The sequence below is a fragment of the Pseudomonas sp. TE12508 genome (assembly GCF_056279485.1).
The window spans coordinates 1-57,671 of the sequence record NZ_JBWCCN010000001.1 but is presented as its reverse complement, the minus strand read 5'-3'; the positions used below and the strand labels follow the sequence as shown (position 1 = coordinate 57,671).

The window sequence follows — 57,671 nt, the reverse complement described above, 5'->3', positions numbered from 1 at the left end:
TGGCCTTCATTCGTGACGGACGTGATGAGTCGGTGGAAGAAGTGGACCTGAGCGATCTGGTTCGCGAAGTTGCCGCGCCATATAACCAGAACGAAGAGAGAGTGCGCTTGCGCCTCGAACCGATCCAGCCGTTCCCGCTACGGCGGGTGTCGATGAAACGGTTGCTGAACAACCTCATCGGCAATGCCTTGCATCACGCCGGCAGCGGCGTTGAAGTGGCGGCTTATGTGTCCGGAGATTCCAGTGCGCCGTATGTGGTATTGAGCGTCATGGACCGTGGCGCGGGAATCGACCCGTCGGAGCTGGAGGCGATCTTCAACCCGTTCACCCGTGGCGATCGGGCCCGGGGCGGTAAGGGGACCGGGTTGGGGTTGGCGATCGTGAAGCGGATCGCTTCGATGCATGGCGGGAATGTCGAGCTGCGCAACCGCTCCGGTGGTGGGCTGGAAGCGCGGGTGCGGTTGCCGCTTGGGTTGATGTTGCCGAGGGATGCCGTCTAACCCGATCGTTCCCACGCTCTGCGTGGGAATGCCTCTTCGGACGCTCCGCGTTCGGCTCTGGAGGGGACGCGGAGCGTCCCGGGCTGCATTCCCACGCAGAGCGTGGGAACGATCACCGAGTCAGCTTCAGCCTTTACCTTTGGTCCGCGTCATATTCGGCCCGCCATTCTTCTCCAGATGCTCAATAATGATCCCCGCCACATTTTTCCCGGTGGTGGTTTCAATCCCTTCAAGCCCCGGCGACGAGTTCACTTCCATCACCAGCGGGCCATGATTGGAGCGCAGGATATCCACCCCCGCCACCGCCAACCCCATGACCTTCGCCGCTCGCAACGCGGTCATGCGTTCTTCCGGTGTGATCTTGATCAGGCTCGCACTGCCACCGCGATGCAGGTTGGAGCGAAACTCCCCCGGCTTGGCCTGGCGCTTCATCGCCGCGATCACCTTGTCGCCAACCACGAAACAACGAATGTCCGCGCCGCCGGCTTCCTTGATGTATTCCTGAACCATGATGTTTTGCTTCAGGCCCATGAAAGCCTCGATCACCGATTCCGCCGCCGTGGCCGTTTCACACAGCACCACACCGATGCCCTGAGTGCCTTCCAGCACCTTGATCACCAGCGGTGCGCCGTTGACCATCTCGATCAGGTCGGGAATGTCATCCGGGGAGTGGGCAAAGCCGGTGACTGGCAAACCGATCCCCCGGCGCGACAGCAATTGCAGCGACCGCAGTTTGTCTCGCGAACGGGCAATGGCTACCGATTCGTTGAGCGGAAACACCCCCATCATTTCGAACTGGCGCAGCACCGCGCAGCCGTAAAACGTCACCGATGCACCGATCCGCGGAATCACTGCATCGAAACCCTCCAGCGGTTTGCCACGGTAGTGGATCTGCGGCTTGTGGCTGGCAATGTTCATGTAGGCGCGCAGGGTATCGATCACCACCATTTCATGGCCACGCTCTATACCGGCTTCGACCAGACGACGGGTGGAATACAGACGCGGGTTCCGCGACAGCACAGCGATCTTCATGCAACACCTGTGGAGAAGGTAGATACCGGGAACACCGGCTTGTCTTGTACATATTTGATGCCCGGATTGACCACCAACTGGCCGTCGATCAGGGCTTTGGAACCGAGTAACAGGCGATAACGCATGGACTTGCGGCAGGCAAGGGTGAACTCGACCCGCCAGACCCGATCACCGAGGGCCAGGGTGGTGCTGACCACATAGCGCATCTGCGCATGGCCATTGGAGCTTTTAATGGTTTTCCTCGTTACCAGCGGGGCTTCACAGCGCCGGTGCCGCAGTTGCACCACCGTGCCCAGGTGCGCAGTGAAGCGCACCCACTGTTCCCCGTCGCGCTCGAACGGCTCGATGTCGGTGGCATGCAGGCTGGAGGTGCTGGCGCCGGTGTCGATTTTTGCCCGAAGGCCAGCGACTCCCAAATCCGGGAGCGCCACCCACTCGCGCAGACCGATAACGGTCAAATGGTCAAATGTCTTCAAAAGTGCTCAACCGGCAAAAACCGCTCAGACCGCGTGCGGCCGAATTCGCGGTATTCACGCAGAATAATGGGTAAAAGGCGACAGATATCTACGGCCCGAATTTCCATCCCTCAATGTGCGGGGGAATGCCTGCATTCTAATCCACAGCGTGGTGATTCATGGCACGACAGAAACGGTAGTACAGTTCATCGATATTTCAGAATGAGGTCATCCAATGGCACAAAAAAGCGAAGAGGACGACAAGGTCCGTCTCGATAAATGGTTGTGGGCCGCGCGTTTTTATAAAACACGTGCCTTGGCCAAGGCCGCGATTGAGAGTGGCAAGGTGCATTGCCGGGGCGAGCGCTGCAAGCCAGGCAAGGAGCCGAGGGTCGGCGATGAGTTTCAGATTCGCACCGGCTTCGAGGAACGCACGGTGGTGGTCCAGGCGCTGTCGATCGTGCGTCGTGGCGCGCCGGAGGCTCAGGCCCTGTATGCCGAAACCGAAGCCAGCATCGCCAAACGTGAAGCGGCTGCGGCCATGCGCAAGGCCGGGGCGTTGGGCGTGAGCACCGATGGCAAACCGAGCAAGAAGCAGCGCCGGGATCTGTTCAAGTTTCGCGGTAACAGCAACGACGAGTAGTGATCGCCGTCGGGCACAGACTTGCAATCGCGCACCTGTGCAGCCATATGGGTGTACTCGACAGCGGCAAAATGAAAATACCGTTCGTCGAAAACCGAGGTTTGACCTTGCTTGGAACAACCCCGGATTGTTCATAAAATGCCCTTACGGCTGAACTTTACCCACCCAAAAATGCGGAAACGACGCGATTTTTCTTTTTTGTCACCCTTTCAGATACCCAGACCTATGACCAATCTATCGGATAACGACTACACCCAACGCTTCATCTTCGATGACAGCGACACCCGCGGCGAGCTGGTTGGGTTGGAGCGTAGCTATGCCGAAGTCCTCGCCAAACACGCCTATCCGGAGCCGGTCGCACAACTGCTGGGCGAGTTGATGGCAGCGGCAGCGTTGCTGGTTGGCACCTTGAAGTTCGATGGCTTGCTGATTCTGCAGGCCCGCTCCGAAGGCCCGGTGCCGTTGCTGATGATCGAGTGCTCCAGCGAGCGCGAAATCCGTGGCCTGGCTCGTTACGAAGCCGACCAGATCGCCCCCGACGCGACCCTCGCCGACTTGATGCCCAATGGCGTGCTGGCGCTGACCGTCGACCCGACTCAGGGCCAACGCTACCAAGGCATCGTCGACCTCGACGGCGCGACCCTGTCGGAGTGCTTCACCAATTACTTCGTCATGTCCCAACAAACCAATACCCGCTTTTGGCTCTACGCCGATGGCCGTCGTGCCCGTGGTCTGTTGCTGCAGCAATTGCCTGCCGACCGTCTGAAAGACGAAGAAGAACGCGCCGCCAGCTGGCAGCACATCACCACGCTGGGCGGTACTCTGACCGCCGATGAATTGCTGAGCCTGGACAACGAAACCGTGCTCCATCGCCTCTACCATGAAGAGCAGGTGCGCCTGTTCGATGTGCAGAAACTACGCTTCCATTGCAGTTGCTCCCGGGAACGCTCGGGCAATGCGCTGGTCAGTTTGGGTCTGGAAGATGCTCAGAAGCTGGTCGTCGAACATGGCGGCCGCATCGAGATCGATTGTCAGTTTTGTAACGAACGTTACCTGTTCGACGCAGCCGATATCACCCAATTGTTTGCTGGTGCAGGGGTCGATACGCCGTCAGATACCCGTCACTAAAACGTTTCAGTGCAGGTAAATTCACTGCTTAACGCCGGAATAACGCCGTTCTGACGGGAGGGCCCTACACTTTTTGGGCTTTTCTGGCATAATCCGGCCCACTTTTTTCGCGGTAGTAGTGCACGACTTTCTACTACAAAACGTTTGGAGCACTCGGCCACTGGCCGACGGGGAACCTCATGACGCAAGCCAATAACGCCGTGTACACCGATCTGAGTGTTGATGATCTGGTTAAAGAAGCCCTGAATCGCGGTGAAGGCGAGCTTGCCGATACCGGCGCGCTGGTTGTTCGCACCGGTCACCGTACCGGCCGTTCGCCAGTCGATCGTTTCATCGTTGAAGAGCCGACCACCCAGGACGCCATCGCCTGGGGCCCGATCAACCGCAAGTTCCCGGCCGACAAGTTCGATGCCCTGTGGGCTCGCGTCGAGGCCTTCAACAACGCGCAAGAGCATTTCGTTTCCCACGTGCACGTAGGTGCTGCCGAAGAGCACTACCTGGCCGTGAAGATGACCACCCAGACTGCCTGGCAGAACCTGTTCGGTCGTTGCCTGTTCATCAACCCGGCCCAGTACAACCCGGCTGGTCGTGACGAGTGGCAAGTCCTCAACGTTGCCAACTTCGAATGCGTGCCAGAGCGTGACGGCACCAACTCCGACGGTTGCGTGATCCTCAACTTCGCCCAGAAGAAAGTGCTGATCGCCGGCATGCGCTACGCCGGTGAAATGAAGAAAGCCATGTTCTCGGTGCAGAACTTCCTGCTGCCGGCCGCTGACGTGCTGCCAATGCACTGCGCTGCCAACATCGGTGAAGCGGGCGACGTAACCCTGTTCTTCGGTTTGTCCGGTACCGGCAAGACCACCCTGTCCGCCGACGAAAGCCGTTACCTGATCGGTGACGACGAACACGGTTGGGGCGAAGGCGTGGTGTTCAACATCGAAGGCGGTTGCTATGCCAAGTGCATCGACCTGTCCGAGAAGAACGAACCCGTCATCTGGAAAGCCATCAAGCACGGCGCAGTCCTGGAAAACGTGGTGCTGGACGACGCCAAGAAGGCTGACTACGCCGACGGCAGCCTGACCCAGAACAGCCGCGCCGCCTACCCGCTGGAGCACGTCGAGAAGCGTTCCGAGAAAAACCTCGGTGGCGAGCCAAACGCTGTGATCTTCCTGACCTGCGACCTGACCGGCGTTCTGCCGCCAGTCTCGATCCTCAGCGAAGAACAAGCGGCCTACCACTTCCTGTCCGGCTACACCGCTCTGGTGGGCTCGACCGAAATGGGTTCCGGCAGCGGCATCAAATCGACCTTCTCCACCTGCTTCGGCGCACCATTCTTCCCGCGCCCGGCTGGCGAATACGCAGAACTGCTGATCAAACGCATCCGCGGCTTCGGCTCCAAGGTCTACCTGGTCAACACCGGCTGGACCGGCGGCGGCTACGGCGTCGGCAAACGCTTCAACATCCCGACCACTCGTGGCGTGATCGCAGCGATCCAGAGCGGCGCGTTGATCGGTGCTGAGACTGAGCACCTGGACACCATCAACCTGGACGTGCCACTGGCCGTACCGGGCGTTGAGACTGGCCTGTTGAACCCACGTAACACCTGGGCTGACAAGGCTGCTTACGATGAAGCTGCTAAAGCACTGGCTGGGTTGTTTGTTGAGAACTTCAAGAAGTTCGACGTGAGCGACGCGATCAAGGCTGCTGGGCCGAAGTTGTAAGGTCTGGATTTAGCGAATGAAAAAGCCGCCCTTTGAGGGCGGCTTTTTTGTGGGCGCCCAGCATGGGTGCAATCTTGTGGGTGAAGGTCCCCGTAGGCGACCGAGTGTGGGGAGGAAGCGTGAATCGAAGTCATGAGCCGTAGTTGGTGCGTTGAGGCTAATTACCTGCCAGCCGAAACGCTGGGGCCATGTTGTCTCTCTCTCGCTTCGAAAGCCCTAAAGCACTAGCCACGGTTGACCATTGGCTGACAGCTTCCCGGAAATTCTCGATAATTTCGTCTGCGTCTTTACGGCTGATACGGAAGTACTCTGCAACTTCGCGAGCGAGCTCAAGATCCAAGGCGTTGTCTGAATCGGTGATGTTGAGTTTCAATCCATCGGCATGGGGTACCGGGTTCATATCGTAGGCTTCAGACAGGCGCCATCCTCGACCAGGATCAAGGATAAAACCATGATTGCGCAGGTGGTCGTCGGTATTGGAAACCAAGATGTTGAACACGATACGAGACCACAACTCGCGAAGATCCGCGTTAGTTTCTGAGCCGTGCTTCATGAGTACTTCAGCCAACTCCAGATAGCTGGCACCTGCCGATGCATCGTCGCCGTCTACCCTATCTGTCATGGTCATGGCTGAGGCGAAGTGCAGTCGACCACCATTTTTTGTTCGGTCGAAGCGCTTAACCATGAAGCAGTGATGATCGCTCGCGAAGCGTTGCGCCACACCAGTCGCTACCCGCAGCCCGCAGCTATCCGCCAAGGCATTTGCCACCAGCTCCCAACCACCGACGTCATAGTCATCGCGAGTGCTTGGAAATTTAGCGATCCACAAATGACCAGCTTCGTCAGCGACGCTGGCCTTAGGTCTGGCTCCGCCCAATGAGCCGCCTGGTGCAATCAACATTCTCAGCCATTCGCGTCCATCGGGAGCGGTGTTGTCCTCATCGCTCTCCAGTGCGCGACTTGCCTGCTCCAAGGCGCGTAACTCGACGAAGGGTGGAGCAGCCAATCCATCGCGATCATCCAGAAAATTGCCTTGGTCATTGAGTTTGTAGCGGATCGCCCCGACCCGGTAGCGGTCATGAACCCCCAAAAGAAAGTCGGATTCGTACAGCTTGGTTCCGTCAGGTACCAAGCCCTCGCGGATATCTCGCTCCAGTCGACGTTTCATAAGCAACTGACCCCACCGATCAGGGCTTGAGTCAGCAAATAGGCCAAACCGGCTCTGATGTTGACCTGGGTACTGACGGCCTTCAAAAAGCCCGATACGAGGATCAAGAGAAATGAAATTTAACGCTGGATCGGCCAGTGCGGCAGAGTCGTACTCAAACTCAAATACGTTTGCGGAGCGAGTCTTTCTTACGTGCAAGAACCCAAGTCGTCTTGGACCGTTCAAGGTTTCCCAATCGGCATACACAGCGATTAATGTCATTTTTCACTTTCCGTAGGTTTGTTTTTTTTCTTGATCACCAAGCGAGATAACGAGTGGGTGCTGAAAGGGAAATCAGGAACGCGATTTGATTCGGGACCGGATTTTTCAATGAATTGGCCGCTCTTTTCATTAGCGGGGGGCGGCGTTCTGGTCGCAGCAATGCTTCGTGCGCTTCGGCGTTTATTGACTGTGAGTTTCGCTCCGGGGGTTAACTGAGCATCTTGCAGTTGGCGCCCTAACTCATCCACTGCGGCGAGCTTGCTCAAGTCCTTTTCCAGCCCCAGCACCTGCATGACCGACAAATACGCGCCCATGGTCACGCCTGCTCCGCCTGACTCCAGAGAGCGCAGTGTTGTCAGTGACATGCCAGCCCTTTCGGCGACTTGCTTGGCTGTCAGTTTTCGGCGCAGTCGAGCGAGTTTCAGTCGCTCGCCAAACTCAGAGAGCAGCTTGGATGCGGCGGGCAAAAGTGGCGCTGTTTTCTTAGCCATATGCCATTATTCCTTCACTTTTAAGCATAAACTGCCAGAATAATAGCACTTAATGGAAATGCTGCTTCACTGTCTCACGAGGTTACGGGATCAGCTTGTTATGTGCCGCCATTCCTTGTTTATGCAGCAGGACAGGATTTGATCGATCATCATTAACTGCCATTATTCCAGTCGAAATAAGCTTAAACAGCCAGAATAATGCCACTTGTGTTGCGATATGCGCGTTACAGGCCTTCCAATCCTTGTGTATCCCACCGTTGCAACTTGACCGCTTGGTAAAGCATGCCAATGGTCAGTGGGATTTTGTCGCCACGTCCTTTCGCCCTGCGTTTGAGGAACACATCAAACCCTTCCGGCTGAAAGTAGCGATAGGCGTCGTAGTCCACGAAGTCGATCCCAAACTGTTCTTCCAGCGCTTCCATCAAATGCCGCGCATCAGCGCTGTCGCAGCTCAGGTCGAAATTGATCGAGGTGCTGAGGCTGAGCGTTTTGCGTTCAGGCAGGCCAAGTTCTTCGTGTAGCAGCTGCATGAGCAAGTGCATGGCGTGGTCGTCGGGGAAGTTGGGAGAGAGGTTCATGGCGCATCTTCCGTTGGGTGTGTACCGATTAAGCCTGACTTTGCGGCGCGTCGGTCGTCGATCAACGCTGCGAATTTGGCCTGAGTCAGACCGGTAGCTTTGCGGATTTCTTTGACTCGCAACGCGTCAACATGGAATTCGCGGGAAGGCTCACGCTCACCGCGCAGGATTTCGTTCATCTGTTGCACGCTTTCCATTAGCTCATCAAAAAACTTGCTCATGGTTGCCTCCAGTACTCGATGACGGCTTTCGATGTTCCACGCTCCAAGAGCCGAACGCGGAGCGTCCGTGGAGGCATTCCCACGCGGAGCGTGGGAACGATCTTCCCTCGGTGTCAGCTTGGTGCTTTCCAGCCCATCATGCGTTGCTGGGCGACTTTCAGTAGGTCGCAGCCATCCTGGGTCAGCAGGTAGAGCGCGTGGGTGATGTGGGGGATGTCTTCTACGTCGCCGTGTTTGAAGCAAACGCAGTGCAAGGTTTTGAGGAGATCGCTGGACGCTCGGATGCGCTGGAGGGCGGCTTCGAGGATGTCCTGGGGGTTGGCCTCTGTGTCGATGATCAGGGGCGGGGAATCGGTGAGGTTGGATTGGAGCGGGCGGTAACGATCGGTGAGCGGTTTCCATGAATTCATTGTGTTTATCCTCAAATGCATCAAATGAAGCCACCACCATCGTGACCAAGCGATGGGAGGTGGACTGTGTTCAGGTTGGTCAACCGGTGAGGATCACACGCATACCCGGCACGCCCGAAGGCGTCCCAAACACAGCCACCATAAAGCGTGCAGACACTTGAGGTGCCGGCAGCATACAGCGAACGCGTAAGTATGATCCATTCGGGTGACCAAGCCCGAGCCGCTGATTTGGCAGCGACAGTCACGACTATAGGTGTGAGTTGCGGGCAGCGATAGGCGACAAGGTGTCTTCGGTTGTAGGAACGGGATGAAGCTTTGATAGGCCGTTGCTGACGGACTTATCCCTTCCGCATTTTCTCTCGTTTAATTGCCATTACGCGTTTGACTTCTTCATTGGGAATGCAGGGACGAGGGTCGTCGAGGCTGGCTTGTACTTGTGCTCTGAACCATGTGCCGCAGGCCGCTTTATCGAGTTGTCGTTGAGCATCGGATGTTTCGTTTTTCATCAGGCATACCGCGTTATCGTTCATCGCGGGCAAGCCCGGCTCCCACAGGGATCTTCATGTGGGTCTGGATTTGTTTTCTGGCATCAATTGGTAGTGATTCTCGGCAGTCGCTGCCGGGCAACTTCAAGCAATTCGTGACCATCCTGGGTCAGCAGGTACAGCGCACTGACGATGTTTGGAATGTCTTTCACGTCAGCCTGTTTGAAGCACAGGCAATAGAGTGTTTCGAGCAGGTCGCTGGCGGCGCGGATGCGTTGCTGGGCGGCATCGAGAATCTCGTGAGGATTGGCTTGGGTGTCGATGACCAGCACGGGGGTTTCGCTGTAGCTGGTTTTGAGCGGGCGATAGCGGTTGGTTAACGGTTGGAACGTGTTCATCGAGGTCAGTCCTGTGGGAAATCGGGCAGGCTCGCCGGCGGGCCGACACAGTGTTTTCAGCCGAGTCGGAAACTATAGAGGGCGGCAGCGAGGCGTCGCAATAAGACGTAAATGGACGGGTTTTGTAGGGGGTTTACCGGCGCTATCGACCTTTGCCTACGCACGTACCGACTATTTTTTAAGCTTTTCCCCCGAGAGGTCGATATTCCTACGGGATTGTCAGGCGTGGCGCACTGAACCTCCGTAGGGTGCGCGCCAGATTTTGTAGGACGTTTCGAAACGTCTGAGTCAACTCTTAAAGGGAATTAGGTATGCAATGGCTACGTATGGCCTCGATTTTATTGTTGTGGGCTGGTGCTTGTCGGATGGCGGGCGCTGCTGACGTCGTTCATTCGCTGGTCCTCGCCAACATGGACCGCAACGGTTGGCCACAGGCGCTGACCACTCAGGCAGATGTCGACACCGCATCCCGCGCCGAGGTGTTGATGGTGGGCAAGGCGCTGCTGGCCAGCGAAGCGCTGGACGAACAGGGTCTGAAACAGCGGCTGGGTGTGCCGGCTGTGAAGCTCAAATCGGTCAGGCAAGTGCGTGAGGGGTTGTGGGATCGGTTGCTGGTCACCTACCACAACGCCAGCCAGAACTGTGACGGCGAACCTTTCTGCCCCCGTGTGCGAAGTGTCGCTGATTTACGTCAGTTGGCGGCGGCGTTCACGGGCGAAATCAGCCCGGCTTATGCAGTTTGGGCGAGCAAGAGCCGGGTGTTTCATGAGCAGGCGCTGGATGAGCAGTTGCGGGTGGCGGTGTTGGTCCCGTAGCCACCCGACGTCAGTCAATCGATGACTAAGTCTGTGAGGCGCCGCCCAGAGTTGTGGGTGTAGCGAGGAGCGGAGGTTCGTCAGGGAGCTTCATGCACCCGCTCAGCAGCAGAGATGCAAAGACAAGGACAATGGGTAAAAACTGAGTGTATGGCATGGTTGTTCCTTCATAAGAATCCGCGTGCGGGCGTCCTGCCTTGATGAAAACTTCGCGGATGATGGTTTTTCTCGGGGTGAACATTACCGGCTGACAGGGGCTGATGTCAGGGGGCAAAGTGCCTCGTTTGTTTCAATCCGTGGCGAAGGAATCAATGGGGTGACGCTGTATCATCCAGTATCGTTTTTACCCCCGACCTTTTCTCGACCCGCTGCGTTCGCCAGCTAGGCTTTGGGCTTCGCAGCGGTCAACGGAGTGACAGCTTATGCACAACACCCTGGAACAGGTTTTCGGTTACCCACAGTTTCGACCCGGCCAGGAGGCGGCGGTCAGTGCTGTGTTGGCCGGCCGCTCGGCGGCGGCGATTTTCCCGACCGGTTCGGGCAAGTCCCTTTGCTATCAACTGCCGGCCTTGTTGCTGCCGCACCTGACGTTGGTGGTCTCGCCTTTGCTGGCGTTGATGCAGGATCAGTTAGCGTTCTTGCAGCGCCACGGCATTGCGGCGGGCAGTATCGATTCGGCCCAGAGCCGCGATGACGCCAGCGATGTGATGGCCCGGGCAAAGTCCGGCGAGCTGAAGATTCTGATGATTTCCGTGGAGCGACTGAAGAACGAGCGCTTCCGCCATTTTTTGCAGCAGGTGCCGATCTCGCTGCTGGTGGTGGACGAGGCCCACTGCATCTCTGAATGGGGCCATAACTTTCGCCCCGATTACCTCAAGCTGCCGGACTACCAACGCCAGTTCAACATTCCTCAGGCCCTGCTGCTGACCGCCACCGCGACACCCAAGGTGATCGCCGACATGCAGGCTAAATTCGCCATCGCCCCTGAGGATGTGGTGACGACCGGTTTCTACCGGCCCAACCTCAATCTGTTGGTGGAACCGGTACGCGGCCAGGACAAGCGACGACGCCTTGTCGAGTGGATGAGCCAGCGTCCTGGCCAGCCGAGTATCGTCTACGTCACCCTGCAGAAAACCGCTGAGCACATTGCCGAGCATCTGACCCGCAGCGGCATTCAGGCGGAGGCCTATCACGCCGGTTTGCCGCACGAACAGCGCGAAGCAATCCAGCGGCGGTTCATGGGTGGGCAATCCAATTGCATCGTCGCCACCATTGCCTTCGGCATGGGCATCGATAAAAGCGATATCCGCAACGTGGTGCATTTCGACCTGCCTAAATCCATCGAAAACTACAGCCAGGAAATCGGTCGCGCCGGGCGTGACGGTCAGCCGTCCGATTGCCTGGTGCTGGCCAACCGCGACAGCCTCAACGTGCTGGAAAACTTCGTCTACGGCGACACGCCGGAACGGGACGGCATTCGTTGCGTGCTCGACGAGTTGCAAGCCACTGCGCCCGAGGGGCAATGGGAATTTCTGCTGGGGCCTTTGGCCGATCAGAGCAACATTCGCCAGTTACCGCTCAAGACTTTGCTGGTGCAGCTGGAACTGCGCGCAATGATCGCCCCGCGTTATGCCTATTACGCCGAGTACCGCTTCAAGTATTTGCAGGAACCCGAAGCATTGCTTGCCCGATTTGAAGGTGAGCGAAAGGACTTCGTCTCGGCGATCATCCAGACCTCCAGCCGCGCACGGACCTGGGCCACGGTGAATTTCGATGCGCTGTATGAGCAGTATTCCGCCGAGCGCAGTCGGGTGGTCAAGGCGCTGGATTACTTCCAGGAGAAGGGCTGGGTCGAGGTTGAAAGCAAGCAGATGACCGAGGTCTACAGCCTGCTGCAAGCGGACTTTGATTCCCAAACCCTGAGCGCTGAATTGCACGCCTACTTCACCCAACACGAGCGCACCGAGATCGCTCGGATTCACGCCATGCTCGATCTGTTCGCTACTGACCACTGCCTGGGCTATCGCCTGGCGGAGTACTTCGGCGACGAAAACGCACCGAAGCAGTGCGGGCATTGTTCCGTGTGTCACGGTCACGTGGCGCGATTGCCGGCACCGCCAGAATTGCCAGCGCTTGTGGATAAAAATTTCGAGGCGCTGTGTGGTGATTTTATCCACAGGCACGAGCAGCACACGGGGAGTGCTCCATCGGCGGAGCGCGTCACGCGGTTTCTGTGTGGGATCAGCGTGCCGCTGTTTACCAAGCTCAAGGCGCGCTCGATTCCGGGGTTTGCGGCGTTGGAGGATTATCCGTATGGCGACGTGCGCGACTGGTCCCAGTCGCACCTGCCAAGCTGAAGCACCGTCAATGTGGGAGCGGGCTTGCTCGCGAAGGGGCCATCACATTCAACATTGATGTTGCCTGACACACCGCTTTCGCGAGCAAGCCCGCTCCCACAGGGATATCGGTGCTTTTGAAAGCTTATCCATCCCCTGAATGTCGCTCATCACAGGAATAAACTTCAAAAAAGCCCGGCGCCTGACTATGGTGAGGACTGTCTTTGGATCGCTAACAAGAGAACAACCATGAGCCAGACACCGTTCGATATTCAGCGCGCCGCCGTGATCGGTGCGGGCACCATGGGCCGTGGCATTGTCATGTGCCTGGCCAACGCCGGGGTGCCGGTGCAATGGGTCGATAACAATCCGCAGATGCTTGAGCAAGCGCTGACCAGCGTAGCTGAGACTTACGCCCACAACGTGCGTCAGGGACGGATCGATCAGGCAGAGGCGGATGCGCGCATTGCACGGGTGACGGCGGCGGCTGATTACGCAGCGATCCGCGATGTCGATCTGGTCATCGAAGCGGTCTACGAAAACCTCGAGTTGAAACAGAAAATCTTCCGCGAACTCGACGGCCTGCTCAAACCTGAAGCGATTCTGGCCAGCAATACCTCAGCGCTGGACATTGACGCCATCGCCGCTGCCACTCGCCGTCCGCAACAGGTCCTGGGCCTGCATTTCTTCAGCCCGGCGCACATCATGAAATTGTTGGAGATCGTGCGCGGCGCCCAGACGGAGCCGGCGGTGCTTGATGCGGCGCTGGAACTGGGCAAGCGCATGGGCAAGGTCAGCGTGGTGTCGGGCAACTGCCATGGCTTCATTGGCAACCGCATGCTGCATCCGTACGTGCTCGAAGCGCGCAAGATGCTGCTGGAGGGCGCTTTGCCTCATCAGGTGGATGCGGCGCTGCAAGGTTTTGGTTTCGCCATGGGGCCGTTTCGCATGTACGACGTGGTCGGCATCGACCTGGAGTGGCGCGCTCGGGAACTGGCTGGCAAAGGCCAGGATGCGCCGGAGGTTCAAGTGGACAACCGCTTGTGCGAGCTGGGGCGTTTTGGTCAGAAGAGTGGCGATGGGTATTACCACTACGAACCGGGCAGTCGCCAGGCTGAACACGATCTGGAAGTCGATGCGCTGGTACTGGAAGTCAGCGAAGGGTTGGGGTTCCAGCGTCGTGAGATCGGCCCTGAAGAGGTTCTGGAGCGTTGTTTGCTGGCGCTGGTCAATGAAGGAGCGAAGATTCTTCAGGAAGGCATCGCGGCATCGGCGCATGACATCGACCTGGTCTATCTCAACGGTTATGGCTTCCCGGCGGACAAGGGCGGGCCGATGGCCTGGGCGGATCAGCAAGGGTTGGAAGATATTCATCTGCGGTTGTTGCAGCTTGAGACCAAGCAGGGCGATCACTGGGCGCCGGCGCGGTTGATTGGTGAGCTGGCGGCAGAGGGGCGAGGGTTCGCTGACATGTGATTTTATGTGGCGTTTGTGAAGGCCCCTTCGCGAGCAAGCCCGCTCCCACACTGGATCTCAGCCGTACACAAAACCTGTGTCCAATAAAGATCGAATGTGGGAGCGGGCTTGCTCGCGAAGAACGATAACGCGGTTTTCGCTTTAGACTCGCTATTCAATTCCAGGAATCGACGCTGATGTCCAACCCGATGCCCCAACGCACCGATTACTCGCACTTGCAGCCCATCACCACTCGCTGGCACGACAATGATGTCTACGGTCACGTCAACAATGTCACCTACTACAGTTTTTTCGATACGGCGGTAAACACCTACCTGATCGAAGTCGGTGGCCTGGATATCCATGACGGCGAGGTGGTGGGGTTTGTGGTGAGTTCGGCCTGCGACTACTTTGCCTCTATCGCTTTCCCGGACCGGATCGAAATCGGCCTGCGGGTCGGCAAGTTGGGCAACAGCTCGGTGCAGTACGAATTGGCGGTGTTCAAGGCAGGTGAAGATGATGCCTGTGCGGCGGGGCGCTTCGTGCATGTGTTTGTGGATCGGACCACGAATCAGCCGGTGGCAATTCCTGTCGAATTGCGCGGGGCGTTGGAGCGACTGGCGATCTGAGAGGCAAAAAAAATCGCAGCCCGGGGGCTGCGATTTTTTGATCTACCGGTAAACGAGGCGATTCAAGCCTCAGTCGCGATAGCGATGTTTATGCTTGCGATGGCCATAGGCATGACCACGACCTGGATGGCCGCGACGGTAGTAACCACGATCGTCATCATCATAACCACGACGATAGGAACGACGATCATCGTCGTCGCTCTTGTTGCCCATGTAGTTACCCAGCGCGCCACCGGCGCCGCCACCTGCTGCGGAACCGATCAGGCTGCCGGTGGTGCCGCCCATGCTGCGGCCGACCACGTTACCGCCTGCTGCGCCCAGCGCACCGCCAATGGCGGCTTCGCCACGGCTGCGTTTGTCTGCGCCGACTGCGCTACCACCCGCGCCGCCCAAGGCCGCGCCAATGGTTGAACCTGTACTGCCGCCTAGCGATTGACCGACGACCGAGCCAAGAACCCCGCCCAATGCGCCGCCCACACCTGCTTCGGTGGTGCCGCCAGCAGAAGCGAAGCCACTGACCAGGCCAAGGGACAACAAGAGAATCGAGGAGAACTTCATAGAGGAACCTCAAGGGGATGACGGCGCGATCCTGAGGCTGTGTCATGGTTGTGACAATAGAAATCCGACGAGTAACACGACTTGAGCACAATTCTATAAGTTACTGTTTTTTGGGTGGAACTTAACTGTTTTTCGCCGGTCTTTAACTACTTCGCAAAGGCCGTTTTGATACAGAAACGGCCTTTTTTGTGGGCGATTGGAAAGTGCGGCTCGAAAAAATTCGTTGAATGTTCTACCGCCATCGCGAGCAGGCTCGCTCCTACAGTGGAGTTTCGGTCGAACACAAATGCTGTGTCCACCGAAGACCGCGATGGAGCCAGATCAGACACCGTAGAACCTACCGCTGCATCCCCCACCGCTTCACCGTCACCCGCTCCAACGTATCAAACACCAGGTTTTCCACCAGCAACCCAATCAGGATCACCACCGCTAACCCGGCAAACACCTTGTCGGTATACAGCTCATTACGATTCTGGAAGATGTACCACCCCAAACCACCCTTGCCGCTGGTAGCGCCAAACACCAGTTCGGCGGCGATCAGCGTACGCCAGGCGAAGGCCCAGCCGATTTTCAGCCCGGCAAGAATCGACGGCAACGCGGCCGGGATCAGGATGAACAACACGAAACGGATACCCTTGAGGCCGTAATTGCGCCCGGCCATGCGCAAGGTTTCCGAGACACCGAGAAACCCGGCATAGGTGTTCAAGGCCAACGCCCAGAGCACCGAATGCACCAGTACAAAAATCAGGCTGTTCTGCCCCAGGCCAAACCACAGCAGCGCCAGCGGCAACAGGGCAATGGCCGGCAACGGGTTGAACATCGAGGTCAGCGTGCTGAGCAAATCGCGACCGAATCGGGTCGACACCGCCAGCGTCGTCAGGACAAACGCCAGAACGATGCCAATCAGGTAACCCTTGAGCAAAACAACCAGCGAAATCCACACCTTGCCCAGCAGTTCGCCGCTGAGCAGGCCGTCCTGCAGCGCGCTGGCGGTTTGCAAAAAGCTCGGCAGCAGCAGGTCGTTGTTCTGATAACGGGCAACGGCTTCCCAAAGCACCGCGAGCAAAATCAGGATCAGGCTTTTGCGTAGCCAGCCTTGCTGCCAGAGACGCTGGCCGAGCGGTAATTCACGCTCCAGCGGTACGCTGGTCAGCGGCTGCAAAACAGTTTCGTACTCTTTACGCGCAGATGATGAATGGCTCATCGGGCAATCCTCCAATGGCTCAATAAGCGATGCGAATGTCGGCGAAATCCAGCTCACGCTCGGTTTCCGGCGACTGACCTTCGTCGAACAACAGCCGATGAATCCGCCGCGCCGATTCCTGGAACGCCACGCCCCCCAAGCTGTGCAAGTCGTATTGATGGCTGTGGACTTCCGCCCGCACCCGCCCCGGATGAGGCGACAGCAGCAAAATCCGGTTGCCCACCACCAACGCCTCTTCGATGGAGTGAGTGACGAACAGCAACGTGAAACGCACCTCCTCCCAGAGCAGCAACAACTCTTCCTGCATCTTGCGTCGGGTCAGCGCGTCGAGGGCGGCGAAGGGCTCGTCCATCAACAGGATCTTCGGCTGCATCGCCAAGGCGCGAGCAATGGCCACGCGAGCTTTCATGCCGCCAGACAAGGTATGCGGATAGGCATCGGCAAACGCCGCCAGACCGACTTTGTCCAGATAATGCAGCGCCCGCTCCTCAGCCTCTTTGCGCTTGAGGGTTTTGGACGCGAGCAGCGCAAACATCACGTTCTGTTTGACGGTCTTCCACGGTGGCAGTTGATCGAACTCCTGGAACACCACGATCCGGTCCGGCCCTGGCGCATCGACCCGCTGGCCTTGCAGGCGAATCTCACCCTCACAGGGCGGGATGAACCCGGCAACGGCTTTGAGCAACGTCGACTTGCCGCAGCCCGAAGGACCGAGCAGCACAAAGCGGTCCGCCGGATCAATCTCGAAACTGACCTGATGGGTCGCTCGAACCACCCGCGCAGGCGTGCGGTATTCCAGGCTGACCTGGTCGACCGACAGCAGCGCTTGAGCTGCCGCGATCGGCTTGCTGGCCGTGTGGCCTTGCAAAGGGGCGTTCATGTCGGTCAGCTCCCTTGCAGCGGCTTGGTGTCCTGGAAGAAGTAATCCTTCCACGAATCCGGTTTGTTTTTGATCGCACCGACGCGGAAGAGAAACTCGGCCAGCGGGTAGGTGTTTTTCGGCGTGATGCTGAATTCGAACTGCGGGTTGTCGATGATTTTCAGCAACACCGCGCGGTCGATTTTGGCCTTGGTGACGCGGATGTAAGTGTCGGCCGCCGCACCTTTATCGTTCTGCGCAAACTCGGCCGCTTCGGTCAGTGCGGCGATGAAGGCTTTGTAGGTTTTCGGGTTTTCGTTGCGGAATTTCTCGGTGGCGAACAGCACAGTCGGCGAGTTCGGACCAAGCAAGTCATAGGTGTTCAGCACCACATGCACGTTGGGGTTTTGCAGCGCTTGATCCTGGAACGGCGGGTTGGAAAAGTGCCCACTCAATTCGGTGCCACCGGCAATCAGTGCCGCGGTGGCATCCGGGTGCGGAACGGCGATGGTGTACTTGTCGAGGCGATTGAATTCCTTGTCGCCCCATTGCTTGGCCGCCGCGTATTGCAGGAAGCGCGACTGCACCGAGACCCCGACCGCCGGCACCGCAATGCGGTCCTTTTCGGTGAAGTCGGCGATGGTTTTGACCTTGGGATTATTGCTCACCAGGTAGTAAGGGAAGTTGCCCAGGGAGGCCACGGCTTTGACGTTTTGCTTGCCGTGGGTGCGGTCCCAAATGGTCAGCAGCGGGCCGACGCCGGCTCCGGCAATGTCGATGGAACCGGAAAGCAACGCATCATTGACCGCTGAGCCGCCGGAGAGCTGGGTCCAGTCGACCTTGATGTCGATGCCTTCCTGCTTGCCGTACTTCTCGATCAGGTTCTGATCGCGCACCACGTTGAGCAGCAGATAAACGATGCCGAACTGTTCGGCGATACGGATTTCACCTTCGGCGTGAGCGACGGTCGGCGCCACCAGGCTGCCGGCGAGCAGGCTGAAACCCAGGCCAATGGCCGCAGCCAAGGGTGCAAATGGAAGACGTTTGGACATGGGAGTTCTCCGAAATCAGAAAGGCGCGTCGCCCTGGATGGTGGTGCGATACAACTTGCGGCGCAGATGGCTGGGGCATCCGGCGGCGAGGTGAATCAGCGAACGGTTGTCCCAGAACACCAGGTCGTGGGCCTGCCATTGATGGCGGTAAATGTTTTGCGCCAGCACGCTGTGGGCGTAGAGCTCGTCGAGCAATTGTTTGCTTTCGTCTTCCGGCAAACCGACGATGCGGGTGGTGAAGCCCTCGCTGACGAACAACGCTTTGCGTCCGTTTTCCGGGTGGGTGCGGACGATGGGGTGAACCACTTCGGCGACCTGAGCGAGTTGCTCCGGCGTCAGGGTCGGGCGCCAGTTACCCTCGAATTTGCTCTCGCTGTAGCGCGCCGTGTAGGAGTGCGCGGCCGAACGACCTTTGACGGCTTTGCGCAGCGCCTCGGGCAGGTTGTCCCAGGCTTTGTGCATGTCGGCGAACAGCGTGTCGCCACCTTCGGACGGCAGCTCTTGGGCATGCAGCATCGAGCCCAGGCTTGGTAGCTCTTTATAGGAAAGGTCCGAGTGCCAGAACTTGCCGGCATCCCCGAGGCCGATGGATTGGCCGTTCTCGATGATGTTCGAAACGATGAGAATTTCCGGATGCCCGGCCAGCAGGAATTGCTTGAGTACATGGATCTGCAACACACCGAAACGGCGGCTGAAGGCGATCTGCTGTTCGGGAGTAATGCGCTGGTCGCGGAACACCACCACGTGATGATCCAGGTGCGCACGATGGACGCGGGCAAAATCCCGGTTGTTGATCGGGCGGGACAGGTCCAGGCCGATGATTTCAGCACCGACGGCGCCGCTGAACGGGCGGATTTCGAAGGATTGCGACGCGATAGCGGCGACGCTGGTTGAGGCAGGCTTTGGAGAAAAAGAGACGGCTGACATAAAAATCACTCCCACGCACAGCGCGCTCAAGGGCGCGCATCGATCAGAAACTCACGGAGGTCCCGTGTTGGTTCGTGTCGTGCGGCGCGCCGATTGGTCGGCAGGTACGCAGGGGAGTGACTTTATAGGTATAAGAATTGAAATTTAAATACCGTTAGTGAATAACGATATGGCAGAACAGGCGATGAGTAACCTGTGGCGAGGGAGCTTGCTCCCGCTGGACTGCGTAGCAGTCCCTTTTTTTGGAGGGCCGCTTCGCGCCCCAGCGGGAGCAAGCTCCCTCGCCACAGGTTTAGCGTCCTACCGCTCGTGCAACGCCTCGGCGCGCGCCCGAATAATCGGCTTGAGCAAATAACTGAGCACGGTCTTCTTGCCGGTAATGATATCCACCGATGCCACCATCCCGGGGATGATCAACAACGGCTTCTCATCCGTCCCGAGGTGGCTGCGCTCTGTGCGCAATTTGATGATGTAGTACGTGGTCTTCTTGTCTTCGTCGGTGATGGTGTCGGCACCGATCTGCTCCAGCTTGGCTTTCAGGCCGCCGTAGATGGTGTAGTCGTAGGCCGTGAACTTCACCGTGGCGTCCTGCCCCGGATGCAGGAACGCGATGTCTTGCGGACGAATTTTGGCTTCTACCAGCAAGGTGTCATCCAGTGGCACGATCTCCACCAGATCGCTGCCCGGCTGGATCACGCCGCCGATGGTGTTCACCAGCAACTTGTTGACGATACCGCGCACCGGCGATGTCACCAGCGTCCGGCTAACCCGGTCTTCCAGGGCCTTGCCAGTGGCTTGGGCCTTGTTCAGATCGGTGCGCGCTTCGTTAAGTTGGGTCAGGGCTTCGCTGCGGAATTTGCCGCGAGTCTCGTCGATCTTGCGCTGCACTTCCTTGATCGCCGATTCGGCCCGAGGAATCGCCAGCGTAGTGGCGTCCAGTTGGCCGCGGGTTTCGACCTCGGCACGCTTGAGTCGCAAAACCTCCACCGGCGACACTGCGCCCTGAGCCACCAACGGCTCGGACATGTTGATTTCCTGACGTTGCAGCGACAACGCGTTGCGATACTGAGACTGTTTGGAGGTGAACTCGCGCAGCTCTTGCTGACGCTGGATCAACTGCTCTTTCAAGCCACCGATTTCATCGTACAGTTGCTGACGACGGCTGATATACAGCGACTCTTCACTGGCAGCCTGAGTAGGAACAGCCTTGAGCACGTCGGCGGGGAAGTTCAGCGGACGGTCATCGACCTCGGCGCTCAAGCGCTCCACACGCAGCAGCATCGACAGCCGATCGGCTTCGGTTTCACCGACATTGGAGGCAAACCGTGTGTCGTCGAGACGAATCAGCGGCGCGCCAGCCTCGACGATCTGCCCTTCGGTGACGAACAACTCGGAGACAATACCGCCCTCAAGGTTCTGGATTTTCTGGATCTTCGACGACGGAATCGCCTTGCCGTCGCCCTTGGTGACTTCATCGATCACCGCGAAGTTGGCCCAAAGCATCAAGAATACGAAGAAGCCGATGATCGCCCAGATCGTCAACCGCACCACGCGCGGGGCGTCTTCGATCAGCGCTTTGTTGACCTCGGGAAGGGGCTGGCCTTGCAGCGATGCGGAGCCTTTGAAGTAACGGCGGATGGAATCCTTGACCCCGGACTTAAGCAACACTGATCTGCCCCTTCTTCAACGCTTCCATCACGGCGGCTTTCGGGCCATCGGCGAGTATCTGCCCACGGTCGATCACCAACAGACGATCCACCAGCGACAACAGCGAAGCCCGGTGCGTCACCAGCACCACGGTCTTGTTCTCAACCACCGCAGCGAGGCGTTGCTTGAGGCGTTCTTCACCGGTGTTGTCCATGGCGCTGGTCGGTTCGTCCAGCAACAGGATCGGCGGGTTGAGCAGCAGCGCTCGGGCCAGGGCGACGTTCTGACGCTGACCACCGGACAGGTTCTGCCCACGCTCACCGACTTGCAGCTCATAACCTTGCGGGTGCAGACGGGCGAATTCGTGGACGCCGGCCAATTCCGCGGCTTGCAGCACCAATTCGTCTTCGACATAGCGCGCGCCCGACACCAAATTGTCGCGCAGGGTACCGGCAAGCAACTGGATGTCCTGGGGCACGTAGCCGATGTTGTGGCGCAATTCGCTGACGTCGATCTGACGGATATCCACACCATCCACCAGTAGCGCGCCGTCGTCCGGCTGATAGAGGCCCACCAGCAGTTTGGCCAGGGAGCTTTTGCCCGAGCCGCTGCGACCGATGATGCCGATCTTCTCGCCGGGCTTGATGATCAGGTTGATGTTCTTCAGCGCGGGGTTCTGCTGATCCGGGTAAGTGAAGCTCAGCTGACGGCATTCAATGGCGCCTTGCAGCACCTTGCGGCTCAGTGGGCGCTCGTCGAAATTGCGCTCCTGGGGCAGCTCCATCATCTGATCGACCGAGGTCATGGTCACACGGGCTTGCTGGTAGCGGGTCAGCAGGCCGGACAACGAAGCCAATGGACTGAGGGCACGACCGCTGAGCATGTAGCACGCGATCAAGCCGCCCATGCTCAGGTGGCCGTCGATGATCTGGTACACGCCGAAGACGATCATGATCACCCCGGCCAGTTGCTGAATCAGCAAGGTGATGTTCATCGCCAGACCGGACAGCATTTTCACCCGCAGCTCGAGGCGGCTGAGGGTGCCGATGGTTTGTTCCCACTGATACTGGCGTTCGCTTTCGGCGTTATTGACCTTCACCGCATCGAGGCCGGCGAGGGTTTCGATCAGGCTCGACTGACGCTCGGCGCCCAGGGCCATGGTTCGTTCCATGGTCGCCACCAGCGGCTTCTGCAAGGCATAACCGATCAGCAAGGCAATCGGGAACGCCAGCACCGGAATCCACACCAGATGCCCGCCCAGAATCGCGATGACCATGAAGATCAGCAGCGTAAACGGCAGGTCGATCAGGCTGGTGAGGGTCAGCGATGCGAGAAAGTCCCGCAGGCTCTGAAACTCATGGATGTTCTGGGCGAAGCTGCCGACACGGGCCGGGCGGTATTTCATGGCCATACCGACGATGCGCTCGAACAGCGTCGCGGAGATGATCAGGTCGGTTTTCTTGCCGGCCAGGTCCAGGCACAGGCTGCGCAGGCTCTTGAGGATCAGGTCGAACAGATAAGCGCCCGTGATGCCGATGGCCAGTACCCACAGGGTCGACTCGGCCTGGTTTGGCACCACGCGATCGTAGACATTCATCACGAACAGCGGCGCGGCCATGGCAATGATGTTGATCAGAAAACTGGCGGCGATGGCGTCGGCGTACAGCCAGCGCGAACGCTTGAGGGTGTCGCGAAACCACGAACGCGCGCGCGGGATCAGCGTGCCGTGGTTAACGTCGAATTTATGTTGGGGTTGGGCGAAGAAGACTTTGCCGCTGTAATCGTCGGCGAGCAGTTCACGGCTGACACAGACCTCACCACCATCGCTTTCGCTAAGCAGCAGGCGGGCCTGGTCTTCACCGTGCCAGCCGAGCAGCACCGCGCTGCGACCTTCCTTGAGCAGCAACAGCGCCGGCATGGCAATCGCCGGAATTTGCTCCAGCTTGCGTTGCAGTACCCGCCCTTGCAGCCCGGCGCGAGCGGCCGCGCGGGGCAGCAGTTCGACGCTCAGGCGTTGTTTGGGTAACGGCAGGCCGGTGGTCAGCATCGCGGCGCTGGCCGGTTTCTGGTGCAAAGTGCAAAGGGCTAGCAGGCCGTCCAGTAACGGATCGTCATGCAGCGCGCGCGGATCATGAATGAGTTGAACTCGACTGACTTCTGATTCCACGCTCGACACTCTTGGCTAACGATTAAAATGAGGCAGGACTCAATTCATCCCGGGCAACTGAACCTTGGGCTTCACGTCGTTTTGCACAACGGATGCCAACGGTGCGACTACGCCCTGACTTTTGAGCAATTCGCCCATGGTCGCCTTGATTCGGTACTGAGTAAATAACTGAATGTTCTTGATCTCGGCCAGCCGACGGGAAGCGCTGAACAGCTCGTTTTCACTGTCGAGCAGGTCGAGCAAAGTGCGTTCTCCGAGGCTGAACTGCTTCTGATAAGCACTGCGTACACTGGCGCTGCGATCGACATACTGCTGGGCGATCGGCACTTGGGCATTGGCGTTGTTCAAGGCATTCCAGGCCAGGCCCAGTTCTTCATTCAGCACGCGCAGGGCATTGTTGCGAATATCCAGCGCCTGGTTCGACAGGTAGGACTTGGATTCCAGATCAGCCTTGTTGCTGCCACCGGCGAACAAATTGAAGCGCATGCGCAGCATGGCCTGCCATTCGTTGCTGTGACCGTTCTGACCGTCAATATCGTTGTCGGCGCTGCGACCCAATTCGGCATCGAAGCGCGGATAGAAGCTCGACTTGGCGGCTTCGTACTGTTTCTCGGCGGCAGCGATATCGGATTCGGCGGAGCGCAGGATCGGGCTGTTTTCCAGCATCTGCGCCCGGGCTTCATTCAGGTTGGCCGGCAACAGCGCCATGAAATCGGCAGGCCGCTCCAGTTGATCGGGCATCTGGCCGACGGCGCTGAGGAAGTTGGTTTCGGCATCAGCCAGGTTGGTCTGTTCAGTGATCAGGTTGTTGCGGGCCTGGGCCATGCGCGCGTCAGCCTGATCCAGGTCAGCTCCGCTGCCGACGCCGCGCTGGGTGCGCAACTTGATCTGGTCAAGAATCCGTTCGTGGTTCTTCAGGTTGTCTTCGGCCAGGCGCACGAATTCGCGGCGGGTCAATACATCGAGATAGACCTGAGCGACGGTCAGCCCGGTACGTTCCGACGTGCCCAGCAAGGAATAAGCGCGGGAATTAACGGTGGCTTGTTGACGCCCCACTTCGCTGGACGTCGCAAAACCGTCAAACACCATCTGCGACAGACGTAAACTTGACTCGCTACGGTTCAACGTTTCCCAGTGGTTATTGTTGCCAGCGGCGCGGGTGGTGACGCTGTCGGTGCCTTCACGACCATAACCGCCCAGCAGATCGACCCTCGGCAGGTATCCCCCTTTGGCGGCCTTTAACTGATAATCCGCGGCCAATCGGCTGTTAACCCCTGCCTGAATTTCCGGATGAACATCCAGCGCCTGCTGCATGGCCTGCGGGAGGCTTTGCGCCTGAACAAAGCTGGCGGCAAGGGCGAAGGGTAGAACCTTGAACAGGTGCAAACGCATAGTTGGAATTTCCCGGGACTTCTTGTCTTGAATCACTGCAGTACGTGGCGCTGCATCGGATGATGGCAACCGGAATGACCGTATGTCGGAAAGTTCAAAATCGGAACTGGATCACACGCTGCAGGACAGGTCGCCGCTTAAATATCAATGTGACATTACTAGGACGATTGTTTAGGATGGCTCCCCTAAGGTCAATAGTTTGGCATAAAGTTAACTTCGAAAAAATATAGCCAAGTTATTGACGATTACCGCGTCAAAGTTATGCATCAAACATCTTAGAAAGTACGTCCAGCCCCGATCGGCGAACACGCCGAGCGGTTCATGGAGGTCAACTGAACGTGACACCCGGAGAGTCTTCAATGAGCAGTGTTGTTGCCATCGTCAAAAGCATTGTTGGTCAGGTTTTCGCGGTGTCGCCAGAAGGCGTCCGCCGCGTACTCGTTGAAGGCGACCGGTTGTTGGTCGGCGATCAGGTAGACACCGGTGCCGCCGGCGCCATTACGCTCGAACTGGCTGATGGCCGGACCCTGGACCTGGGCCGCGACACTCAGTGGAGCGGCAGCGATCCGGATTCCAGCACCGACCTTGTGCAAGCCACTGCACAAGCCGCGCCATCGGTTGACGAATTGCAACAAGCCATCGCCGCCGGTGTCGACCCGACCACCGCTCTTGAAGCCACCGCGGCCGGCCCTACGGCTGCGAGCGGGGGCGGCTCTACCGGTGGTGGCCACAGCTTTGTGGCCCTGGAGGCAACCGCTGCCCGGGTCGACCCGACTATCGGCTTCCCGACAGAGGGTCTCGCCACTGCCGCGTTGGCAACACAAGACACCACCGGCGGCCAGACTGCCGACACCAGCGCCAATGCCCTGCGCGAATCGACCCTGAGCCTGAGCGCCACGCCGACCATCACCGAGGCCGGTGGCGTGCTGGTTTACACCGCGACCCTGACCCAGGCGCCGCTGACCGACCTGACCATTACCCTGTCCAACGGCTCGGTGATCGTGATTGCAGCCGGCCAAACCACCGGCACCGTCAACGTTCCGCTGGCACCGAACGACACGGTTTATAACGACTCGACCCAGATCAATGTGACCGTCACCGGCACCACGGGCGGCAGCGGTATCGTGATCACCCCGCCGACCGTTCCGGCCGTGACCCAGGTCACCGACACCGTCGACACCACCACCGTCACACTGTCAGCGGGCTCGACCGTCACTGAAGGTGGCCAGATCACCTACACCGCGACATTGACCAACCCGGCGCAAACGCCGGTCACCGTCACCTTGTCCAACGGTTCGACCATCACCATCGCCGCTGGCAACACCACCGGCAGCGTCAACGTTCCGACGCCGGCCAACGACGTCTACAACAATGGCAGTACCGTCAGCACCACGATTACCGGCGCGACTGGCGGCAACTTCGAAAATCTGGTGCCGAATCCAACCCCGGCCGTCACCACCATTACCGATTCCGCCGACACCACCACCGTCACGCTGACGGCGGGTTCGACTGTCACCGAAGGCGGTCAGATCACCTACACCGCGACCCTGACCAACCCGGCGCAGACACCAGTCACCGTCACCCTGTCCAACGGTTCGACCATCACCATCGATGCCGGCCAGACCACCGGCAGCGTGAACGTTCCGACGCCGGCCAATGACGTCTACAACAATGGCAGCACCGTCAGTACCACGATTACCGGGACTACCGGCGGCAACTTCGAGAGTCTGGTGCCGAACCCGACTCCGGCTGTCACCACCATTACCGATTCGGTCGACGACACTGGCCTGACCCTGTCCGCCACCGGCAGTGTCACTGAAGGTGGCCAGATCACCTACACCGCGACCCTGACCAACCCGGCGCAGACACCGGTCACCGTGACCCTGTCCAACGGTTCGACCATCACCATCGAAGCCGGTAAAACCACCGGCTCCGTGAACGTCGAAACCCCGGCCAATGACGTCTACAACAACGGCAGCACTGTCAGCACCACGATCACGGGCGCTACCGGCGGCAACTTCGAGAACCTGGTACCGAGCACCACGCCTGCCGTCACCACCATCACCGACTCGATCGACAATACCGGCCTGAGCCTCAGCGCCACCGGCACCGTCGTCGAAGGCGGCCAGATCACCTACACCGCCACCCTGACCAACCCGGCCGGGACGCCGATGACCGTGACCTTGAGCAACGGCTCGGTCATTACCATCGAAGCGGGCAAGACCACCGGCAGCGTGACCGTCGATACGCCGGCCAACGACGTCTACAACAACGGCAGCACCGTCAGCACTACGATCACCGGCACCACCGGCGGCAATTTCGAGCAACTGACCCCGAGCAGCGAGCCGGCGCTCACCACCATTACCGATTCGAAAGATGACACCGGCCTGAGCCTGTCTGCGTCCACCGAAGTGGCCGAAGGTGGTCAGATTCTGTACACCGCGACCCTGACCAATCCGGCCGGCACGCCGGTCACTGTGACCTTGAGCAACGGCGCGGTGATCACCATCGCCGCCGGCGCGACTACCGGCAGCGTGAGCGTCGATGCGCCTGCCGATGATGTTTATAAAGATGCCGGCAAGGTCGAAGTCACCATCGCGGACACCGCCGGTGGCAACTTTGAGAACCTGGTGACGGACCCGGCGGCAGCGGTCACCGAGGTGACTGACACTCTCGACACTTCGACGGTTAATCTGACGGCGACGTCTACTGTCGCTGAAGGCGGGACCGTGGTTTACACCGCGTCCGTCAACGCACCGGTCACCGGTTCGCCAGTGGTTGTCACCCTGTCCAACGGCCAGACCATCACCATCCCGGTCGGCTCAAGCAGCGGTTCTGTCAACTTCACCGCGCCGAACGATGCGCTGGCTGGCGGCGGCTCGTTGAGCGTGAAGATCGACGATGCCAAGGGCGGCAACTACGAGAAACTGGAGGTCGACGGCAAGTCAGCGGACACCTCGATCACTGACACCGCTGACATGACCAACCTGTCGCTGACTGCCAGCGGTTCGGTGGATGAAGGCGGCCAGATCACCTACACGGCAACCCTGACCAATGCGGCCGGTACACCAGTGACCGTGACCCTGTCGAACGGCGCCGTGATCACCATCGAAGCGGGCAAAACCACCGGTTCCGTGACTGTCGATGCGCCGAAGGACGACGTCTACAAAGACACCGGCACCGTCGAAGCAACCATCAAAGACGCGACCGGCGGCAATTTCGAGAATTTGGTTGCCAGCAATACCCCGGCGGCGACCACCGTCAACGACACCATCGACACCAGCACCGTTTCGCTGACTGCCACTTCGAGTATCGCTGAAGGCGGGACCGTGGTTTACACCGCCTCCGTGTCGGCACCGGTCACAGGCTCGCCAGTCGTTGTCACCCTGTCCAACGGCCAGACCATCACCATCCCGGTCGGCTCAAGCAGCGGTTCTGTCGACTTCGTTGCGCCAAACGATGCCCTCGCTGGCGGCGGCTCTCTGAGCGTCAAGATCGACGATGCCAAGGGCGGTAACTACGAGAAGCTGGAAGTCGACGGCAAGTCGGCGGACACCTCGATCACTGATACCGATGACACGACCAACCTGTCGCTGACTGCCAGCGGTTCGGTGGATGAAGGCGGCCAGATCACCTACACGGCAACCCTGACCAACGCGGCCGGTACATCAGTGACCGTGACCCTGTCGAACGGCGCCGTGATCACCATCGAAGCGGGCAAAACCACAGGCTCCGTGACCGTCGATGCGCCAAAAGACGACGTCTACAAAGACACCGGCACCGTCGAAGCAACCATCAAAGACGCGACCGGCGGCAATTTCGAGAATTTGGTTGCCAGCAATACACCGGCGGCGACCACCGTCAACGACACCATCGACACCAGCACCGTTTCGCTGAGTGCCACTTCGAGTATCGCTGAAGGCGGGACCGTGGTTTACACCGCCTCCGTGTCGGCACCGGTCACAGGCTCGCCAGTCGTTGTCACCCTGTCCAACGGACAGACCATCACCATCCCGGTCGGCTCAAGCAGCGGTTCTGTCGACTTCGTTGCGCCAAACGATGCCCTCGCTGGCGGCGGCTCTCTGAGCGTCAAGATCGACGATGCCAAAGGTGGTAACTACGAGAAGCTGGAAGTCGACGGCAAGTCGGCGGACACCTCGGTGACTGATACCCAGGACACCACTACCCTCAGCCTTTCGGCGACTGACTCGGTCGCCGAAGGCGGTTCGATCGTTTACACCGCGACCCTGACCAACACAGCCGGGACTCCGGTCACCGTCACGTTGAGCAACGGCGCCGTGATCACCATCGCCGCCGGTGCGACCACCGGTTCTGTAACCGTCGACGCACCGAAGGACGACGTTTACAAAGACGCCGGCCAAATTGAAGTGACCATCAAAGACGCCGCGGGCGGAAACTTCGAAAACCTGGCGACCAACCCGGCGGCAGCGGTCACCGAGGTGACCGACACCCTCGACACCTCGACCGTCAACCTCACCGCGACCAGCACCGTGGCTGAAGGCGGGACCGTGGTTTACACCGCGTCCGTGACTTCGCCAGTCACCGGCTCGCCGGTGGTTGTCACCCTGTCCAACGGTCAGATCATCACCATCCCGGTCGGCTCGAGTAGCGGTTCTGTCAACTTCGTTGCGCCAAACGATGCCCTCGCTGGCGGCGGCTCTCTAAGCGTCAAGATCGACGATGCCAAAGGTGGTAACTACGAAAAGCTGGAAGTCGACGGCAAGTCGGCGGACACCTCGGTTACCGACACCGCTGACACCACCAACCTGTCGCTGACCGCGACCGGCACCGTGGATGAAGGCGGCCAGATCACCTACACGGCAACCCTGACCAATGCCGCCGGCACACCAGTCACCGTGACCCTGTCGAACGGCGCCGTGATCACCATTGAAGCGGGCAAAACCACCGGCTCTGTGACCATCGATGCACCGAAGGACGACGTCTATAAAGACACCGGCACCGTTGAAGCGACCATCAAAGGCACGACCGGCGGCAACTTCGAGAACCTGGTGGCTAGCGACACCCCGGCGGTCACCACCGTTAACGACACCATCGATACCAGCACCGTTTCGCTGAGTGCCACTGCGAACGTCGCCGAAGGCGAAACCGTGGTCTACACCGCGACGGTCAGCGCACCCGTCACCGGTGCGCCAGTGGTCGTCACCCTGTCCAACGGTCAGATCATCACCATCCCGGTCGGCGAAACCACCGGCAGCGTGAACTTTGTCGCGCCAAACAGCCCCCTTGCGGGCGGCAGCTCCCTGAGCGTCAAGATTGACGGCACAACAGGCGGTAATTACGAGAAGCTGGAAGTCGACGGCAAATCGGCGGACACCTCGGTGACTGATACCGCGGATACCACCACCCTCAGTTTGAGCGCAACCGACTCGGTCGCTGAAGGCGGTTCCATCGTTTACACCGCGACCCTGACCAACGCCGCCGGGACTCCGGTCACCATCACGTTGAGCAACGGTGCGGTCATCACCATCGCCGCCGGTGCCACCACCGGTTCTGTAACCGTCGATGCGCCTAAGGACGACGTCTACAAGGACGCCGGCCAAATCGAAGTGACGATCAAGGATGCCGCAGGAGGCAATTTTGAGAACCTGGTGACCAACCCGGCGGCTGCGGTTACCGACGTCACCGATACCATCGACACTTCGACGGTCAACCTGACCGCGACGTCTACCGTCGCCGAAGGCGGCACCGTGGTTTACACCGCGTCCGTCAGCGCACCGGTCACCGGTTCGCCAGTGGTTGTGACCCTGTCGAACGGCCAGACCATCACCATCCCGGTCGGCTCGAGCAGCGCCGGCGTCAACTTCACCGCACCAAACGATGCGTTGGCTGGCGGCACCTCCCTGAGCGTCAAGATCGACGATGCGAAGGGCGGCAACTACGAGAAGCTGGAAGTCGACGGCAAATCGGCGGACACCTCGGTGACCGATACGGCAGACACCACAACCCTCAGCTTGAGCGCTACTGACTCGGTCGCTGAAGGTGGCTCCATCGTTTACACCGCGACCTTGACTAACGCCGCAGGCACGCCAGTAACCGTCACCCTGAGCAACGGTGCCGTGATCACCATCGCCGCCGGCGCCACCAGCGGTTCCGTAACCGTCGATGCGCCGAAAGACGATGTCTACAAAGACGCTGGCTCCGTCGAAGTCACCATCAAGGACGCCGCAGGCGGCAACTTTGAAAACCTGACCACCAGCCCAGCGGCTGCGGTTACCGATGTCACCGATACCCTCGACACCTCGACCGTGAACCTCACTGCGACCAGCACTGTGGCTGAGGGCGGGACCGTGATTTACACGGCGTCCGTGTCTGCTCCAGTCACCGGCTCGCCAGTGGTTGTCACCCTGTCCAACGGCCAAACCATTACCATTCCAGTCGGGTCGAGCAGCGCCAGCGTGAATTTCACTGCGCCGAACGATGCCTTGGCCGGCGGCGGCTCCCTGAGCGTCAAGATTGACGGCGCAACGGGTGGTAATTACGAGAAACTGGACGTCGACGGCAAATCAGCCGACACCTCGGTTACCGACACTGCTGACACCACCAACCTGTCGCTGACTGCGACCGGTGCCGTGGATGAAGGCGGCCAGATCACCTACACGGCAACCCTGACCAATGCCGCCGGCACACCAGTCACCGTGACCCTGTCGAACGGCGCCGTGATCACTATCGAAGCGGGCAAAACCACCGGCTCCGTGACTGTCGATGCACCGAAGGACGATGTCTACAAAGACGCCGGTACCGTCGAAGCGACGATCAAAGGCGCGACCGGCGGCAACTTCGAGAATCTGGTGGCTAGCGACACCCCGGCGGTGACCACCGTCAATGACACCATCGATGCCAGCACCGTTTCGCTGACTGCCACTTCGAGTATCACTGAAGGCGGGACCGTGGTTTACACCGCGTCCGTGACTTCGCCAGTCACCGGCTCGCCGGTGGTTGTCACCCTGTCCAACGGTCAGATCATCACCATCCCGGTTGGCTCGAGCAGCGGTTCTGTCAACTTCGTTGCGCCAAACGATGCCCTGGCTGGTGGCAACTCGCTGAGCGTCAAGATCGACGATGCCAAGGGCGGCAACTACGAAAAGCTGGAAGTCGACGGCAAGTCGGCGGACACCTCGGTTACCGATACTGCGGACACCACCACCCTCAGTTTGAGCGCAACCGACTCGGTCGCTGAAGGCGGTTCCATCGTTTACACCGCGACCCTGACCAACGCCGCCGGGACTCCGGTCACCATCACGTTGAGCAACGGTGCGGTCATCACCATCGCCGCCGGTGCCACCACCGGTTCTGTAACCGTCGATGCGCCTAAGGACGACGTCTACAAGGACGCCGGCCAAATCGAAGTGACGATCAAGGATGCCGCAGGAGGCAATTTTGAGAACCTGGTGACCAACTCGGCGGCTGCGGTTACCGACGTCACCGATACCATCGACACTTCGACGGTCAACCTGACCGCGACGTCTACCGTCGCCGAAGGCGGCACCGTGGTTTACACCGCGTCCGTCAGCGCACCGGTCACCGGTTCGCCGGTCGTTGTCACCCTGTCCAACGGCCAAACCATCACCATTCCGGTCGGGTCGAGCAGCGCCAGCGTGAACTTCACCGCACCAAACGATGCCCTGGCTGGTGGCAACTCGCTGAGCGTCAAGATCGACGATGCCAAAGGCGGTAACTACGAGAAACTGGAAGTCGACGGTAAGTCGGCGGATACATCGGTGACTGATACCCCGGACACCACCAACCTGTCGCTGACCGCCACTGACTCGGTGGCTGAAGGCGGCTCGATCGTTTACACCGCGACCCTGACCAATGCGGCCGGCACGCCGGTCACCGTGACCCTGTCGAACGGTGCAGTGATCACCATCGCCGCTGGCGCAACCACCGGCAGCGTGACCGTCGATGCGCCGAAGGACGACGTCTACAAAGACGCCGGCCAGGTCGAAGTCACCATCAAGGATGCCGCAGGCGGCAATTTTGAGAACCTGGTGACCAACCCGGCGGCTGCGGTTACCGATGTGACCGATACCCTCGACACCTCAACCGTGAACCTGACCGCGACGTCTACCGTCGCCGAAGGCGGCACCGTGGTTTACACCGCGTCCGTCAGCGCACCGGTCACCGGTTCGCCGGTGGTTGTCACCCTGTCCAACGGCCAGACCATCACCATTCCGGTTGGCTCGAGCAGCGCCAGCGTCAACTTCACTGCCCCGAACGATACGTTGGCCGGTGGCACCTCCCTAAGCGTCAAGATCGACGATGCCAAAGGCGGCAACTACGAGAAGCTGGAAGTCGACGGCAAATCAGCCGACACCTCGGTTACCGACACCGCTGACACCACCAACCTGTCGCTGACTGCGACCGGTGCCGTGGATGAAGGCGGCCAGATCACCTACACGGCAACCCTGACCAATGCGGCCGGCACACCAGTGACCGTGACGCTGTCGAACGGCGCCGTGATCACTATCGAAGCGGGCAAAACCACCGGCTCCGTGACTGTCGATGCGCCGAAAGACGATGTCTACAAAGACGCCGGTACCGTCGAAGCGACGATCAAAGGTGCGACCGGCGGCAATTTCGAGAACCTGGTGGCCAGCGATACACCGGCGGTAACCACCGTCAATGACACCATAGACACCAGCACCGTTTCGCTGACTGCCACTTCGAACGTCGCTGAAGGCGAGACCGTGGTTTACACCGCTTCGGTGTCTGCTCCAGTTACCGGCTCGCCAGTGGTCGTCACCCTGTCCAACGGCCAAACCATTACCATCCCGGTCGGCTCGAGCAGCGCCAGCGTCAACTTCACCGCGCCGAACGATGCGTTGGCCGGTGGCGGTTCGCTAAGCGTCAAGATCGACGATGCCAAGGGCGGCAACTACGAGAAACTGGACGTCGACGGCAAGTCGGCGGACACCTCGGTGACCGATACTGCGGGCACCACGACCCTCAGCCTCAGCGCTACGGATTCGGTCGCTGAAGGCGGCTCCATCGTTTACACCGCCACCTTGACCAACGCCCCCGGCACGCCAGTGACCGTCACCCTGAGCAACGGCGCGATCATCACCATCGCCGCCGGTGCGACCACCGGTTCCGTGACCGTTGATGCGCCAAAAGACGACGTCTACAAAGATGCCGGCCAGGTTGAAGTCACGATCAAGGACGCCGCAGGCGGCAACTTTGAAAACCTGGCGACCAATCCGGCGGCTGCGGTCACTGACGTGACTGACACCATCGATACTTCGACGGTGAACCTCACTGCGACCAGCGCTGTGGCTGAAGGCGGTACCGTGGTTTACACCGCGTCCGTCAGCGCACCAGTCACCGGTTCGCCGGTCGTTGTGACCCTGTCCAACGGCCAGACCATCACCATCCCGATCGGCTCGAGCAGCGCCAGCGTGAATTTCACCGCGCCAAACGATGCCCTGACTGGTGGTGGTTCGCTGAGCGTGAAGATCGACGATGCCAAAGGCGGCAACTACGAGAAACTGGAAGTCGACGGCAAATCGGCGGACACCTCGGTGACTGACACCCAGGACACCACCAACCTGTCGCTGACTGCCACTGGCGCTGTGGATGAAGGCGGCCAGATCACCTACACCGCGACCCTGACCAACGCCGCCAGCACACCGGTCACCGTGACCCTGAGCAATGGCGCCGTGATCACCATCGACGCCGGCAAAACCACTGGCACCGTGACTGTCGATGCGCCGAAGGACGACGTCTACAAAGACGCCGGCACCGTCGAAGCAACCATCACTGGCGCCACCGGCGGCAACTTCGAAAACCTGGTCACCAGCAATACTGCTGCGGTCACGACTGTCACCGACACGATCGACAAAACCGAAGTCAGCATCAGCGGCAGCACCTCGGTCACCGAAGGCCAGACCGCCAGCTACACCGTCAGCCTGACTCACCCGGCGCAGACCGAAGTAACCCTGAAAATCGTCTACAGCGGTACTGCCGCCGACGGTTCGGACTTCACCGGCGTGTACACCGTGAAAATCCCGGCGGGCGCCAGCAGCGCAAGCTTCAACGTCGCGACGCTGGACGACAAGCTCACCGAAGGCACCGAGAACTTCGTGGTCAAGATCGACTCGGCCACCGGCGGCAACTTCGAAAACCTCGCAGTCAGCGCCTCCAACGGCAGCGTCAGCACCTCGATCATCGACAACGATGCTGCGCCGGTTCTCGACCTGGACGCCAACAACTCCAGCGGCGCCACCGGGGCCAACTACAACGTGACCTTCACCGAAGGCACTACCGGCCAGGGCGTCTCGATCGGCGACACCGACCTGAGCATCACCGACCCGGACAGCACGATGCTGACCGGCGCGACCATCGTGCTGACCAACCGTCAGCCGGGCGATGCGCTGAACCTGGGCAACAGCGTCAACGGCATCAGCATCAACGCCAACAGCCAGGACGGCACCGTCACCCTGACTCTGTCGGGTAACGCGACGCTGGCCGACTACATGCAGCAGATCAAAAACATCAGCTTCACCAACAGCAGTGAAGATCCGAGCACCGTGCCACGGATCATCACCGTGACGGTGACCGATGGCAGCAACTACTCCAACACCGCGACCACCACCGTCAACGTGGTGGCCGTGAACGACGCGCCGACCGCCGCACCGGTTAACGTCACCGGCACCGAAGACACCCCGCTGATTCTCGGCTGGTCGACCTTCGGCGTCAGCGATGTCGACAGCGCAACCGCCAACCTGGGGGTGAAAATCACTCAACTGCCGGGCGACGGCAAGTTGCAGTACCTGGACGGTGCGACCTGGAAAGACGTGGCGACCAACCAGACCTTCAGCAAGGCCGACATCGACGCCGGCAAGTTGCGCTTCACGCCAGATGCCAACGAATCGGGCGTCGATGGCTACGGCGGCAGCGGCGTGGGCAACAAACAGGCGGACTACGCACAGATCAAGTTCCAGCCAACCGACGGTCAACTGCTGGGCAACACCGGCACGGTGAAAATCGACATCACGCCGGTTGCCGACGCGCCGTCCCTGAGCGTCGCGGACAACAGCGTCAAGTCCACCGGGCTGATCAGGGAAGTCTGGACCGGTCTGCCGGGCCTTGGCACCGATGGCAGCGGCGCGTCTTCCGGCACGCTGAAATCGGTCATCGACGGCGCGGGCACACCGAACTCCAGCAGCACCGTGACCAACGTGCAGTCCAATGGTGGTGTCACGGCCGGCACGGCGTCGAAAACGTCGGGCCTGATTTACCTCGAAGCCGGCAAGACGTACACCTTCAGCGGTACCGGTGACGACAGCCTGTTGGTGACCATCGGCGGTAAAAACGTGGCCGCAATCACTTGGGGCGCGGGCGGTAACCTGAACGGTTCGTTCATCCCGACCACCAGCGGTTATTACACCCTGGACATCTACCACCACAACCAGAGCGGCCCGGGCAGCTATGACGTCAACCTGTCGGTCAATGGCGGTGCGGCGGTCGACCTGAGCAGTGCCGGCGTGCCGCTGTACACCGGCGTGGCGGATCTGGCCGCTTCTGGCGTGACAGTGTCCGACCTGCACGGCACCAATGGCGAAGGCTACTACGACGGCTACAAACTCAACGAAGGCGCCGAAGGCACCAGCGTTCACCTGTCCGCGATCAAAACGGCGCTTACCGACACCGACGGCTCTGAAAGCCTGAGCGTGAAGATCAGCGGCATACCGGAGGGCTCGGTGCTCAGCGATGGCGCGGGCCACACCTTCACCACCACCAACGGTGAAGCCAACGTCACCGGCTGGAACCTCGGCACGCTGACCGTCACCCCGCCGCCGTACTACAACGGCCAGTTCACCCTGACCGTGACATCGACATCCACCGAAGCCCATGGCGGTTCGGCACCGAGTACCGCGCAGATCCCGGTCACGGTGTACCCGGCGGTTTACAACGCCACCACCGCCACAGCGGCCGACGACACCATCACCGGCACCGACGGCAACGACATCATGGTCGCCGATATCGGCGGGCTGACCGTGGTGCCGGGCACCAACTACAACATCGCCTTCATGGTCGACAGCTCGGGTAGCATGAGCCCTTCTTCGATCAGCGCCGCCAAGGATTCGCTGACCGCGGTGTTCAACACCCTCAAGCAAAGCATGGGCGGCAACTCCGGGACGGTGAACATCTTCCTGGCGGACTTCGATAACCAGGTCAACAAGTCGGTGTCGGTGAACCTGAACGACCCGAATGCCCTGACCTTGCTCAAATCCGTGCTGGACTCGATGTCGTCCGGCGGCGGCACCAACTACGAGGACGTGTTCAAAACCACGGCCAACTGGTTCCAGAGTGCCGATGCGATGGCCAACACCGGAGCGAAGAACCTCACGTACTTCATCACCGACGGCAAGCCGACCTACTACCAGGGTGGCGAGCAAACCAACCCGACCTTGTTCGGCAATGTGAGGCTCGATGACGTCATCACCACCTCCAATTACAAGTTGGGGCAGACTTATTCCGTTGATCTGGACAGCACTCACTACCTGACCATCGACAGCGCCGGCAACGTCACGCTGCTGACTCAGAATAAAAAGGGCAACTGGCACAGTTCTGAACTGGGCACCCTCCATGCCGAGGGTAACGGCACGTACGAACTGTCCTATCGCGATGGCACCGGCTACAGCACCGATTCCACCGCCATCGACAACTCCTCCAGCGGCTTCACATTGCTGAGCAACGTGTCGACGGTGGAAGCGATCGGCCTGAACACAGACGTCACCCTCGGCGACCTCAAGCCGTACGATTCGGATCAAACGCCACAAACCAACATCGACCCGAAAGACCTGGCCAACTCGATCATCGGCCATACCGAAGCGACGATGCCGGGTGCCGACACGGTCAGCGGCGGCGACGGCAACGACCTGCTGTTCGGCGATCTGGTGAGCTTCAACGGCGTTGCCGGTGAGGGTTATCAGGCCATGCAGGCGTTCGTGGCCCAGCAGACCGGCGTCGACGCCAGCAAAGTCACCACCAGCAACGTGCACCAGTACATTACCGAGCACTACACCGCGTTCGACGTGTCTGGCGCCCACGACGGTAACGACACGCTGCTGGGTGGCGCGGGCAACGACATTCTCTTCGGCCAGGGTGGCAACGACCTCCTCGACGGCGGCAAGGGCAATGACATTCTGCTGGGTGGCAGCGGCAATGACTCGTTGATCGGTGGTCAAGGCAACGACATCCTGATTGGCGGTTCGGGTGCCGACACCTTCATCTGGAAGGCTGGCGATACCGGCAGCGACGTGATCAAGGACTTCAAGGCCAGCGAAGGCGACCGCATCGACCTGCGTGATCTGTTGCAGGGCGAAACCGGCAGCACCATTGATAACTTCTTGAAGATCACCACGGTGGATGGTGTGTCGTCCCTGCAAGTCAGTTCTGGCGGCAAGTTCAACGGCGCCGATGCCGCAGCGGCCGCCCCGGACGTGACGATCAAACTGGAAGGCAACAATTGGTCCAGCGCCAGCATCAACTCGTTGATCGCCGGCAGTGACCCGACCATCAAGGTCGATCACAACAACAGCTGATCCGCGAACTGACGGCCGCCCAGACCGGGCGGCCGTCACGTTTGCGTCCACCTCACGGGTGACGATTTCGTCGTCGCACCGCATACTCGCCTGCGTTGGCCTATGCTGCTGACAGCATGACGCTGGTCCATTTCCGAGGGATGCTCAATGTTTTACGTGCAACGCGATGCGCAAGGTCAGTTAGTGCGCGTGGAAGCCACGGCCTACGCCGAGGCCACGGAAACGCTGCCGGCCGACAACCATGAAATCCAGGCCTGGTTTGCCCACGAAGTGGTTGAGACCAGCCTCAAGCAGCTCAAGCAGAGCGACCTGGAAATGATCCGGGTACTCGACGACTTGATTCAGGTGCTGACCCAAAAAGGTGTGATCCGCGTTACCGACCTGCCGGCCGCCGCGCAGGCCAAGCTGATGGACCGGACCCAGGCCCGTGAAGCGTTGGGCGGGTTGAGCCAATTGATCGATGATGATGAGACGGGGTTGATCTAACGCCCGACGCCGATCGTTCCCACGCTCTGCGTGGGAATGCCTCAAGGGACGCTCCGCGTTCCAGCCCCACCGCCGACGTTGCGCCTGGCACCATTGTGACGCGGAGCGTCACGGGCTGCATTCCCACGCAGAGCGTGGGAACGATCATCTGTGCTACCTCACGCTAAACCTCGGCCCGAGCCTGCAGCTGCGGCGATTCAAGGTGATCCAGCGCCCGTTCCACCAATAACTGCACGCCATCGGCCAAACGGCTGAGCGCCAGGGCGACTGAACGCCGTGAGCCTTCCACATCGTCCGCCAGGTCAGCGGCGATGGCGCTGATGGACAGCAGGTCTTCGGAGGCGTTGGCCAGAAGGGCTTCGGTGTCGATGTCGGGGGAGACGGTGAAGAGGCGGCCTTTGCGGGGCTCAGGCGGATTTGGAGTTACTTTGAACATAAGAAATACCCTAAACAGTAAGTTGGAGCCGTCACCGTTCGCTTGCACGCGAATAGGGGTGGCGGCCGTGCGCAGGTGTGCAAGACCGGGACTGTTTAGGACACCCAGCAGATCCGAGGATCTCCTGCGCGCAGCCGCCATAAAGCAGTGAACATCGAAATGCTCATTGAGAGGAATGGCAGCACGCTACCTAAACAGTTTGGTCGGACTTGCACGTCCGTGTCACCGATTATTCAGTGACAAAGCCAGACTAGCCCTGAGTTTTGGCCAAAACAAGTTCACCAAAACCGCTACAACTTGAAGGAAATCTCCTAGGACTTTGCTAGCGGTAATCGTTCCCACGCTCTGCGTGGGAATGCCTCAAGGGACGCTCCGCGTTCCAGCCCCACCGCCGACGTTGCGCCTGACACCGTTGTGACGCGGAGCGTCACAGGCTTCATTCCCACGCAAAGCGTGGGAACGATCAGTGGGCTACTGCCAAGGCTTAGGCTCACCAAACAACTGCCCCTGAACCCCATACAACCCCATCTCACGAATCACCGCCAACTCCCCTTCGGTCTCGACCCGCTCGGCAATCAGCGGCAAATCAATGCTATGCGCCGCCCGCTGAATCGCCTCGATGAACAGACGCTTGTCGCTCTCCTGATCAATCGCCCGGATGTAACTGCCGTCGATCTTCAGATACGCCAACCCCAGCCGCGCCAGGTTGCCGATCATGCTGAAGCGCCCACCAAATCGTTGCAGACTCAGCGAGAACCCAAGTTCGCGCAAACGCCGCGTCAGCTGTTCCAGCACCGCTTGTTCAGGCAATTGCTCTTCGCCGATTTCCAGGGTCAGTCGTTCCCCGAGATTCGAATGCTGACGCAGAATCTCGAACACTTTGTTCAGCGCCTGCGGATCCGCCAGCGTTGCCGAAGACAGGTTCAGTGCCAGCGACTCTTCATGCTCGGCCATCTGCTCAAGCACCAGCTCCAGCATCAAACGGTCCAGACGCGCAGTCCAGCCGAAACGCTCGAGCCACGGCAGGAAACGCCCGGCGGGAATGGTCTGGTCCTGCTCATCGAGCAGGCGCGATAGCACTTTGTAATGCAGCACCACTTGCGTGTCGTGGCTGGCCACCACCGGCTGGAAGTACAGCTCGAAACGCTGCTGATCCAACGCCTGATCCAGCAAGGTGTGCCAGGCATGGTGGTCATCGCCACCCCGGGCCGATGCACTGTGATCGAGGCACGCCCAGCTTGGTTCGCCCTGACTTTCCGCCTGGGCCAACGCCTGATCCGCCAACCCGATCACTGCTTGCGGCGAGTCGCCATGGGCAAACGGCGCCAGCCCGATCGAGGCCACCGACGCCACGTCCGTGGCGCCCGTCGCATGCAGGCTCGCCAAGGCGCTGTCGAGGTTGCTCGCCAGTTGCAGCGCTTCTTCGCGCACCAGCCCCGGCGCCAGCACGGCGAATTCACCGCCACGAATGCGCGTGACAAGGTTCTGGGTTTCCGGGTACTTGGCGCACTCCCGGGACAACTGCTCGCCCACCGCTTTCAACAACTCATCGGTGCGCTGACCACCCAGCCGCTGGTTCAAACCAGCCAGGTCCTTGACCCGCAGCAGCAGCAAATAGCCGGAACTGGCCTGCTCGGCATTGCTTACTCGCGCGTTCAATTGCATTTCGAAATAGCGCCGGTTGGCCAGGCCGGTCAGGTTGTCCTGATAGGACTCGGCCCGCAGTTTTTCACTGCGTTCAGCCTGTTCCTGGAACAGCGCCTTGAGCTTCTCGACCATCTGGTTCATGGCCTGCACCACCCGCCGCAGTTCCGGGGTGCGCGGCAGTTCCGGCAGGCTGAGGAATTCGCGGCGAGCAATGGCGTGGGATTGCTTGACCATGTAATCCAGCGGCTTCAGTTGCCGGCGCAGCAACAGCGCGCCCAGCACCGCACTCACCGCGCCGCAGATCAGCAACCAGCCGAGGCTGCCCAACGCGCTCTGCCACAACTTGGCCAACGCGAACATCGGATGGCTGACCACCTCGACCCGCGCGGCCTGCTCCCAGCCACGGCTGACAAGCGCGTCGCCACCGGCCGGTTCCAGGCCGATCAGCCTGACGAACCAGTCCGGCACGCTGGTGACCGCCGGGATGCCGCTGCGCTCGACAATTGTCTTGTCGTTGGCCAGATCGACCACACGGATGCTCGCGTAATAACCGCTGTCGAAGATCGAACTGACCAGCAGCTCGACCATCGCCGGGTCATCGATGTTCGGCGTCAGGGACAGCGCCAATGCTGTCGCGGCATCCTGGGCATGGGAGCGCAACTGGTTGACGTACTGGGTACGCGAGCTTTCCAGACTGACCATGAAGCTGCCGGTGAAGGCGACCACCAGGAACAGACAGATAGCGATCAACAGCTGTTTGAACAAAGACATCTGAGCGCGTGCTCCTAGTTAGTCGTCTCGACCGGAAAACCTTCGGCCTGCATTTTCTTCAACACATCCTGCCAGCGGGACAGGCGTTTGGTGTCTCCGACCTTTTTGTTGCCTTTGGCACCCGGCAACCACAACCCTTCGGCATTGAAAGAGTAGACCGGCAGCAAATCGGTTCGCTGGCTGGCAGGCTTGATCGCGTCGATCAGGCTGTCGAGCACCAACGGCATGGCCTCGGGGCTCGAATAGTAGGTCAGGACCATGTGCGCGCGGTTCAGGCGCAAAGCCTTGACGTAGGTGATGCGCAGCTTGTCACTGGAGACACCGAGATGGCGCAGGCTGAAATACTTGGCGATGGCGTAGTCTTCGCAGTCGCCGGCGCCTTTCCATAAGCCTTCGATCGGCGTTTCCCAATAATCGACCTCGTGCCACAGGTCGATGTCTTCTTCGTAGCGCATCTGCTTGTTGAAGAACCGGTTGACCACGTTGAGCTGTTCCAGCTCGCCAATCTGCTTCTGCGTGGCCAGCAACTGCTGCCAGGCATCGATGCGCTGCTGCCCTTCACCCAAAGGCCCGTACAACGCCTGCGCGCGACGGCTGATCAGCGAAAAATCCCAATCGGCATGCAGCCCGCCCAGCATGGCGCCGGCCAGCAGCAGTGCGCAGCCTAGCCAGCGCAAAGTCCGAGGGATCGCGAAACGTACCGCCAATGCGAGGCATCCAGGGTAGGCAGGTGGAAGTCGGTTGATGGTGCAGGTTAGCCCGGTAAAAGACAATGGCACGGTGAGATCACCGTCGGCACGCTAGACTTTAAGGTAATGCGATCTTTTGCCCGTTTGACAACCTGTCAGCCAGTCACTAGGGTCCATTTGGATCCAGAATTTATCAGCCAATCAGGGTGCGTTTGTTGTGACACAGAAGCCTAGCCCTCTCAGCAGTATCAAGGTCAACGGGCCGATTCCCGCTCATCTGGCACGCTCGGTGATCGAAGAAACCCTGCGCGCGGCCATCCTGGACGGACGCCTGCCGCGCAGTACCGCCCTGCGCCAGCAGGAACTGGCGGACCTGTTCGGCGTAAGCCGCATGCCGGTGCGCGAGGCATTGCGCCAGTTGGAAGCGCAATCACTGCTTAATGTGGTCCCGCACAAAGGCGCCGTGGTGGCCCCGCTGATCGACAACGATGCGGTCGAGACCTACGCCTTGCGCTCGGTGCTGGAGTCATTCGCTTTGCGCCTGTCCATTCCGCTGCTTGATGACAGCGACCTGGCGCGGGCGGCCCAATATATCGAGCAACTGGAAGCGCAAACCGATTACGCCGAGATCGGCAAGCTCAATCGGCTGTTTCACATGTCGCTTTACCACAAGGCACCTAACCGCAAGCTTTTGGGCCTGATCGAACGAGAGCTCAATGAAGAAGAGCGCTTCCTGCGCTTTCATCTGTCGTCCATGGGGCTGGGTAAACTCACCCAAGACGACCACCGCGCACTGCTCGAGGCCGCGAGGGCCAAAGACATCGATAAAGCGGTTGCCTTGCTGGAGCAGCACCTGGAAAAAGCCTCCGCCACCATGCGGCGGTATCTGGATCAACAGCTAAAACGTTAATCGCTCGCCGGCAACCTGGCCGGCGTATCACTTTCTTACCTATCGTTCCTCCTTCCCCTTCCTATTCGCACCTGCCTGGCGCGGCGTTCGGCCGTGGCCGCCTCTCTCGCCGCCATCAGTTCAATGGCACTGCCATTGATTTAGGCTCACTCTTGCATTTGTCGATTCAAACAGACCAAAAGAAGTCAGCGCCTGACTGTAAACCAGGCGAATCGAAGCCATTACGCAAGGAGCGTCGCCCAACAGGCGGGATGATCGGAGGTCCGACCGACGTCCCTCCCATAAAACATAAACTTCTTGATTCCCTGCTCCCTGAAGCGCCCCGAGTGAGGCATTCACTCAAACTATTAAATTCTGATGAATACCATCGGAAGGGGCATCTTCGTCCAAATAAAACTTACATTAGAAGTTTTAATAAACTTCCTCGCGCCCAATAAACACTCAACTTTAAAAAAATAAAAAAATGCTTGCCGCCTACTTGTTTCGTGTATTAGTTTTTTCTTAGTCGAACCGTTATCGACCGTTTCTGATTTATTAAAAGGCTTAAAGAGCAAGGCTTACAGAGCGACACAACGCATTCAAAGCGAACACTTAAGTAACTTATGTATTACATGGACTTCGGTTCAGGCACCCGCTCATCTTTATAAAAGAGCGGGATTCCTTGCCGAGAACATCATTGATGAGGACGTTCCAATGCAACCGACCAGCGAACAACTTTTTCTGAAAAAACGCGAACTTGGCCAACACCCGGTTTTTTCCGAAATAACATCAATTAACTTATTGCGCCGTTTTATGGAAAGCCATGTTTTCGCCGTGTGGGACTTCATGTCGCTGACCAAACGGCTGCAACGTGAACTCACTTGCGTCCATCTGCCCTGGCTGCCGCCGGCGGACCCGCAAGCTGCACGCCTGATCAACGAAATCGTGCTGGGCGAGGAGTCGGATGACCGCCCCGGGGCAGGGTTTTGCAGTCACTTCGAATTGTATCTGGACGCCATGCGTGAAGTCGGCGCGGACACCCGGGCCATTGAGCGATTCATTACGCTGCAGCAGGAAGGCGTAAGCCCCCAGACCGCGCTGGACAGTGTCGAGGTCGAACCGGCGGCGGCAGAGTTCGTCCGCCAGACCCTGCACACCGCCCTGCACGCCCCGGCGCACAGCGTGGCTGCCGCGTTTGTGCATGGTCGCGAGAGCGTCATTCCGCAAATGTTCCAGCGCATGCTGGATGCTTGGGGCATTGGCCTGGATCAAGCCCCGACGTTTCGTTATTACCTGCAACGGCACATCGAAGTCGATTCCGAAGACCACGGCCCGGCGGCGGAAAAACTGCTGGCACGGCTGATCGATGGCGACCCGCAGCGCGAAACCGAAGTTCTGGCCGCCGCGCTCGCCGCCGTCCAAAGCCGCGCCGCCCTGTGGGACGGCCTGCGCCAGAGCATGGCCCAACCGGTTGCGCAGGTGACGCCATGAACGCCGTCCACTACCAATCCTTCGCTGACGCCTGGGAAAGCCGCGCCACGATCCGCACCAGGCCACGGCGCCGGCTCGAAGACGACGACAAACTGATCTTCCCCATGAGCCGCCAACCCCTGGTCCACAGCCAGACCTTTCTCAGCCACTGCCCGCAGCTGCGCGACTTTGTGCTGGTGCAGAGCCTCTACAAGTTCATCAACGACGTGGTGATTTTCGAGACCGAGCTGGTGGACAACACCGCCCGCCGCATCGCCAAGAACAACTTCGGCATTGAGTTCCCGTTCGCCTGCCGCTACGACGCGATGACGGTCGTGGTAGACGAGGATTACCACGCACTGGTGGCGATGGACTTCATGCAGCAGACCATCGACATGACCGGCATCGCACCGATCCCGTTGCCCATGCAGATCGAACTCAGCCGCGCGATACCGGCGACGCTGGCCCAGGCACCGAAGCACCTGCTCAGCGCCGTAGAGCTGATCTGCATCGCCATTGCCGAAAACACCGTGACCAATGAAGTGGCGGCCTTCGCCCGGGACGATTCGGTCAAGGCTTCGATCAAGGGTTTGATGGCCGACCACCTTATGGATGAGGGACGTCACGCCGGTTTCTGGACGCGGCTGGTGCAGATTTACTGGAGCACCGCCCCCGAAGAGGACCGCCAAGCGATAGCGCGCTTGATGCCGGGTTTCATCGCCCAGTACTTGGCGAGCGATCTGCAGCGGGCGTTCGATTTCGAGCTGATCGCTCACCTGTCCGTCGATGAATCGGTACGCCAGTCGCTGCGTGAGGACGCCAGTGCGCTGGCCTACCCCATCAACCGATTTCATCCGCTGGTGGGCAACATCACGCGCTTCTTTCGCAGCAGTTCGATGCTCGCCTCCCCCTGCGTGCGCGACGCCCTGGCCGACTACCTGACCCCCTGAGGATCCGTCCATGAGACGCCTTGAAATTGCAGTGTCTGGCAGCAGCCAGGCAATGGCCGAACTGGCCCTTGAACTTGAACTGCACGGCCATGGTGTCGTGCGTATTGAATCGCCGGCCAGTCACGGTCCGGTGGATTTGTTAATCGATGACGGGACGGCGCCTTGCGCCCTCCAGGCCCGCTCTCGCCTGGAGGTACGCGTGGCACTTGATGCCCTGCCGGATGAGATGTTGCCGCAGCCGGTGGTGGTTTTTCGCGACGGTACGCAGCGACTGTTATGGCGGCAGGTTATCGCTCCTGAAAGCTGCGGCAACGGCCAGTCCCTGCGCCTGCGCACACTGGCAGTAGTAGTCGAAAGCGGCGCACGGCTGGTCAGCCAGTTTTCCCGGGATGAGGCCTGTTTCGATCATTGGCCCACGGCAGAGGTCGGCGCTGCCGACCCACTATTGCATGGGCTAGATGCACTGGAGATGCTGGCCTTCGAACACCGCCTCAATGCGCCTGCGGTGCCGTGGCTGCTGGCCGCCGCCCAAGTGCCGGTGATGCACAGCATTGAGCAGCGCATGCTCGCTGACGCAACGCGGCCGGCTTTATGGATCGAGGACTCGCTTGTCCACTACAAGGCCTTGCGCAGCCTGGCGTTGAGCTTGCAACAACCGATGCTGGACATGCTGCGCCATCGCGGCGTAACCGACCGCCCGGTGGTGATCGGCGTGTGCCTGCCCAAGTCGCTGCAACTGTACGCGGCGATTCTGGCGGTGCTGGGTTGCGGCGCGGTGTACCTGCCGCTGGACCCGCAGCATCCGGCACAACGTCGGCGCTTCATTCTGGAAAACGCCAACGCAGACCTGCTGTTGCACGACGGCGCCAGCGAGTTGGGCGACGTCTCGCTGCCGATGCTGGACATTCGCCGTCTGCCTTCGCCCAAGCCCGGCCTCCCGGCCTCGCTGATCCGCCGCACGGTGAACATCGACGAACCGGCCGTGGCGATCTACACCTCCGGCACCACCGGCCAGCCCAAAGGCGTGTTGCTCAGCCATCGCAACCTCAGCCATTTCTGTGCCTGGTACGCCGACCATGTCGGGTTACAGCGCAGTAGTCGGTCGTTGCAGTTTTCCACCATCAATTTCGACGCGTCGCTGCTGGATATCCTGCCGACCTTTATCCAAGGCGCGCGACTGGTGGTGCCCAGCGACGACCAGCGCCGCGATCCACAGCAATTGGTCGAGTTGATTGGCGGGCAGCAAGTGACCCACGCCTTCCTGCCACCGGCGCTGCTGAGCGTCATGCCGCTGCAAGCTCCGCTGGGCCTTGAGCACTTGATTACCGGTGGCGATGTCTGCGAGCCGTTCGTGATCGCGCAGCTCGCACCGCAATGCCGATTCCACAATATTTATGGCCCGACCGAAACCACGGTGTTGGCCACCACGCGGCAATTTTGCATCGGCGATAGCAATCGCAACCTCGGCATCCCCATCGCCAATGGCCGGGTATTGATTCTGGATGAGCAACTGCAACCAGTGCCTCAAGGCACACCCGGCGAGCTGTACATCGCCGGGCCAGGTGTCGGCCTGGGTTATCTGAACGACCCAGCGCTGACGGCGGCGCGCTACCTAAACCTGACGCTGCCCAACGGGCAGGCGTTGCGGGTTTATCGCACCGGCGATATCGGCCAGTGGACCGACGACGGGATCGAGCTGAGTGGCCGTCGTGATAACCAGGTGAAGATCCGAGGCTTTCGGGTCGAGCCCGAGGAAATCGAGCAGTGCCTGCGCGACAGCCATCTGTTTCGTCAGGTGGCGGTGGTGATCGATGAGCGGCGGCGCATCCTCGCGTATCTGGTTCACCCTAGGGAGGACCGGCCCGGTACCGCCCTTTCGGCCTTGTGCGAGCATGTGCAAAACGCGCTGCCCGGTTACATGCACCCCAGCGCCTACATTGAACTGCCACGCCTGCCCTTCACCAGTAACGGCAAGGTCGATCGCCGGGCTCTGCTCGCGACATCGGGACAGGTCCAGGTCGCCAGTCAGCGGCGCCAGCCGCAGACCCCGTTGCAGATGCAGTTGCGCCAGCTGTGGTCCGAGTTGCTTGAGCTGCCGGTCGAGGAGATTGCCACCGATGAAAGCTTCTTCAACCTGGGCGGGCATTCGATTCTGCTGTCGCAGCTGCTGCTGAGCATCCGCCAGGTGTTCGGTCGCAGCCTGTCGATCAATCGCTTCATCGAAGCGCCCACGTTGCTGACCCTCGCCAAGCTGCTCGATGGCCCCGAGCAAAGCGCAGCTTCGACACTCAGCCCCCAGGCCTTCATCGATGCCGAAGCCGAACTCAACCTCGATCCGCTGCCGGTCAGCCAGTGCGGTGATGTGCATAAAGTGCTGGTGACCGGCGCCAACAGCTTTCTCGGGGTACACATCGTCGAGGCTTTGCTGGCCTGGGGCGCCACCGAGGTCGCGTGCCTGGTGCGTGAGTCCGGCGGACAAAGCGCGGCCGAACGTTTCGCCCAGGCCCTGCGGGATAACCGTCTCACCCACCTGGACCTGAGCCGGGTCAGCGTTTACGCCGCCGACATCACCCAACCGCAATTGGGTTTGCCGGACGACGTTTACGCGCGCATTGACCGCACCTTCGGCGCGCTGGTGCACAACGCCGCCAACGTCAATCACGTCCTCGATTACGAGTCGTTGGCGCGGGATAACGTCGAGCCGATTTTCGAGTGCCTGCGCCTGTGTGAAGGGCGCAGCAAGAAGATCTTCAACTTCGTCTCGACGCTCTCGGCGTCCAGCACGATTTCCGACGATGGCCGGGTGCTGGAGTTGCCCGCCGCGCAGACACCGCCGATCTACATCAAGAATGGCTACAACCTGTCCAAATGGGTCGGCGAGCGTATCCTCGAACGGGCGCGGGAGCGTGGGGTGCGGGTCAATCTTTATCGCCCCGGCAACATCAGTTTCAACAGCCTCACTGGCGTCTGCCAGCCCCACAAGAATCGCTTGATGCTGATGCTCAAGGGCTCGATCCAGCTCGGCCAGGTGCCGGAACTGGCGCTGAATTTCGACCTGATGCCGGTGGATTTCCTCGCCCGTTTCATCGCCTTCCACGCCAGCCGTTACCAGGCCGAAAAAGCCGTGTTCAACCTGCACAATCCCGAGCCCCTGAGCTGGGACGCCTACGTGGCGCCATTTCGCGAGACCGGTCGGGAATTCGCCATGGTCAGCGTCGCCGACTGGCAGCAGCAACTGAACCGCGTCGATAGCGAAAACGCGCTGTTTGGCGTGCTGGGTTTCTACCTCAACGGCTTCGAGGAAGACATCGGTGACATCTCGATGATCGGCCACGACAACGCCCAGGCCGGCGTGCGGCAGATGGGCGCGCACTACCCGGAAAAATCCCCGGCGCTGCTGCGGCGCGGCTGCGACTACCTCAAAGAAATCAACTTCATCTGATTCACCCTGACCCTGCACGGAGCAAAACCATGAATACTCTGCAACCCGATACCCTGATCAAAAATCCTCACGGCTGCCACGTTGTGTCTTCGGTGGATGTACCGGCCGATGCGGCACAGGTCTGGGCGGTGGTCGGTAACTTTGCCGGCTTCGATCGATTCATTCCGGCGCTGTCGCACATCGAGATGACGGGCGAAGGCGTGTCGTCACTGCGCAAGAAATTCTTCAAGGACGAGAACCATCTGGTGGTCGAGCAGCTCAACTCTCGGGACGACCAGGCACTGAACATGACCTGGACACTCATCTACAACACCTTGGGCATAGGCAATTTGTGGGCGGCGATGAGGGTGGAATCCATCGGCGCAGACAAGTCGCGGGCAATCTGGACCATCATCGCCGAACCGGCTCAGGGCAGTGAACAAGCCCTGTCGGGCTTCAAGGATTTCCTTCAGGGGTTTGCCGATGATGCGATGGGGAATGTGTTGAAGCTGTTTGTTTAAGGCTTCAGTTCAGCGGTGACTGGTACACCGCTATCGCGAGCAGGCTCGCTCCCACAGGGGTTCTCAGTCGTTCACAAATGTTGTGATCACGGAAAACTCTATGTGGGAGCGAGCCTGCTCGCGATTGAACGATAACGCGGTAGAACTGACCTCAATCAGATCTTGAAACTATCAACCAACTGCTTCAACCGATTGGCCTGCTGGGACAGCGCATCGCAATCCTTCAATGTTTCATTGAGGTTGGCCACGCTCTGCTGGTTCAACAGGTTGATCTGGTTGACGTCGACGTTGAGGGTTTCCACCACGGCGGTTTGCTCTTCGGTCGCTGCGGCGACCGACTGGTTCATGCCGTCGATTTCGCCGATGCGCTGGGTCACGCTGACCAGTCGCAAGCCGGCCTGGTTCGCCACTTCGACACTCTGCTCGCTGGAGACCTGACTGGCGTTCATCGTGGTCACCGCTTCGCGAGAACCGATCTGCAGCGAGCTGATCATCTTGTGGATCTCTTCCGCCGATTCCTGGGTGCGATGAGCAAGGTTACGCACCTCGTCCGCCACCACCGCAAAACCACGACCGGCCTCACCGGCGCGGGCCGCTTCGATGGCCGCGTTGAGCGCCAGCAAATTGGTCTGCTGGGAGATGCCTTTGATCACATCGAGAATGTGCCCGATGTTGTCGGTGCTCGCGTTCAGGGTTTCGATCTGCGTGCAGGACAGGCTGATTTTCTGCGACAGCTCGGTCATGGCCAAGATAGTTTTTTCCACCACCTGACGACCGTCATCGGCCTGCTCGCTCGCGCCGCTGGCGTGTTGCGAAGCATCGGCGGCGTTGCGGGCGATTTCCTGGGTGGCGGCGCCCAATTGGTTGATCGCCGCAGCCACACTGTTGGTGCGGGCGCTTTGTTCGTCGGAGCCGACGATTGAAGCGTTGGACGACGCCATCACCCGTTGCGACAGGTCATGAACCTGACGGGTCGCCGAGGACACTTCGCAAATCGATGCGTGAATCCGCTCCACGAATTGGTTGAAAGAGCCGCCCAACTCGCCGAACTCATCTTTGCTTTCTACCACCAGACGACGGGTCAGGTCGCCCTCGCCCTGAGCGATATCCTGCATCGCACGACCCATCGTGGTCAGCGGACGCATCAGCACGCTGATCAGCAGACTCAGCAGCACTGCAATGGCGGTCACGGCGATGAACATCGCGATCAGCGCCGAGGTGCGGAACTGGCTCAGTGGTGCGTAGGCCTTGGCCTTGTCGATCGACAGACCGATGTACCACTCGGCATTTGGCAAACCACTCACCGGCGTGAACGAGAGGATGCGGTCTTGCTTGTTCAGTTCTACTTCCTGATTGCCTTTGCCGATGCGGACACTGGAACCCGGATAGATGTCTTTCAGGTTCTTCATCACCTGATCCTTGTCCGGGCTGACGATCACCTGACCGTCGGCGCTGACGAGGAACGCGTGACCGATGCCACCGAAGTCCACCGAGTTGATGATCTTCACCAGGGTTTCCAGACTCAAGTCGCCGCCGACGACGCCCAGCAGTTCGCCTTGCTTTTTCACCGGCATGGCGATGGTCACCACTAACCCGCCGACCGCGGCCATGTAAGGCGGGGTCAGCATGGTCTTGTCGGCGACCACGGCTTGTTTGTACCAGGGGCGCTGACGCGGATCGTAGCCGTCCGGCATCTTCGCGTCAGGGCGCTGGGTGAACACACCATTGGCCTGCCCGACGTAGGTGAACTGGAAGTTCGAGGTGAGGGCAGGTTGATCGACCAGCCCCGGCAAATCGGCATTGGTGCCTTGATGAGCGATGTTCTGCGCGAGGTTTTCCAGGACCAGCACCCGGCCGCTCATCCAGTTCTGCACGCTGCTGGCAGTCAGCTCGCCAGCTTGTTCAACGGAAGACTCGAGGTTTTGTCGGATGGTGTTTCGCTGCAGATAGTCGTTGTACAAAGTGAACAACGCAAATGCCAACACCACGACGCCTGAAGCGGCCAGCAGAATTTTATGGCTGAACTTGAGATTCATTTCATGGGACTTCTTATGCAAAAAAGTGGGGATGCGTTCCGGGTTGCAACATTCCATGTAACAGCGCAGACGGCATTCTTGGGCCGCTCTACTTTGGTGCACGCATGTCTCACCAGTCTGTCGGCACGAGCGGGAGAAATCTTAGGGGTTTGTACGAAACCCGTCGGATAACCGCCGAACGGCGCGCTAGAGCATCCGCGCCGCAGTGTTTAGTGAGGGTTGCATGAACGGCAGTTGCAAATTTTCTGATCCTTGATGACAATGCGATTAATTATCATTTGTGACGTCGGGCTGTCGCGTTCATGTCTTCACCTGAGTTTGCAGTACAGGCGCTTTACAGCAGCCATCACGGGTGGCTCAACACGTGGCTACGTGCGCGATTGGGCAATGCAGCCGATGCGGCGGATCTGGCTCAGGACACATTCGTCCGGCTGCTGCAAAGAACCGAACGCCTGGAGCTCAAGGCCCCCCGCGCTTTTCTACGAACCATTGCCCGCGGCCTGGTGATCGACCATTGGCGTCGTGAGGAAATCGAGCGCGCGTACCTGGAAACCATCGCCCATTTGCCCGAGGCCGAAACCCCGAGCGCCGAGGCACGGGCATTGGTGCTCGAATTGCTGGAAAGCATCGCCCGCATGCTTGAAGGCCTGAAGCCGAAAGTGCGTCAGGCATTTCTGCTGGCCCAGTGCGAAGGATTTACCCACAAGCAGATCGCCGAACACATGGGATTATCCCTGCGTTCGGTGGAGCGTTATGTGGCCGACGCGCTGTATCACTGTTACGTGCTGCGGTATGAAACGTGATGCCTGTGGATAACTCAGCGCTGAATCGCCGCGGCGCGCCTCATCAGCAGGTGGTTAAACAAGCCATCCATTGGTTGCTGCGTCTGCGTAACAACGCGGCCAACTCCAGACTGCGCCAGCAATGCGACGTCTGGCGGGCCGAGCACCATGAACACGAACTGGCCTGGCAACGGGTGCAGTCCCTGCAAGCCGAGTTGAGCAGCAATCTGCGCGCGGTGCCCGGCGCTCAAGTCGCTTTCAACACTTTGGAAAACAGCGCACAGGGACTCGGGCGGCGCCAGGCATTGAAGCTGCTGTCGGGCGCGTTATTGATGGGTTCGGCGGCATGGCTGGGCAAGGATGCGATCGGCTGGCAACAGTGGACCGCCGACTTCGCCACCGCCACGGGCGAGCGACGCGGTTTCCAGTTACCGGATGGCACGCGCCTGGAGCTCAACACCGCCAGCGCGGTGGATCTGGACTACACCGCGCAGCAGCGCCTGATCAAACTGACTCGCGGCGAGATCGTCGTGACGTGCGGTGGGGCAAGTGAAGGGGTTTCGTTTGATCGACCGTTGCGGGTGCAAAGCCGTCACGGTGTATTCGAAAGTGTGGCGGCGCGCTTCATTGTTCGTCAGGACGCCAATTGCACGCGGCTCAGCGTCATCAGCGGCGTCGTCGCAATCCATTCGCCACGGGCCGACGATGGGCTGCCGATTCAGGCGCAGGCCGGGCAGAGTTATCTGATCGATCGGAGTCGAGCGCAGTTGGCACCGCCGCAGGACATGGATGCTGGCGCCTGGGTGGATGGCCTGATCGTCACCCGCAACATGCGCCTCGGGGATTTCATTAATGAAGTCGGACGTTACCGTCCCGGCTATCTGACCTGCGCGGCGGATATTGCCCACTTGCGGCTGTCCGGGGTTTTCCGTCTCGAAGATACCGACAAACTGCTGGCCATTCTGCCGCAAACCCTGGCGGTGCAACTGCGCTATCGCACTCGCTATTGGGTGACGCTGGAGCGACAGGCCTGAATTATTTTTTTTGGCGGGTTTTCCGAACAAGTCCGGCTTAGTCAGTAAGCACTTCAACTCTGCCTTCAGCGACTTCCTACGGAAACCTACAATGACTGTGCGCGCCATCAGTAAGAACCCTCTCCATTTCGCCCCGGAATCAGGCGTATTGCGCCACGCCATCCGCGCGGCGCTGTTCTCTACCGCACTGGGTGTCGGCCTGCTGCCGACACTTGGCGTTGCTGCACAGGGCAGCGAAGCCAGTAGCCACCGCTACAACATCGCCGCCGGCCCCTTGAGCGATGTGCTCAATCAATTCGCGCGTCAGGCGGGCATCACGCTGTCGACGACTCCGGCTCAAACTCAGGGCCTTCAATCGCCGGGATTACAGGGCGACTATTCGGCGGATCAGGCGTTGAGTCATTTGCTCAACGGCACAGGGCTTGTGGCCGTCAGTCAGGATGGCAGCAGCTATGTGCTGCGGCCCGTCGCTGAAACCGAAGCCCTGGCGCTGCCCACCACCGACATCAAAGGCTTCGCCCTCGGCAATGCGCTGGGCAGCATGGATGGCTACAACGCAACGCACAGCCAGATCGCCACCAAGACCAGTACCGCACTGCTGGAAACCTCGCAAAGCGTGTCCGTGGTGACCCGCGAGCAAATGGACGACCAAGGCTCGCAAACCGTGTCCCAGGCGATGCGCTACACCCCGGGCGTGCTGACCAACCCTTACGGCGCGACCCACCGTTACGACTACGTGGCGATGCGCGGTTTCAACGACGGCTCGGTGGATAACATCTATCTCGATGGCCTCAAATCCATGGGTGACAGCGGCACCTACAGCACCATGCAGGTAGACCCCTATTTCCTCGAACGAGTCGATATTCTCAAAGGGCCGTCGTCAGTGCTCTACGGTCGCAGTTCGCCGGGCGGGCTGGTGGCGTTGACCAGCAAGAAACCGTTGTATGAGCCCTATCATCAGGTCCAGGCCACGATGGGCACCCAAGGCCAGCGCGGCATGGGTTTCGACTTCAGCGGGCCGGTGGATGATGACAAGCGTATCGCCTATCGCCTGACAGGGTTGGCGGATCAGTCCGACACACAGTTCGACCACAATGAGGAAAAGCGCTTCGCCCTGGCGCCGACGGTGAGCATCGATTTCACCGAAGATACCTCGCTGACGCTGCAAGCCTATCTGCAACACGATCCCGACGGCGGCTATCACGGCGGCGTCCCGGCCGATGGCACGATCCATCAGCGCAACGGCAATCGGATCTCCCCCAACTTCTTCGAAGGCGAGCCGGGCGTTGATGGCTTCCAGCGTGATCAACAGTCCTTTGGTTATCAGTTCGAGCACCGCTTCAACGACGTCTTCACCGCTCGGCAGAACTTTCGTTATCTCGACTCCAAGGTGAAGATCGATCAGGTTTATGCCTATGGCTGGACTACCCCCACCAGTAACGAGTTGAACCGCTATTACACCGGCGGCGACGAAAAGCTCCACGCCTTTATCGTCGATAACATGCTGCAAGCCGACTTCTTCACCGGCGCAACCAAACACACCGTGCTGATGGGCGCGGACTACCAGCGACGCAAAACGGTGGTCGACTGGACCAGTGGCGGTCTTGCGCCGATCGATGCGTTCAATCCGGTGTACGGCAATTCGGCCATCGACTTCTACAGCCCGACCAGTTATCTGCGTCGCCTGGAACAGACCGGCGTCTACCTGCAAGACTTGATCGAGATGGATAAGTGGCGCTTCTCTTTGGGCCTGCGTCAGGACTGGGTTGAAACCTCCGATGAAAATCGGCTGGCTGAAGCGGGGCGCCCTGTAGGTACGGAAATCAGTGACGAGCGCACCAAGCTGACGGGCCGGGCTGGGGCGCTGTACCTGTTCGATAACGGCATCGCGCCGTATATCAGCTACTCCGAGTCGTTCAACCCGAATTCCTACGCGGACAGCGCCGGCAATCCTCTGGCACCGACCGATGGCACCCAGTGGGAAGTGGGCCTGAAGTACCAGCCGCCAGGCACCGACAACTTGTTCACGGCGTCGCTGTTCCGCATCGATCAGGAAAACCTGGCGACCAAACTGCCGCAGGAAAACTTCTATCGCGCTGTAGGCGCCGTCCGCTCCCAAGGTCTGGAACTGGAAGCGCACATGCAGCTGACCGATAACCTGAAAGTCCTCGGCAGCTACACCTTCACCGACATCGAGTATTCGAAGTCGATGATCAGTACGTTGAGCACTGCAACCGACGTGATCGAAAACAAGGGCAACTCGCCGACTCAGGCGCCACGTCATATGGCCTCAGTGTGGGCGGACTACAAGTTCGACAGCGCAACGCTTGATGGCCTGCGTCTGGGCGGCGGCGTGCGTTATGTCGGCTACAGCTGGGCCGATGCGGAAAACACCCTGAAGGTGCCGTCCTACACGCTGTTCGATGCGTCTGTCGGCTATGACCTGGGCAAGGTGGGCTTGAAGGGTGTGGACGTACGTTTGAATGCGAACAACCTGACCAACGAGTCCTACGTGGCCTCCTGTGCCAGCCTGAACTTCTGCTACCTGGGTGAAGAGCGCAACGTCGCCGCTACCGTGAGCTACCAGTTCTAACGACTTGTTATCCAAAAAAAGCCAGCCCCTGAATCCAGGAGCTGGCTTTGTCGTCTCTGCAGGAAAATTCCATGCGTGCATTTCTGGTTTTACTTCATCGCTACATCGGTTTGGCGACCGCGTTGTTTCTGCTGATGGCGGGGCTTACCGGCAGCATTCTGGCGTTCAATCATGAGCTGGATGAATGGCTCAATCCGGGGTTCTATACAGCGTCTGCCGACGGTCAGCGTTTGCCGCCCGGCACTTTGGTAGACAAGCTGCAAGCGGAGCATCCGAGGCTACAAGTCTGGTACATGGAGTACCCGTCAGAACAGGGTCATACCGCATTGCTGGCTGCGGTACCGCGTAATGATCCTGCGACCGGAAAACCTTTTTCCGAGCCCAATCAGGTGTTCTATCTGGACCCGGTCAATGGCGAGCAGAAAGGGCAGCGGTTCTGGGGAGAATGCTGTTTTCAGCGGGAGAATTTCATTCCGTTCATTCTGGAGTTCCACTACAACCTGGTTCTGCCGAATAACTGGGGATTGTTGTTAATGGGACTGGTCGCGATCGCCTGGGTTGTCGATTGTTTCATCGCGCTTTGGCTGACGCTTCCACGAGGAAAACCGTTCTGGAAGAAGTGGTCGACGGCCTGGAAGATCAAGGGTGGGCATGCCTACCGGCTGAATTTTGACCTGCATCGGGCGGGTGGGTTGTGGCTTTGGTTGTTGCTGCTACCGATTGCGGTCAGCAGTGTCGCCATGAACCTGCCGAGTCAGGTCTTCAAGCCTGTGGTTTCACTGTTTTCGCCGATTGAGCCGAGCGTTTACGAGGCCCGCGGACGCATGCCTGCCGAGGAGCTGGGAGTTACGCGGCTGAGTTATCAACAGGCTTATGAACGTGCGTTACAGGAAGGGCAAAAGTTAGGGCTGACCGCTGCAATCGGGGAGTTGTATTACAGCTTTGAGTACAACTTTTATGGGGCAGGGTTTGGGCAACATGATACCGAGGCCCATGGAAAGTCCTGGCTGTTCTTCCATGGCACGGACGGGCGTTTACTGGGGCAGGAAATCGCAGGGCAAGGCACCCTGGGAGAGCGTTTTTATCGACTGCAATTGCCGATACACGGAGGACGGATCATTGGGCTCACTGGGCAAGTCATGATCGCGGTGCTAGGTGTTTTGATTGCAGTATTGTCGGTGACGGGAATCTATATCTGGTGGCGCAAGTTGCTGGCTCGAAGAAGTAGCAAGGCACGTAAGAGCAGGATATGCCCCATTCCAGATTGAGGTTTCTATAGCCCAGAAAGACAAAACCCCTGTCTGCATAAGCAGACAGGGGTTTCGGAATTCAATCTTGACGATGACCTACTCTCACATGGGGAAACCCCACACTACCATCGGCGATGCATCGTTTCACTGCTGAGTTCGGGATGGGATCAGGTGGTTCCAATGCTCTATGGTCGTCAAGAAATTCTGTGACCAGCCCGTTACAGCGGTAACGTGCCAGAAAAATCGGTGACTTCTACTAAAACAAAACCCCTACCTGCATACGCAGATAGGGGTTTCGGAATTTAATCTTGACGATGACCTACTCTCACATGGGGAAACCCCACACTACCATCGGCGATGCATCGTTTCACTGCTGAGTTCGGGATGGGATCAGGTGGTTCCAATGCTCTATGGTCGTCAAGAAATTCGGTAGCCAGGTCGTTGGCCCTTGCGGGTTCACGCTCCAGCGAATGGGTATGTGATAGTTTGGTGTTTTGTGAGTATCTCGAACTTTCGGTTCGTTTCGTCTTCACACACCGCAATCTGGTGCTCTCTCGCCTTTTCAGCTCGAAGCA

General features: G+C 59.5%; 39 protein-coding genes, 2 rRNA genes and 1 pseudogene (1 of these 42 running past the window's edge). 19 read left to right on the top strand and 23 right to left on the bottom strand.

The window, feature by feature from the left end:
* Positions 1-500 carry the final stretch of an ATP-binding protein gene (locus ACZ9IM_RS00210; protein WP_063341947.1) on the top strand. 814 nt of this gene lie to the left of the window's left edge, so the window shows 500 of its 1,314 coding nt (coding positions 815-1,314); its start codon lies off the left edge, out of view; it ends in the stop codon at positions 498-500.
* Positions 501-626: 126 nt separating this feature from the next.
* Here the strand turns inward: ACZ9IM_RS00210 and rimK are convergent, their stop codons facing one another.
* Together rimK and rimB are read right to left on the bottom strand one after the other, a co-directional pair.
* The gene (gene rimK, locus ACZ9IM_RS00205; protein ID WP_007903081.1) at positions 627-1,532 is read right to left on the bottom strand and encodes a 30S ribosomal protein S6--L-glutamate ligase; all 906 of its coding nucleotides are present in this window, start codon (positions 1,530-1,532) and stop codon (positions 627-629) included.
* The gene (gene rimB / locus ACZ9IM_RS00200; RefSeq protein WP_007903080.1) at positions 1,529-2,008 is read right to left on the bottom strand and encodes a retropepsin-like aspartic endopeptidase RimB; all 480 of its coding nucleotides are present in this window, start codon (positions 2,006-2,008) and stop codon (positions 1,529-1,531) included. The genes rimK and rimB overlap by 4 nt, the downstream gene beginning before the upstream one ends.
* A 214-nt stretch (positions 2,009-2,222) precedes the next feature.
* Between rimB and ACZ9IM_RS00195 the strand changes: the two genes are divergently transcribed.
* From ACZ9IM_RS00195 to ACZ9IM_RS00185, 3 genes are all read left to right on the top strand, one after another.
* Positions 2,223-2,630 (top strand): RNA-binding S4 domain-containing protein, encoded by a 408-nt coding sequence (locus tag ACZ9IM_RS00195; protein ID WP_007903079.1) that lies wholly within the window; start codon positions 2,223-2,225, stop codon positions 2,628-2,630.
* A 225-nt stretch (positions 2,631-2,855) separates the two neighbouring features.
* Positions 2,856-3,758, top strand: coding sequence for an Hsp33 family molecular chaperone HslO (gene hslO / locus ACZ9IM_RS00190; RefSeq protein ID WP_007903074.1), 903 nt, complete (start codon positions 2,856-2,858; stop codon positions 3,756-3,758).
* 179 nt (positions 3,759-3,937) lie between these two features.
* Entirely contained in the window at positions 3,938-5,479 is a 1,542-nt protein-coding gene (locus tag ACZ9IM_RS00185; RefSeq protein ID WP_427624170.1) for a phosphoenolpyruvate carboxykinase, read from the top strand.
* Positions 5,480-5,636: 157 nt separating this feature from the next.
* On the opposite strand, the gene ACZ9IM_RS00180 is transcribed toward ACZ9IM_RS00185, so the two are convergent.
* From ACZ9IM_RS00180 to ACZ9IM_RS00150, 7 genes and pseudogenes are all read right to left on the bottom strand, one after another.
* A complete protein-coding gene (locus ACZ9IM_RS00180) occupies positions 5,637-6,908 on the bottom strand; it encodes a type II toxin-antitoxin system HipA family toxin (protein ID WP_427624168.1) in 1,272 nt (423 codons plus the stop codon).
* Positions 6,905-7,399, bottom strand: coding sequence for a helix-turn-helix domain-containing protein (locus tag ACZ9IM_RS00175; protein WP_427624167.1), 495 nt, complete (start codon positions 7,397-7,399; stop codon positions 6,905-6,907). The genes ACZ9IM_RS00180 and ACZ9IM_RS00175 overlap by 4 nt, the downstream gene beginning before the upstream one ends.
* 224 nt (positions 7,400-7,623) lie before the next feature.
* On the bottom strand, positions 7,624-7,977 hold the full coding sequence (locus ACZ9IM_RS00170; protein ID WP_427624166.1) for a DUF1493 family protein: 354 nt from the start codon (positions 7,975-7,977) through the stop codon (positions 7,624-7,626).
* Between the two features lie 56 nt (positions 7,978-8,033).
* Positions 8,034-8,198: pseudogene (locus tag ACZ9IM_RS00165) on the bottom strand (transcriptional regulator); the annotation flags it as partial.
* A 113-nt stretch (positions 8,199-8,311) separates the two neighbouring features.
* Positions 8,312-8,608, bottom strand: coding sequence for a hypothetical protein (locus ACZ9IM_RS00160; protein WP_427624165.1), 297 nt, complete (start codon positions 8,606-8,608; stop codon positions 8,312-8,314).
* Positions 8,609-8,946: 338 nt separating this feature from the next.
* Entirely contained in the window at positions 8,947-9,114 is a 168-nt protein-coding gene (locus tag ACZ9IM_RS00155) for an antitoxin PaaA2 family protein (RefSeq protein WP_476223268.1), read from the bottom strand.
* A gap of 83 nt (positions 9,115-9,197) precedes the next feature.
* Entirely contained in the window at positions 9,198-9,491 is a 294-nt protein-coding gene (locus ACZ9IM_RS00150) for a hypothetical protein (protein WP_008076544.1), read from the bottom strand.
* Between the two features lie 311 nt (positions 9,492-9,802).
* Here ACZ9IM_RS00150 and ACZ9IM_RS00145 point away from each other — a divergent pair, with 311 nt between their 5' ends.
* From ACZ9IM_RS00145 to ACZ9IM_RS00130, 4 genes are all read left to right on the top strand, one after another.
* Positions 9,803-10,306, top strand: coding sequence for a polysaccharide deacetylase (locus ACZ9IM_RS00145; protein ID WP_476223151.1), 504 nt, complete (start codon positions 9,803-9,805; stop codon positions 10,304-10,306).
* 422 nt (positions 10,307-10,728) lie between these two features.
* The gene (locus ACZ9IM_RS00140) at positions 10,729-12,663 is read left to right on the top strand and encodes a RecQ family ATP-dependent DNA helicase (protein ID WP_476223150.1); all 1,935 of its coding nucleotides are present in this window, start codon (positions 10,729-10,731) and stop codon (positions 12,661-12,663) included.
* Positions 12,664-12,891: 228 nt separating this feature from the next.
* Positions 12,892-14,118 (top strand): 3-hydroxyacyl-CoA dehydrogenase, encoded by a 1,227-nt coding sequence (locus ACZ9IM_RS00135; RefSeq protein WP_476223149.1) that lies wholly within the window; start codon positions 12,892-12,894, stop codon positions 14,116-14,118.
* A gap of 176 nt (positions 14,119-14,294) precedes the next feature.
* On the top strand, positions 14,295-14,726 hold the full coding sequence (locus ACZ9IM_RS00130; RefSeq protein ID WP_476223148.1) for an acyl-CoA thioesterase: 432 nt from the start codon (positions 14,295-14,297) through the stop codon (positions 14,724-14,726).
* A gap of 69 nt (positions 14,727-14,795) precedes the next feature.
* On the opposite strand, the gene ACZ9IM_RS00125 is transcribed toward ACZ9IM_RS00130, so the two are convergent.
* The 8 genes from ACZ9IM_RS00125 to ACZ9IM_RS00090 all read right to left on the bottom strand — a co-directional run bounded on the left by ACZ9IM_RS00125 (position 14,796) and on the right by ACZ9IM_RS00090 (position 24,532).
* Positions 14,796-15,284: a glycine zipper domain-containing protein gene (locus ACZ9IM_RS00125; protein ID WP_427624159.1), complete on the bottom strand. Its 489-nt coding sequence runs from the start codon at positions 15,282-15,284 to the stop codon at positions 14,796-14,798.
* A gap of 337 nt (positions 15,285-15,621) precedes the next feature.
* Positions 15,622-16,488 carry an ABC transporter permease gene (locus ACZ9IM_RS00120; protein WP_063341959.1) on the bottom strand — a complete coding sequence of 289 codons (867 nt, stop codon included), beginning with the start codon at positions 16,486-16,488 and terminating at the stop codon, positions 15,622-15,624.
* Between the two features lie 19 nt (positions 16,489-16,507).
* Positions 16,508-17,368, bottom strand: a complete 861-nt coding sequence (locus tag ACZ9IM_RS00115; RefSeq protein ID WP_427624158.1) for an ABC transporter ATP-binding protein — start codon at positions 17,366-17,368, stop codon at positions 16,508-16,510.
* A 5-nt stretch (positions 17,369-17,373) separates the two neighbouring features.
* Entirely contained in the window at positions 17,374-18,399 is a 1,026-nt protein-coding gene (locus ACZ9IM_RS00110; RefSeq protein WP_476223147.1) for an ABC transporter substrate-binding protein, read from the bottom strand.
* Positions 18,400-18,414: 15 nt separating this feature from the next.
* Positions 18,415-19,326, bottom strand: a complete 912-nt coding sequence (locus ACZ9IM_RS00105; RefSeq protein WP_476223146.1) for a TauD/TfdA dioxygenase family protein — start codon at positions 19,324-19,326, stop codon at positions 18,415-18,417.
* Positions 19,327-19,626: 300 nt separating this feature from the next.
* Entirely contained in the window at positions 19,627-20,994 is a 1,368-nt protein-coding gene (locus ACZ9IM_RS00100) for an HlyD family type I secretion periplasmic adaptor subunit (protein ID WP_063341962.1), read from the bottom strand.
* Positions 20,984-23,140 carry a type I secretion system permease/ATPase gene (locus tag ACZ9IM_RS00095; protein WP_050682105.1) on the bottom strand — a complete coding sequence of 719 codons (2,157 nt, stop codon included), beginning with the start codon at positions 23,138-23,140 and terminating at the stop codon, positions 20,984-20,986. The genes ACZ9IM_RS00100 and ACZ9IM_RS00095 overlap by 11 nt, the downstream gene beginning before the upstream one ends.
* 39 nt (positions 23,141-23,179) lie before the next feature.
* Complete coding sequence (locus ACZ9IM_RS00090; protein WP_476223145.1) at positions 23,180-24,532, bottom strand: TolC family outer membrane protein; 1,353 nt, start codon at positions 24,530-24,532, stop codon at positions 23,180-23,182.
* A gap of 359 nt (positions 24,533-24,891) precedes the next feature.
* Between ACZ9IM_RS00090 and ACZ9IM_RS00085 the strand changes: the two genes are divergently transcribed.
* Both ACZ9IM_RS00085 and ACZ9IM_RS00080 read left to right on the top strand, forming a co-directional pair.
* Complete coding sequence (locus ACZ9IM_RS00085) at positions 24,892-38,121, top strand: retention module-containing protein (RefSeq protein ID WP_476223144.1); 13,230 nt, start codon at positions 24,892-24,894, stop codon at positions 38,119-38,121.
* 147 nt (positions 38,122-38,268) lie between these two features.
* Complete coding sequence (locus ACZ9IM_RS00080) at positions 38,269-38,607, top strand: tryptophan synthase subunit beta (RefSeq protein WP_429431170.1); 339 nt, start codon at positions 38,269-38,271, stop codon at positions 38,605-38,607.
* Between the two features lie 163 nt (positions 38,608-38,770).
* Here the strand turns inward: ACZ9IM_RS00080 and ACZ9IM_RS00075 are convergent, their stop codons facing one another.
* The 3 genes from ACZ9IM_RS00075 to lapG all read right to left on the bottom strand — a co-directional run bounded on the left by ACZ9IM_RS00075 (position 38,771) and on the right by lapG (position 42,168).
* Positions 38,771-39,043, bottom strand: a complete 273-nt coding sequence (locus ACZ9IM_RS00075; protein ID WP_427624153.1) for a DUF6124 family protein — start codon at positions 39,041-39,043, stop codon at positions 38,771-38,773.
* A 471-nt stretch (positions 39,044-39,514) separates the two neighbouring features.
* Positions 39,515-41,461: a cyclic di-GMP receptor LapD gene (lapD, locus tag ACZ9IM_RS00070; RefSeq protein WP_476223143.1), complete on the bottom strand. Its 1,947-nt coding sequence runs from the start codon at positions 41,459-41,461 to the stop codon at positions 39,515-39,517.
* A gap of 14 nt (positions 41,462-41,475) precedes the next feature.
* Complete coding sequence (gene lapG, locus ACZ9IM_RS00065) at positions 41,476-42,168, bottom strand: cysteine protease LapG (protein ID WP_008076522.1); 693 nt, start codon at positions 42,166-42,168, stop codon at positions 41,476-41,478.
* A 199-nt stretch (positions 42,169-42,367) separates the two neighbouring features.
* Between lapG and ACZ9IM_RS00060 the strand changes: the two genes are divergently transcribed.
* From ACZ9IM_RS00060 to ACZ9IM_RS00040, 5 genes are all read left to right on the top strand, one after another.
* A complete protein-coding gene (locus ACZ9IM_RS00060; protein WP_427624151.1) occupies positions 42,368-43,060 on the top strand; it encodes a GntR family transcriptional regulator in 693 nt (230 codons plus the stop codon).
* Between the two features lie 693 nt (positions 43,061-43,753).
* Positions 43,754-44,530 carry a DUF3050 domain-containing protein gene (locus ACZ9IM_RS00055; RefSeq protein ID WP_427624150.1) on the top strand — a complete coding sequence of 259 codons (777 nt, stop codon included), beginning with the start codon at positions 43,754-43,756 and terminating at the stop codon, positions 44,528-44,530.
* A complete protein-coding gene (locus tag ACZ9IM_RS00050) occupies positions 44,527-45,459 on the top strand; it encodes a diiron oxygenase (protein WP_427624148.1) in 933 nt (310 codons plus the stop codon). The genes ACZ9IM_RS00055 and ACZ9IM_RS00050 overlap by 4 nt, the downstream gene beginning before the upstream one ends.
* Before the next feature lie 10 nt (positions 45,460-45,469).
* The gene (locus ACZ9IM_RS00045) at positions 45,470-48,901 is read left to right on the top strand and encodes a non-ribosomal peptide synthetase (RefSeq protein ID WP_427624147.1); all 3,432 of its coding nucleotides are present in this window, start codon (positions 45,470-45,472) and stop codon (positions 48,899-48,901) included.
* A gap of 29 nt (positions 48,902-48,930) precedes the next feature.
* Entirely contained in the window at positions 48,931-49,401 is a 471-nt protein-coding gene (locus ACZ9IM_RS00040) for an SRPBCC family protein (RefSeq protein WP_476223142.1), read from the top strand.
* A gap of 155 nt (positions 49,402-49,556) precedes the next feature.
* Here the strand turns inward: ACZ9IM_RS00040 and ACZ9IM_RS00035 are convergent, their stop codons facing one another.
* A complete protein-coding gene (locus ACZ9IM_RS00035) occupies positions 49,557-51,437 on the bottom strand; it encodes a methyl-accepting chemotaxis protein (RefSeq protein ID WP_476223141.1) in 1,881 nt (626 codons plus the stop codon).
* 302 nt (positions 51,438-51,739) lie between these two features.
* On the opposite strand from ACZ9IM_RS00035, the gene ACZ9IM_RS00030 reads away from it, so the two are divergent.
* The 4 genes from ACZ9IM_RS00030 (at position 51,740) to ACZ9IM_RS00015 (ending at position 57,114) form a co-directional block, all read left to right on the top strand.
* Positions 51,740-52,240 carry a sigma-70 family RNA polymerase sigma factor gene (locus ACZ9IM_RS00030; protein WP_427624142.1) on the top strand — a complete coding sequence of 167 codons (501 nt, stop codon included), beginning with the start codon at positions 51,740-51,742 and terminating at the stop codon, positions 52,238-52,240.
* The gene (locus tag ACZ9IM_RS00025; RefSeq protein WP_476223140.1) at positions 52,240-53,253 is read left to right on the top strand and encodes a FecR domain-containing protein; all 1,014 of its coding nucleotides are present in this window, start codon (positions 52,240-52,242) and stop codon (positions 53,251-53,253) included. The genes ACZ9IM_RS00030 and ACZ9IM_RS00025 overlap by 1 nt, the downstream gene beginning before the upstream one ends.
* A gap of 91 nt (positions 53,254-53,344) precedes the next feature.
* Positions 53,345-55,846, top strand: a complete 2,502-nt coding sequence (locus ACZ9IM_RS00020; RefSeq protein WP_427624139.1) for a TonB-dependent siderophore receptor — start codon at positions 53,345-53,347, stop codon at positions 55,844-55,846.
* Between the two features lie 71 nt (positions 55,847-55,917).
* Positions 55,918-57,114 carry a PepSY-associated TM helix domain-containing protein gene (locus ACZ9IM_RS00015; RefSeq protein WP_427624137.1) on the top strand — a complete coding sequence of 399 codons (1,197 nt, stop codon included), beginning with the start codon at positions 55,918-55,920 and terminating at the stop codon, positions 57,112-57,114.
* Positions 57,115-57,179: 65 nt separating this feature from the next.
* Here the strand turns inward: ACZ9IM_RS00015 and rrf (ACZ9IM_RS00010) are convergent.
* A 5S ribosomal RNA gene (rrf, locus tag ACZ9IM_RS00010) occupies positions 57,180-57,295 on the bottom strand.
* Between the two features lie 107 nt (positions 57,296-57,402).
* A 5S ribosomal RNA gene (rrf, locus tag ACZ9IM_RS00005) occupies positions 57,403-57,518 on the bottom strand.
* Between the last annotated feature and the right edge of the window lie 153 nt (positions 57,519-57,671).

Bases quoted from the DNA above. Each gene is read 5' to 3' on its own strand.
- rimK (WP_007903081.1), bottom strand. From the start codon at position 1,532: ATGAAGATCGCTGTGCTGTCGCGGAACCCGCGTCTGTATTCCACCCGT.
- ACZ9IM_RS00195 (WP_007903079.1), top strand. From the start codon at position 2,223: ATGGCACAAAAAAGCGAAGAGGACGACAAGGTCCGTCTCGATAAATGG.
- hslO (WP_007903074.1), top strand. From the start codon at position 2,856: ATGACCAATCTATCGGATAACGACTACACCCAACGCTTCATCTTCGAT.
- ACZ9IM_RS00185 (WP_427624170.1), top strand. From the start codon at position 3,938: ATGACGCAAGCCAATAACGCCGTGTACACCGATCTGAGTGTTGATGAT.
- ACZ9IM_RS00180 (WP_427624168.1), bottom strand. From the start codon at position 6,908: ATGACATTAATCGCTGTGTATGCCGATTGGGAAACCTTGAACGGTCCA.
- ACZ9IM_RS00175 (WP_427624167.1), bottom strand. From the start codon at position 7,399: ATGGCTAAGAAAACAGCGCCACTTTTGCCCGCCGCATCCAAGCTGCTC.
- ACZ9IM_RS00170 (WP_427624166.1), bottom strand. From the start codon at position 7,977: ATGAACCTCTCTCCCAACTTCCCCGACGACCACGCCATGCACTTGCTC.
- ACZ9IM_RS00160 (WP_427624165.1), bottom strand. From the start codon at position 8,608: ATGAATTCATGGAAACCGCTCACCGATCGTTACCGCCCGCTCCAATCC.
- ACZ9IM_RS00155 (WP_476223268.1), bottom strand. From the start codon at position 9,114: ATGAAAAACGAAACATCCGATGCTCAACGACAACTCGATAAAGCGGCC.
- ACZ9IM_RS00150 (WP_008076544.1), bottom strand. From the start codon at position 9,491: ATGAACACGTTCCAACCGTTAACCAACCGCTATCGCCCGCTCAAAACC.
- ACZ9IM_RS00145 (WP_476223151.1), top strand. From the start codon at position 9,803: ATGCAATGGCTACGTATGGCCTCGATTTTATTGTTGTGGGCTGGTGCT.
- ACZ9IM_RS00140 (WP_476223150.1), top strand. From the start codon at position 10,729: ATGCACAACACCCTGGAACAGGTTTTCGGTTACCCACAGTTTCGACCC.
- ACZ9IM_RS00135 (WP_476223149.1), top strand. From the start codon at position 12,892: ATGAGCCAGACACCGTTCGATATTCAGCGCGCCGCCGTGATCGGTGCG.
- ACZ9IM_RS00130 (WP_476223148.1), top strand. From the start codon at position 14,295: ATGTCCAACCCGATGCCCCAACGCACCGATTACTCGCACTTGCAGCCC.
- ACZ9IM_RS00125 (WP_427624159.1), bottom strand. From the start codon at position 15,284: ATGAAGTTCTCCTCGATTCTCTTGTTGTCCCTTGGCCTGGTCAGTGGC.
- ACZ9IM_RS00120 (WP_063341959.1), bottom strand. From the start codon at position 16,488: ATGAGCCATTCATCATCTGCGCGTAAAGAGTACGAAACTGTTTTGCAG.
- ACZ9IM_RS00115 (WP_427624158.1), bottom strand. From the start codon at position 17,368: ATGAACGCCCCTTTGCAAGGCCACACGGCCAGCAAGCCGATCGCGGCA.
- ACZ9IM_RS00110 (WP_476223147.1), bottom strand. From the start codon at position 18,399: ATGTCCAAACGTCTTCCATTTGCACCCTTGGCTGCGGCCATTGGCCTG.
- ACZ9IM_RS00105 (WP_476223146.1), bottom strand. From the start codon at position 19,326: ATGTCAGCCGTCTCTTTTTCTCCAAAGCCTGCCTCAACCAGCGTCGCC.
- ACZ9IM_RS00090 (WP_476223145.1), bottom strand. From the start codon at position 24,532: ATGCGTTTGCACCTGTTCAAGGTTCTACCCTTCGCCCTTGCCGCCAGC.
- ACZ9IM_RS00085 (WP_476223144.1), top strand. From the start codon at position 24,892: ATGAGCAGTGTTGTTGCCATCGTCAAAAGCATTGTTGGTCAGGTTTTC.
- ACZ9IM_RS00080 (WP_429431170.1), top strand. From the start codon at position 38,269: ATGTTTTACGTGCAACGCGATGCGCAAGGTCAGTTAGTGCGCGTGGAA.
- ACZ9IM_RS00075 (WP_427624153.1), bottom strand. From the start codon at position 39,043: ATGTTCAAAGTAACTCCAAATCCGCCTGAGCCCCGCAAAGGCCGCCTC.
- lapD (WP_476223143.1), bottom strand. From the start codon at position 41,461: ATGTCTTTGTTCAAACAGCTGTTGATCGCTATCTGTCTGTTCCTGGTG.
- ACZ9IM_RS00055 (WP_427624150.1), top strand. From the start codon at position 43,754: ATGCAACCGACCAGCGAACAACTTTTTCTGAAAAAACGCGAACTTGGC.
- ACZ9IM_RS00050 (WP_427624148.1), top strand. From the start codon at position 44,527: ATGAACGCCGTCCACTACCAATCCTTCGCTGACGCCTGGGAAAGCCGC.
- ACZ9IM_RS00045 (WP_427624147.1), top strand. From the start codon at position 45,470: ATGAGACGCCTTGAAATTGCAGTGTCTGGCAGCAGCCAGGCAATGGCC.
- ACZ9IM_RS00040 (WP_476223142.1), top strand. From the start codon at position 48,931: ATGAATACTCTGCAACCCGATACCCTGATCAAAAATCCTCACGGCTGC.
- ACZ9IM_RS00035 (WP_476223141.1), bottom strand. From the start codon at position 51,437: ATGAATCTCAAGTTCAGCCATAAAATTCTGCTGGCCGCTTCAGGCGTC.
- ACZ9IM_RS00030 (WP_427624142.1), top strand. From the start codon at position 51,740: ATGTCTTCACCTGAGTTTGCAGTACAGGCGCTTTACAGCAGCCATCAC.
- ACZ9IM_RS00025 (WP_476223140.1), top strand. From the start codon at position 52,240: ATGCCTGTGGATAACTCAGCGCTGAATCGCCGCGGCGCGCCTCATCAG.
- ACZ9IM_RS00020 (WP_427624139.1), top strand. From the start codon at position 53,345: ATGACTGTGCGCGCCATCAGTAAGAACCCTCTCCATTTCGCCCCGGAA.
- ACZ9IM_RS00015 (WP_427624137.1), top strand. From the start codon at position 55,918: ATGCGTGCATTTCTGGTTTTACTTCATCGCTACATCGGTTTGGCGACC.